This is a genomic window from Streptococcus sp. CCH8-H5, from assembly GCF_001556505.1.
Classification (GTDB): Bacteria; Bacillota; Bacilli; order Lactobacillales; family Streptococcaceae; genus Streptococcus.
In genome coordinates this window covers 57,672-115,342 of the sequence record NZ_LSIZ01000044.1, presented here as the reverse complement: position 1 = coordinate 115,342, position 57,671 = coordinate 57,672, and the positions used below count along the sequence as shown (strand labels likewise).

Genomic DNA, 57,671 nt, shown 5'->3' with positions numbered 1-57,671 from the left:
AATGAGGATGGGGAGCCATTGGATATCCACTACGAACTGGAGTCTATTCAAGTCGATGAGATTAACTACGCCTATATCTTGACCTTGATCCAAAGCCTGATCGAGCAAGAGCAGAGTCAGAAAAAGAGTCTCAGCTCACAGGACATAGAAGCAGTGGATACCTATATCCAAAGTCTGGAGAAGACCAATCCAAACCTTGCACAGATCATCTCAGATCTTTGGCAAGAAGTACAGGCAAATCCAGACCGCTACAGAGGTCAATCCATCGCCAATATTCTGGACCAGATGATAGAATCCATCATCGATAGCCATATCGTAAGCTTTGCTAAAAACTGGTTTATCGGAGCCGACGAACTCCGCTACTATATCCAACACTACCGCAAAGGCGCCAAAAAACAAGCAGGCGAAAGCCAGCTGACCAAGAGCCAACGCTACAAAGACTACAAGGCAGAAGTAGCAGACGCCCTCAACCCACTCAGCTACAAAAAACAAATCAAAGAAGCCTATACCCAACTGATCGAAAAGGTGATTGAGCCGTTGAGAGTGGGGAGGTAGCCCTTCGAAGTCTCGTAAATATGAATCACCCAAAGTTTATATGTATTCTAAAGCTAGAAAGGTTAAAATCTAAAAATAGTAAAAGTCTCTATCTGACAGACAAGGTATTTGTCCAGTCAGATAGGGATTTTTTCTTTTTGAAATGTCAGATTTGTCCTGTGAACGTTACAAAAATTCTAAAAGTGTGTTGTTGAGCTGAAAAAAGAGTCAGTTGAGCCAACGATGCTTAAATTTTCATTTTTATTTGTTACTATTTATCTATAAACTTAAAGGGGAAATTATGGTGAAGAAAAGCAAAACAGTTGATTATGATTGGATTCATAGCTTTTTGGTGATCTGTCTAATTGGAATCGTAGCTATTTTAATACAGGCCTATAAAACAGAGGAAAGTTCTTTGGTTCCAAAGGATAGACAAAGAAGTATCGTAAAGACAAATCAGCCGCAACTTTATTTAGCAGAATTGTTCCATTATTGGTTTGAACAAATAGAAAATAATCATTAAAAATAGAAAGGTCACAACATGACAAAAACTTATAACATCCGTCCGCTAATCTATACTAACTTTACTAATCGAGAATTTGAAAGCTTGATGATTGATACAAGTCGAGTCCTAGAAGTCTTTACTAAGCCACATAAGGATGAGTCTATGTATGCTAAGCATCTAAGACCAAACTAGCAGACTTTCAGGAACAACTTGCTAGTGTAGAAAAGAAAGGGTCTACTTACCTAACAGAAGCAGATCGCAATCGTGATAGCACCCTAGTCGGTCTCTTTACTCTTCATAGAGGGTTTTCTAAGATTAAGGAGACCAAGCTCAAAAAAGCCCATGAGACTCTGAAACCAGTTTTTTCCAAGTACAAGGATATCACCAAGCACAGCAATGATGTGGAAACGGCAGAAATCAAGAGTCTGCTCAAAACCCTAAGCGACGAACCCTACCAGACAGCGGTTACCAGTCTAGGATTGACACCTATGCTGACGGCGGTGATCAGTGTGCAGGAAGAGTATGATAAGGTGGAAAGTCAGGCGCGTGCGCATAAGTCTGCCAAGAAAGTCGGCAAGACCAGACAAGTCCGTACCAAACTGACCAGCATCTATGACCTCCTTATGCGCTATACCGCAGCCAGCGCAGAAGCCTACCCTGAAAAAGAACACCTGACCAAACTCCTCAAAGACCTCAATACAATCCGAGATAGTAAACGACGATTGAGTAGTTCAGGTAAGAAGGCGAAGAAAGTAAAAGCAGAAGAAAATACACAAGTAGCAAGATAAAAACAACCCCTTAGGAACTGATTTCTAAAGGGGCGTTTTGTATATAAAAGCTTTATATCCAGAGTTAGAATTGATATAATGGTATTATTTTAACATATAGTAATTATTTTAACATATAGTAATTATTGGGAGAGATAAATTAATGGAAAGAGAATATAAATTTCGAGCACTTACTTCAAATAAAGATGTTGAAATAAAGCCAGTGACAGAAAGAGCACTTGAATTTGCGATTGGCATAAATTCGGAAGTAACCAACGTAGCTATTACTGGGAATTATGGAGCAGGTAAAAGTAGTGTTGTTGAGAGTTTTGAGAGGAAATGTACAGATAAAAAATTCATTCATATTTCTTTAGGGCAGTATGATGAAACAATAGGTAGTGAAAAAAATGGGCTCAATAATCGTCAAATCAATACCATAGAAGGAAAAATAATCAATCAATTACTTCATCAAATTAATCCTAATCAAATAAGGAAATCCATTTTTAAAACTCTTGATGCAGAATCGCAGATTAAACCTTTTAATATCTCTATCTATTTAGGTTTAGTATTATTATTACTCTTATACTTACTAAATTTTTCTTCGTGGAATGGCTTAGTCAATAACTTTTCTTGGTTATCTTGGACTACGAAACCTATTATTTCCCTTCTTGTACTAGTATTTTTATTTGTTTTAATTATATATGGAATTTATCTTTTACTGAAGCTACAAAAAGATTTGGGTTTCATTAAAAAGTTATCATTCAAGGCAGAAAAAATTGAAACTGATATTGAAATCTTTTCAAATGATAGTTCCAAAGTCTCTTACTTTGATCGTTACTTAGATGATGTACTTTATTTGTTTAGGCAGTCTAAAGCAGATGTTATAGTATTTGAAGATATTGAACGTTTTAATGATTCTAGAATTTTTGAAAAATTGAAGGAATTAAATATAGTTATCAATAGAAAAAGAAAGATATGTGGCGACTCCAAGCTGGTGTTTTTCTATCTTGTAAAGGATGATTTGTTTGAATCACAAGATAGAACGAAGTTTTTTGATTTTATTATTCCTATAGTCCCTGTTGTAACAGCCTCAAATTCCAATGAAATACTGAAAGAATTGCTAACAGAAATGCGGGAATACGATAGTCTAGATAAAACTTTTTTATTTAATATTTCTTTGTATCTAGATGATATGAGATTAATTAATAATATTTGTAATGAGTATCTGACTTATAAAGACACATTAAATACTTTAAAGCTAGATTATGAGAAACTGTTTTCAATGGTAGTCTATAAAAATATTTTCCCTAAAGATTTTTCACTTTTGCAAAGAAATCAAGGATATTTATACGAATTGTTGAACTCAAAAGAAATAGCATTAAAAAATCGTAAGGAGGAATTAAATAGTAAGATAAAAGAATTGGAGAAAAAGATAGAGAAGGCAGATGAAGAACAATTAAACGACGAGCTTGAATTATATGGAACTATTTTGAAAGTACCATATGGGAGAAAAGTAATTAAAGTAAATAGAAAATTTGAATCAGATTTTTCAACGCGTTCAGATTATATAAAAGAGTTACTTGCAGCTGACAGTAAAATATGCTCCTTTAATAGTTATTATAATGCAGATTATAATCAATTTGAAAGTATTGAGGATATTGACTCTATATTCCCAGATATAAATACTCCAGAATTTCAAGAACGTTTAGAGAATATTAGGAATAAGAAGCTAATAGAAAAATTGGAAAAAGAAATTAAGAAAAAGAACGATGAGCTTGAGAAACTAGATAGTTATAGATTATCAGATGTTTACCAATATGCTACAGATATTGATGATTTTAAAAGTGATTTTACTGAAGAAATAAGAAAGAATCCTCAATTCTCAATAATTTCTTTCCTAATTAGAAATGGTTATATTGATGAGAGCTATCAAGATTACTTGACTCATTTCTATGAGAATACGATAACGGTAGTTGAAAAGGAATACTTGAGGAATGTTATTTCTGGGCGACATAACAATTATGACATTTTTATTAAAAATTTTGATGAAATCTTTAATTATTTAGAAGTAAAAAATTTCAAAAGTAGTAATGTATTGAATTATGATTTATATAGATATCTATTATATTCAGAGAGTCATAAAGAGGAGTTGAACGAAGTCCTTCATCAAGAAAACATTTTAGATTTTTTAATGGAATTTTATGATGAACTTCCTAGATTGGACTGGAATAAAGAATCGAATTCTAAGGAAATGGTAACTAAGTTATTTTTCGAAAATTTCTTACAGTATAATTCATTTCTATTTGCTGATTTTATAAAAAATGATACTAATGAATATGGTCATATTTATAAAAGTCGATTGATATTATCGTTAATGAATTTAGTTGATTTAAGTAATTATACTAAAGATGTTAGAGAACAGTTGGCTAGACACATAGAGACTAATCAAGAAGTGTTATTACATACTAATGACTACAATTTTGACCAGTTTAGTACAAACCTTTCGTACTTAAATATTAAAATTAAGAAATTTACTTTTCCGAGTCAAGAATATGAGGAAAATGTGCTGAATTATATTTATAAGAATAGCTTATACGATATTTGCAAATTTAATGTACTATTTTTCATGAAACGGTATTCTGATATGGGCACAGAGTTATCAGATGTAAAACATAAAAATTATGAAATCATGACTAGTCAAAATGGATTAAAACCCTTAATGTATTATTGTCAATCTTCTGATGAAGAATTTCTAAAGTATATTCTAATGTATATTACTCTATCAGAGGGTACTATGCGAGATAAACCTGAGTATATTGAACAATTGTTAAATAATAATGTTGTATTTAATCATCAATTACCTCAGGAAAAGGTAGGAAACGGAGAGTTTGATGATCAAAATAATGATGAAAATAATAAAATGGTTACTTTAGCAGAAAAGATCATTGCTAGTATTCCAGATTTTTATATCATTTATACACGAAATGAATTCAATGATCTATATAATGAAAATCGAGAACTATTAGTACAAAATCTCGTTCATAATAAAAAAGCAGTGATAAACACGGATGTTGTTTTAGACTATTTTGTTCAATATGGCAAAGAGATTGATTTCCTAGTAGATTTTATTAACCATAATGAAAATTTTGAGCTTGATAAAGAGATATATGTAAAACTAGATAAGGAATTACAAGAAGAATTTGAAGATTTTGTTTTACAACAATCAAATATAAATAAAAACGTCAGAATAAGATTATTAAATGAAATCGGCTATCATTATTTTAAAAAAATGGATGAGATTGATATCGATGATGAACCTATGAGGTTTTTTATAGGATATGAGTTGATAGAATTTAATGAAGAAAATCTTGAATTTATACGTCAGAACTATCCAGAACATTTAGCTTATTTTATCAGGATGAATAAATTTAATTATTTAAAGACTGCAAAAGATATTCGTGATGAAGAAACAATGAAAGAATGGGTAGAAGATCCAGACCTTGATGAAATATATAAAGTAGAAATATTAGAATTTCTTTTAGATAATCATTTTAATCAGGATGATTTTGAATATTTATTAACCAAAGATACATATGAGAATGTAGAAAATGAAATTCAAAGTAAAATTCAGAATCTTGTCAAAAAATATATAAAACAATTTATAGAACTTGATGAAAAAGGAGTTAGCTATTTATTGTATGAATCTATACTGAATGCGAATGATGTTTCAATTGAACATAAGCAAAAACTTTTAAAAAAATTGATTTCTGATTCGGACAGTCAAATAGAAGTAGATAAGCTTACTTTTTTAGGTAATTATTTAGATTTACTAGAACTACCAGATATTATGCAAATTTTGAAGGAACAAATCGATGATGATATCTATAATGAATGGGAAGTTGCATTTGAAAAATTAAATCAAAATGAAGGTAATGGTGGAAAAGGTAATCAGGATGTGAAGGTATCAGTTTCTGAATTTAATATGGCACTTCTAGATTACTTAAAGAAAAGGGAGTTAATTTCTGATAAGTCCAGACGTGTATATTCTGTATTACACCTATATGGATTTAGAAATAAACAGATTGAATTCAAAGATAGCTTGGGAGAAAATAATGAATAAAAATAGGATTCCTCCAATAAAATTTAAGATTTTTTTGAATCATTGGTCATATACAGAATTAAAAGCAGTAAAAGACGTTCGAGATGGGACTCACTCATCTCCAAAATATATTGAAAATGGCTATCCTTTAGTAACGTCAAAGAATTTAACAGATTCTGGGTTAAGTTTAAATGATGTATCGTTGATTTCTGAGTCAGATTATAATGAAATTAATAAACGTTCCAAAGTGGAAACCGGTGATATTTTGCTTGGGCTTATTGGTACAATTGGAAAGCCGGTTTTAGTTGACTCAGACGGATTTGCTATAAAAAATGTAGGATTGATAAAAAATGGTGGACAAATACAAAATCAATTTTTATTGCAATATTTAAAAACGAACATATTCAATAAATATATTCAAATTGAAATGGCTGGGAACACTCAAAAATTTTTGGGACTAGAAACTCTACGTAATACCAAAGTTCCAGTTCCTAGTCCAGACGAACAATCCGCCATCGGTTCCCTCTTCCGTACCCTCAACGACCTTCTGGTTAGCTACAAGGACAATCTCGCCAACTACCAATCTCTCAAGGCGACCATGCTCTTCAAGATGTTTCCCAAAGCTGGACAGACGGTACCTGAGATTCGTTTAGATGGATTTGAAGGTGAGTGGATAGAGGTACAATTACATGATATCTGTCAAAAAGTAATAGAAAAAAACAAACATAATAATTTTAATGAAACTTTTACAAATTCAGCAGAATTTGGAATTATTAATCAAAGAGATTTTTTTGATAAAGATATTTCTAATGAAAAAAGTTTAAATACATATTACGTTGTAAGAAATAATGATTTTGTTTATAATCCAAGGATTTCAAACTATGCTCCTGTAGGACCAGTTAAACGAAATAAACTAGGGAGAACTGGTGTTATGTCACCGTTATACTTTGTCTTTAGAGTTGTAAACTCAAATATTGATTTAGATTTCTTAGAAACGTTTTTTGATACCAATACTTGGCACAAATTTATGAGGTTAAATGGTGATTCAGGTGCTCGTGCAGATAGATTTGCTATAAAGGATTCTATTTTTCTCAAAATGCCTATTGTATTTCCATCTATCACTGAACAACAAGCCATCGGTGCCTATTTCTCAAACCTCGATAACCTTATCAACTCTTACCAAGAAAAAATTTCTCAGCTAGAAACACTGAAAAAGAAACTCTTACAAGATATGTTTATCTAACCTTCAAAAAATAACCTTATCAGCATCCATAAGCACAGCCTCTTTCGAATAATATAAGTGAGCCCTCTTGATTCTTTCAAAGGGTGCTCCTTAGTATTTAATAACTTAAAAGGATTTACTTTTAATAACTTTAAAGTTATAATATATTCGAAAAGAGGTTGCTTTGTGCACGATATTTATTTTTATAAGGACAAACAGGGGAATCAACCGGTCTTGGACTACATGAGGGAGCTAGCTCGTCACGATAGCAAGGACAGTCGGATAAAGCTTAACAAGCTCAACGACTATATTGAACTTTTGAGCCAGCATGGAACCCGTGTTGGCCAACCCTACATCAAGCATCTGGATGCGGAGATCTGGGAGTTGAGACCCTTGCGGGATCGGATTTTATTCGTGGCTTGGCTGGATGGGAGCTTTGTCTTACTGCATCATTTTGTCAAAAAGACGCAGAAGACACCTAGACGAGAGATCGAGAAAGCCAAGCGGGAGTTGCAAGATTTGAAAGAAAGAGGGCTAAGAGATGAAGAATAGTGCCATTGGCAGCAATTGGAAAGATGTGAGAGCAGAGCTCTTCACCAAGGAAGAAATCCTGGAAAGTGATCTGCGGGTCGCGATTATGACAGAGCTGATCGAAGCTCGGCATGAAAAGGGCATTAGCCAAAAGAAACTAGAAGAACTTAGTGGGGTCAGCCAACCGGTCATCGCTCGGATGGAGACAGGAAAGACCAGCCCTCAATTGGACACGGTCTTGAAAGTCTTAGCCAGTCTGGGCAAGACCCTCGCTGTCGTCCCACTGGAACAAGAAAAGGTCTAAAAGAAATCAGAAAGAACTATTATGGAAACAACACAAACCTCCCAGTCGCTCTACCAAGCTCTGTGGAACTCAGCGGATGTGCTCCGCTCTAAAATGGATGCTAATGACTATAAGTCTTATCTCTTGGGCATGGTCTTTTACAAGTATTTGTCGGACAAGATGCTCTTTTTCGTGGCAGAGACCATGGAGAAAGAGACAGAGAGCTTGGAAGAGGCATTGGCGGTCTATCGTAAATACTACGAGGACGAGGAGACTCACGAGGAGCTCTTGGAAGTTATCACTGATGAGATGAGTTATGCCATTCATCCTGACTTGACCTTTACGGCTTTAGTGGAGCGAGTGAACGATGGAAGCTTTCAGTTAGAGGACTTGGCTCAGGGCTTCCGTGATATTGAGCAGAGTGACGAGCTTTATGAAAACCTTTTTGAAGACATCGACCTTTACTCTAAGAAACTTGGAGCGACTCCTCAAAAGCAAAACCAGACAGTTGCGGCTGTAATGAAAGAGTTGGCGGTCCTAGATGTGGCAGGTCATGCGGGCGATATGCTTGGGGATGCTTACGAGTATTTGATAGGTCAGTTTGCGACCGACTCTGGTAAGAAGGCAGGAGAGTTCTATACGCCCCAGCCTGTAGCCAAGCTCATGACTCAGATTGCCTTTTTAGGTCGTGAGGACAAGCAAGGCTTTACCCTTTATGATGCGACTATGGGGTCAGGATCGCTCTTGCTTAATGCCAAACGCTATTCACGTCAACCACAGACAGTGGTTTACTTTGGTCAAGAGTTGAACACCTCAACTTATAACCTGGCACGTATGAACATGATTCTGCACGGTGTGCCGATTGAAAACCAGTTTTTACACAACGCTGATACCTTGGATGAAGATTGGCCAACCCAAGAGCCGACTAACTTTGACGGTGTTCTCATGAACCCACCTTATTCAGCCAAGTGGTCTGCCAGCTCAGGTTTCATGGATGACCCCCGATTCTCACCATTTGGGAAACTAGCACCTAAGTCTAAGGCTGATTTTGCCTTCCTCTTGCATGGTTACTATCACTTGAAACAAGATAATGGTGTCATGGCCATTGTCCTACCTCACGGGGTACTCTTCCGTGGTAACGCTGAAGGGACTATTCGTAAGGCTTTGTTAGAAGAGGGTGCCATTGATACGGTTATCGGTCTGCCTGCTAATATTTTCTTTAACACCAGTATTCCGACGACGGTTATCATTCTCAAAAAGAACCGCACCAATCGTGATGTTTACTTTATCGATGCCTCTAAGGAGTTTGATAAGGGGAAAAATCAGAACATCATGACGGATGCCCATATTGAGAAGATTCTCGATGCTTATAAGAGCCGTGAGGATATGGACAAGTTTGCCCATCTGGCTAGTTTTGAAGAGATTGTTGAAAATGACTACAACCTTAATATTCCTCGCTATGTGGATACCTTTGAGGAAGAAGAAGTGGAGCCCTTGACCGAGATTGTGGCTAAGATTAACGAGACTAATGCGACGATCGAAAGTCAGACAGCATCCCTTCTCGACATGCTTCACCGTCTTCATGGAACGACCAAAGAAGCAGATGAAGAACTCAAGGAATTTGTCGAAGCATTTAAGGGGTAATTGCATCTTTCATTTGCTTTTTCCGAATAATAGAAGTAGAGGGGTCAACCCTCTATTTTTTCTTAAGGAGAGGTAAATGGAAAAAAGACATAAGCATGTCTCACCGACCTTGGATATTATGGCTAAGAAGATTTTTAGCCTACCTGAGGTGACGGTTGCTTTTATTAGAGATATTTTGGATTTGGATGTTGTGGATGCTCAGATTTTGGAGGGGACACAGCTTCATAAAAAGGACTTTGAGGGGGATGAGCTTTTCTCAACGTCAGTGGATGTTCGGGCTAAGTTGAATGATGGAACTGAGGTCATTATTGAGATTCAGGTGCGTAAGCAGCATTATTTTCTCAATCGTTTTCATTATTATTTGGCTAACCAGCTGGTGGAAAATGTGCAACAATTACGCCAACAAGGACAGACTCATAAGATGTATGAGCAGATGGAGCCAGTCTATGGCATAGCTATCTTGGAGAAGACCTTGTTGCCAGATGAGGAGTCCCCGATTAATACTTATTGGATGGCCAATAGTCGGACGGGCAAGCCTTTGTGTTCTTTCTATAAGGATGGGAAACGGCAAAACCTTCTTCAGATTGCCTTTTTAGAGTTGGATAAGTATAATAAAGGTAAACATATTACGGATGAAGGGCGGCAGTGGCTAGAGTTTTTTGGGAATCTCCCATTTTCTAAGGAACCTAGCCGAGCGGTCACGCATGCCGATTCATTACTGGATTCATCCAGCTGGACACAGGAGGAAAAGGCGATGATTGATGAACGCATACGTATTCAAGAAAATTATGACATGACTATGGAAACAGCTATCGATGAAGCACGTGAAGAAGGATTGGAACAAGGGTTAGAACGAGGCCGTCATGAGGAGCGTCTAGAACTGATTCGAAAGATGTTATCAAAGGGTTTACCGTTAGAAGTGGTGTCAGATGTGACAGGGTTATCGAGTGAAGAGCTAGAGACATTGTTATCTTAAAATCAGTTGATTTAATCATTTTTTTGAAAAGTCAGAGGCAGTTTTTGTCTCTGTTTTTATTTTTAGTCGTTTAACATTTGTAATACTAAAACATTCGGAAAATAATACTTTGAAAGATAAAATTAAAAAAGACTGTCAAACGTTTGACAGAAATCTGAGAAAACAGATTTAAAACAATATGATTGTTTTAGCCGATAAATCTTGCTAAATAAGGATTGGAGGGAAATTAGATGTTTGTCTTTCTTACACGTGAAAGAAATTACCTTTTTGTGCGACACTTTTAGACTATAATTTAGAAATGAATGACTGAACTTTCTAATATGACATTTTTGTTAAGGCCTTGTTAAAATGGATTACTTAGCCTTTTATTTTGTGTTCTCATGACTTATAATTTGTTTTGGTTTGTTTTGGATTAAAGAAACAACAGCATCATTAAGTACATCAAATATTTAAGAGTCTCTGTTTTTAGTTCGAGAATAGCTTAAAACTAAAATGGAGAGATTGTGAAAAAAAGTATCGGGAGAATTAACTTGTTTAGAGAAAGTAAAACAAAACCAAAGTACAGCATCCGAAAATATTCCATTGGGGCAGCATCGGCTTTGATTGGCTTCATGGCCCTTGCCAATGGGCAAGCAGTTCAGGCTGACGAGGCACAATCGATTAGTGACTTGACTGATGCTTCAAATCAAGCGCAGGCCCCTCAAGCGGTTTCAACAGCTCAGTTGGCGACTTCAGAGCTAGCATCAGAGAGTGTGCAAGCTTCTCAGCCTGCCAATATTATGCCGTCTCAACCTCAGGTAAGGACTGTTCAAGCAGCTGAGCAGACTCCGACCATCGATCAAGTGATTGAGACAGGCACCTCTCAAAATCAAGGAACGTCAGCAAATGTCTTAACCAATGCGACTGAGGGTCAAGGACAAGGCAAGGAGTATAACACAGATGCCTACGGTGCCAAAATGCCTTACACGACTCATGAAGCAGAAAATGCGACTATCGAAAATGGAGCTACAATCCAACAGTCAACTGACATGGAATCTACGGCCGTGGAAGCGACGAACCAAACTTATGTCGAGCTTCCTAAAAAAGATGCAGCAGTTACTTTCAATGTCACCGAGCCAGCCAATGCTTTGAATGTGCGTTATACAATACCTGATGGTGCATCAGGTCAGTTGGATGTGCAGGTTAATGGTTCAAGCGTTGGTAATCTTGATTTGTCATCTCACTCAGCATGGCAGTACCTTAAAGGTGACCACGAATATGATCAAGTCGTTGATGGATCAAGTGCACGCTTCCGTTTTGATGAGACACGTCTTCTCCTCAAGGACATCCAATTGAAATCTGGTGATAAGATTTCTTTGGTTAAGAAGAAAGATGACAATGTCCCTTATGGTATTGATTTTATTGAGCTAGAACAGGCTCCAGCGCCAGTTGCCCAAGGTGAAAATAGCATCAGTATTGTGGATAAGGGTGCATCTGCCAATGATGATAGTGACGACACAGCTGCCCTACTTGCGGCTGTTGAAGAAGCTAAAGCCAATGGAAAATCTGTCTATATTCCAGAAGGACGTTTCAATTTTGACAAACAAGTTAATATCGAAGCTGATAATCTAAAAATTTCAGGTGCCGGTGTTTGGCATACGCAACTACACTTCACAAGTGACAAACGCTATGGTGGTGGTATTGTCTTTGGTCATAACAGTAATGGTATTGAGTTGAGCAATCTTTATATGGATTCCAACTTAACCTCTCGTTACAATGAGGATGCACAGTACAAGGCTATTTCGGGAACACTTGGTAAGGATTCGAAAATTTACGATATCTGGGTTCAGCATTTTGAAGTTGGTATGTGGATTGGAGACTACGACCAGACGGGAAATATGAAGTATACGGACGGTCTTGTTGTTGAAAACGCTCGTATCCGTAATAACTTGGCTGATGGTATTAACTTTGCTCAAGGAACCAAGAATTCAACGGTTAAAAACTCTAACATCCGTGGGAATGGTGATGATGGTTTGGCTATCTGGTCAAGTATTTCAGATGGGACAAATGCCGCAGCCGAGGAAAATAATAAATTCCTCAACAACACCATTGAATCAGGCTGGCGTGCGGCTGGTATCGGTATTTTTGGTGGTAAGGGTCATGAAATCTCAGGAAACCTCATCAAGGACGTCTTTGCTGGAGCAGGTATCCGTGTAAACACAGTCTTTGCAGGCCACGATTTTGACCTCAATGATTCTGGAATTAAGATTCATGACAATACCATTCTACGTTCAGGGACAACTAATGACCTCTATAACCTCCATCGTGGTGCCATTGATTTCCAACAAGTTCGTGGAACAATCAAGAATGTTGATATCTACGATAATAAGCTATTGAATACCTTGGCTGAGCCGGTGATTACCAAAAACTTTGAGATGGGTGACAATGGTAATGGAGAAATCCGTTTATCAAATAATACGATTGACAATAAGGCGACGATTGTTGGAGCTGTTTCAACAGTTTCTCCAACAAAGCCTGAGCCAAAGCCAGTCAATAATCCAGTCTCTGAAACTTCGGCATCAGAAACACCAAAGAGTGAAGCAGATTCAAGTACTCCAGTTTCTGAAGCATCCAATAGTGAAGTAGTTTCCGAAACTTCAGCATCAGAAGCACCAAAGAGTGAAGCAACCTCAAGCGCCCCAGTTTCTGAGACTTCCAACAGTGAAGTGACTTCTGAAACTTCAGCATCAGAAACACCAAAGAGTGAAGCAGGATCAAGCACTCCGGTTTCCGAATCACCAAACAGTGAAGTGGTCTCTGAGACTTCGGCATCAGAAATACCAAAGAGTGAAGCCAGCTCGACTGCTCCAGCCTCTGAGTCACCAAAGAGTGAGGATACTTCAGTAGCTTCATCTACCAGTCAGGTTGACGTAGTAATTACTTCTGACAGCCCAGAGAAATCTCCAACTTCAGAAAGTACACAAAAGGATCCGATAAGCGAGGTTTCTTCAGAAGTTATTGAAAAAGGTTCAACAAGTCAGGTTGACGTCAAAGTTTCCGAAGCACCAACAACAGCAAGTACATCTGAAGTTGTCAGCATTTCGCCAAATAGTCAGGTCGCTTATAACAATGACCTAAAAACCCCTATAACAAGCAGTCAGCTCGCCTTAGAAGCTATTCGCTTTAATTCTCTGTTGAATGAGAAATCTGTGGATGTGATTGCAAGTAAAGTCATGGCGGTTATGGCATCTGAAACATTAGCCTCAGAAGCAGCATCACTTACAAGCTCTGAAGGTGTAGCTAAAGAGATTAGCAATGATTTGTCAGAATTGGCGGAAAGCAAGAAGGATGAGACACCTAAGAATGTCGCCCGTATTGATAAAACAACTGAGGCAAACCAGGTTGCTAAGGGTTCTGAAAGTCAAGCTAGCACCTCAAAAGAAAAAGGTAAGTCTAATACGACAACGGTCTTCCTTCTTGTCGGAGTTGCTGCGGCACTAAGTATATCTACAGTTTACCTTACAAAACAAGGTAAAAAAGCAGGTAAATAATAGGTAAGAAGCATCCAATAAAATGGATGTTTCTTGTTTTTTTAAGCAAGTTCTAAGATGGCTAATATCATTATTCTTTATTTTTAATCATCTACTTTGATTTGGTCCTGTATAATTAAAGTGATAAAAAATTAAGGAGTTAAGACAATGAAAGAAAAAAGAAATAGTAGGATTCGTTTATTTGCTCTTCTTGTTTTAGTATTTACTTTAGGTTTCGGATTTTCAGTAGATACTAGCAAACAATCGTTGACTGTAAGCTCTCAAGTAGCTCAAGCGGATGAGAACAACGGTATATTAGCTTTTAATGGTCAAAAGCAGTTTGTCATGGAGGAAAAGGACCAGTTAGGACGTGCCCACAGTGCTCATATACAGTTACAAGATAAGGACGAGCCAAAGAATAAACGCCCCGGTAAAATAAAATATGATCCTGTAGGATGGCATAACTATAAGTTTTATTATGGTGATGGTAAATCAAAATCTTGGTTAATGAATCGAGGACATTTGATTGGCTATCAGTTTTCTGGTGTCAATGACGAGGGCAAGAATTTAGTACCTATGACTGCCTGGTTGAACTCTGGAAATTATAAAGGAACCGACGAAGGTAATCAGTCAGGCATGCTTTATTACGAGAATCGCTTGGATAACTGGCTGGCACTCCACCCTAACTATTGGTTAGATTATAAGGTAACAGCTATCTACAGTGGAGACGAGTTGTTGCCTCGTCAAGTGGAACTTCAGTATGTTGGTATCGATAGTTCTGGAAATCTCTTGGAAATTAAACTTGGTGGAGATAAGGAGACTCTTGATAGTCAGGGAGTTACACATGTTGTCTTAGATAACCAATCACCAAATGCAGAAATTAATTATGCAGATGGGACAGCAACAAATACGGTAACTGAATTTACTGAAGCACCATCTGAGCCTAGTTCTGAGAGTTCACAGGTGACTGAACAACCAAGTTCTGAACCAGAGCCTGTGCAACCTATACAAGAAGAGAATAGAACAGTTTATGTGGCGCGTCATGGAACAGCAGATGTTTATTGGTATGACATCAATAGTATGCCTAGCAACACCAACAAAGCAAATGTCGTTACTATGACAGAAGCAGATGCCCTAGCCCAAGGCAAACGACACACGTCTAAAGAGTAATAAAAAAAAGCTGGACAAGATGTCCAGTTTTTTTGTAAAACGGCTCACATTTTACCACTTTTATCTGAAAATTTGATATACTGAGACTATCAAAATACTTGTAAGAGAAGTCGTACCGACTCTTTTTAAGTATAAGAAAGGAAACTAAATATGATTTGGATTATTATTGCCATTATTGTTGTTCTTGTGATTTTTGTTATTGCAAGTTATAACGGCTTGGTTAAAAGCCGTATGCAAACCAAGGAGGCATGGAGTCAAATTGATGTTCAATTGAAACGTCGTAATGATCTTCTTCCTAACTTGATTGAAACTGTTAAGGGATATGCAAAATATGAAGGTTCAACACTTGAAAAAGTAGCAGAACTTCGTAATCAAGTAGCAGCTGCGACTTCTCCTGCAGAAGCGATGCGTGCCAGTGATGAATTGACTCGTCAGGTTTCTGGAATCTTTGCTGTAGCTGAAAGTTACCCTGATCTTAAGGCTAGTGCCAACTTCAGCCAGCTTCAAGAAGAGTTGACGAACACTGAAAATAAAATTGCCTATTCACGTCAACTTTATAACAGTGTGACAAGTAACTACAATGTGAAATTGGAAACATTCCCAAGCAATGTTATTGCTAAGATGTTTAGCTTTAAGGCTGCTGAATTCCTTGAAACACCAGAAGAAGAAAAAGCTGTGCCTAAGGTTGATTTCAGTGGACTAGGTAACTAATATGTTATTTGATCAAATTGCTCGAAATAAGAGAAAGACTTGGCTTTTGCTCCTGGTCTTTTTCCTCTTGTTGGGCCTTGTTGGTTACGGTGTCGGCTATCTTTGGTTAGGTTCAGGCTTCGGTGGTCTGATTCTTGCTCTAGTTATCGGTTTTATCTATGCCGTTACCATGATTTTCCAATCAACCAATGTCGTTATGGCTATGAATGGTGCACGAGAGGTTGACGAACAAACCGCTCCGAACCTTTATCATGTTGTTGAGGATATGGCTATGGTGGCACAAATACCGATGCCACGTGTCTTTATTGTCGATGATCCTTCAATGAATGCTTTTGCGACTGGATCAAGCCCTAAGAACGCGGCAGTAGCTGCTACAACAGGTCTTCTTGCGGTTATGAATCGTGAGGAACTTGAAGGAGTTATTGGACATGAAGTGAGTCATATTCGCAACTACGATATCCGAATCTCTACCATAGCAGTTGCCTTAGCATCTGCCATTACCATGCTAGCTGGGATGGCTCGTAATATTATGTTCTGGGGTGGAGGCCGTCGTAGAAATGATGATGACCGTAATGGAAGTAGCGGTTTGGAAATTATTCTTCTCATTATTTCTTTGATTGCCATTATTCTGGCGCCTTTGGCAGCTACCTTGGTTCAGCTGGCTATTTCACGTCAGCGTGAATTTTTAGCTGATGCTTCTAGCGTCGAATTGACACGTAACCCACAAGGTATGATTAACGCTCTGCTCAAACTTGATAATAGTGCGCCAATGCAACATCACGTGGATGATGCTAGCGCAGCCCTCTTTATCAATGACCCTAAAAAAGAATCTGGTTTGCAGAAGCTCTTTTATACCCACCCCCCAATTTCAGAACGGGTGGAACGCTTGAAACAAATGTAAAAAAAGTGAGGCTGATGACACTTCTAAGTGTGTTCATCAGCCTCGCTTTTTTAGTTTGCTTCAATGTAAAGATTGCTAGCAACAGTTTCTGGAATTTGAATTTCTTTTCCATCAATATTCAGGCGGTATAGTAGTGTAAAAGGGTCAAAGCCTTTCAAGGTAAAAGTTACTCCAATTTTAAGACCGACAGTTTCCAAATAATGGAGTAAATCAATTTGATCCTGAACTCGACGAAGTACATAGTCTCCAGGAGTTAGGTCTTGTGTAAAAGTCTGATTGTAGATTTCCTCTATGAGCTGACCTGACTTGGGGATTTGCCCACCGTGTGGACAGGTTTGAGGGTAATTGAGTAGGCGGTCAAGCGCATCGATGAAGTGATCAGAGACAGTATGCTCTAAAATTTCAGCCTCTTGATGAATTTGATCACAAGTGTATTGCAAGTGGTCCACCAAAAAGACTTCGATGAGGCGATGTTTCCGATAGAGTTCAGCGACATTGATTTTACCAGTTTTCGTTAGAAGATAGCCCTTGACTTTGTCTTTGATGATGAGGTCTTCTGAAATCAATTTCTTAATCATTTCCGTCACAGCAGGTGGAGACACCTGCATACGGTTTGCGATTTCCTTATTGCTTATTTTGCCTTCTTCAGTACCAATCTCATAGATACATTTGAGGTAGTCTTCTTTGTTAGGTGTCATTTCTCTTCCTTTGAAAATAGTCTCACCTTAGTATAACAGATTTATCATAAGAATACAGAATGTTTCTTAGATAAGATTTTTACTGATTCAAGCCTTGGGTGATTTTATCCAGATTATATTTCATCATGTTGTAGTAGCTGTCACCGTCTTGCCCTTTTTCAGCAATAGAATCTGTAAAGATCTTTGCATAGATAGGAATATTGGTATCCTTAGATACTGTTTTCATAGGGCGTTCATCGACACTAGATTCGACAAAGAGAGCTGGTACCTTTGTTTGACGTAGTTTTTCCACGAGTGTTTTGATTTGGTCTGGTGTGCCTTCTTCTTCTGTATTGATTTCCCAGATGTAGGCAGATGGTACGCCATAGGCTTTTGAGAAGTATTTGAAGCATCCTTCACTAGTGACAATCAGTTTTTTCTCATCGGGAATCTTGTTAAATGTTTCTTTAGCTTCTTGGTCCAGTTTACTAAGTTTGTCAGTATAGGATTTTAGATTCTTTTCGTAGTAGGTCTTGTTTTTAGGGTCCTTAGCAATCAGTTGCTTGGCAATATTTTGAGCATAAATAATCCCATTTTCCAGATTAAGCCAAGCGTGGGGATCTTCCTTACCTTTTTCTGATTGACCTTCAAGGTAAATTACCTTAACACCATCACTAACTGCAAAATAATCTTTATTTTCTGTTTTATGAGCATTCTTGACTAACTTAGTAAACCAAGCATTTCCACCAGTTTCTAAATTAATACCGTTGTAAAAAATCAAGTCAGCTTGCGATGTCTTCTTTACATCATCAGGAAGGGGTTCGTATTCGTGAGGATCCTTACCAACGGGGACAATACTGTGGAGAGTGATTTTATCTCCGGCAATATTTTTGGTGATATCAGCAATAATGGAATTGGTCGTAACGACTCGTAATTTATCCTTGTTACTGCCTTGTTTATTGGTACAAGCTGTTAGAGTAACTACCGCTAAAAGTAGTAGTACTATTGTTGATAGTATTTTTTTCATATTATTTTCATCCTATTTTTTATTGTTTAGAAGTTTTATTCATGCCACTTTGTTTTGGGGCGATGAAAAAGCTGATGAGAAAGAGTAGAGCAGACGTTAATACAATGCTCGAACCAGCTGCAATATTAAAACTATAGCCGATAAAAAGACCTAGAACAGATGCCAGAGCCCCCAATCCTGATGAGAGAAGAATCATTGTTTTTAGGCTATGAACATAAAGGTAGGCAGTGGCAGCCGGTGTAATTAAAAGTGCCACAATAAGAATAGTGCCAACACTCTGCATGGCAGTTACAGAAACCAAAGTTAGAATAACCATAAGTAAGTAGTGGTAGAAGGTGACCTTAACTCCCATAGACTTGGCCAAAATTGGATCAAAGGATGTTAGGAGTAGAGGGCGAAAGAAGATTGTAATAGTTGCTAGTACGAGAAGTGAAACGATAATCGTTATCCACATATCCATGTCTTGTACAGCTAGAATATTCCCGAAGAGAATATGAAAGAGATCTGTGGAACTATTAGCAACACCGATGAGAATAATACCGAGAGCTAGAAAGCTCGAAAAGGTAATCCCAATTGCCGTGTCACTCTTAATAATGGAATTGCTTTTGATATAGGTAATCATTGTAGAAGCTAAAAGTCCAAAGATGATGGCTCCTATGAAAAAGTTAATACCCAAGATAAAGGAAGTAGCTACGCCGGGTAAAACCGCATGTGAAATCGCATCACCCATAAGCGACATGCCTCTTAGAATAATAAAACAACCAACAGCCCCTCCGACAATTCCAATAACTAAAGCCGTTATAAGAGCATTTTGTAAGTAGTGGAAATTTAGCAAACCATCAATAAATTCAGAAATCATTTACATCTCCTTTATAAAATAAACTGTTACCGTAGGTTTTACGGAGATTATCCTCATTAAAAACAAGATTAGTAGGCCCACTAGCAATCAGTTTACGATTTAGGAGGATAACTTGGTCAAAATAATGAGGAACTTTGCTCAAATCATGGTGGACAATAAGAATAAGCTTACCTTTGTCCCTAAGTTCTCTCAAGGTGTTCATGATAATATCTTCGCTAACAGAGTCAATCCCTACAAAGGGTTCATCTAATAAAATAATATCAGCCTCTTGTACAAGACAACGAGCGATTAGAACACGTTGAAATTGCCCTCCTGATAATTGGCTTATTTGTCGATGGGCCAAATCATTTAGACCAAGTAGTGTTAAAGCATCTGTGACCTTAGACCAATCACTCTTAGATAGACGTTTAAAGAACTTGGTTTTGGGATAGAGTCCTAGAGAGATGCACTCTCTGACAGTAATCGGAAAGTTAAAATCAATATCAGCCTTCTGTGCAACATAGGAAATACGATTCAATTGCTGACGAATAGGTTGTTTATTGAAAAGGATTTTTCCAGAGTGAGGAATAATACCAATTAATGCTTTAATTAGAGTTGATTTACCAGCACCATTTGGTCCAATAATCCCAGTAATACTAGGTCCCTCCAAGTTTAAGGTGATATTATCCAGAGCTAATGTCTGTTGGTAAGACACATTAATATTTTCAATTTGAATCATTAGCTACCTCCTTGAGTTTAATATACTTTAAAATAAAAAATAAGTCAAGTTAACTTTTATAATTAATCAAACTTAATTATTTACTGTTGTCAAGATGACAGAGGATAGTGAATGAGAGTACACTTTTTATATCAAATATTCAGCCTGCTCAAACCGTTTGATATTTGGGAGAGGCAACAAGGGACATTATTTTCTTCAATTTGTACGATCTTACTCTGTATTTCAAGAAATCTTTAGTTTTTATTTTTAAAAACTAGTCATATTTCCTTATTTCTGGCATAATAGATGTATGAAACTAACGATTCAACGAATGGCTCGAATAGCCATTCTGTCAGCTCTGGCAGTAGGATTGCGGTCAGCATTTATAGGATTGCCAAATATTCAGCCTATTACAGCTATGTTTTTTGTGGCTGTTCTTTACTTGGGTTTGGTAGATGGTCTGTTGATTATGGCTTTAACCATGTCCATCTCAGGATTCATCTTTGGTTTTGGTCCTTGGGTCTTTAATCAGATTCTGGCCTTCGGCGTCTTGATGGCTCTTTGGAGTTTGATTGCACCTAGGTTGTCACTTGTTTGGCAGATTGCTTTGGTAACTCTCTTGTCCTTTCTCTATGGGGTTCTCATGGATTATAGCTATGGCCTCCTATTTAGAAGTGGGATTACCTTTGTTATTTCTGGTCTGCTTTACGACACCTATCATGCAGTATCGACGCTTCTATTCTATCCATTCATCCAGTCTATTTTTAGGAGGTTTTTGAAATGAAAAAATTAGCGACATATATTTTTCTTGCTTTATCACTTGTTACTCTAGCAGCCTGTGGAAAAAATGAGGCAGCTAAACTTACTAGCAGCACAAATAATCATCAGTCTAAGGTTCAAGGTCAAGTGACTTTGATTTTGAAAACAGATAAGGAAAGTAAGAAAAAATCAGTAGAAATCCAAAAAGGGGATACAGTGCTTGATGTCTTGGAAGAGGTATATCCTGTTCAAGAAAACGATGGCTTCATCACTGAGATTGATGGTATTTCTCAAGATAAAGATAAGGGAATCTATTGGATGTTTGATGTCAATGGTAAACTTGGTGAAAAAGCAGCCAACCAACTTAAGGTTGAAGATGGCGATGAAATCAAATTCTATCAAGAAAAGTATAATTAAGATTCTGAACTCTGTTTCAGAGTCTTTTTTATAAAGTTCGGAAATAGCCTTGAAAATTTGTTTGAAAAAGTCGGAAAATTGCAAAATAACTGACGATTTAAAGGAAAATAGTTTACTTTTGTTTTAAAAGTGATATGATAAGAGGGTACTACATAAAGTAAGGAGAATAAGGTTTGGCTTTTAACAAATTGGAAAGCAGTAACAACCAGGAAATCATCTCTGAAGAAGTTGGTATCTTGAAAGAATTGTTGGATGATGCAACACGAGGCATGGCTGGAGAGCAAGGTCTCACAACTATTCAACATTTGGTTGAGCTTTATGATGAAGGTGACTATGTGGCCCTTACACAAGCCATTTCAGAAATGACAAATGACGATATGGTCGTTGCATCACGTTATTTCTCTTTGTTACCTCTTTTGATTAATATCTCTGAAGACGTGGATTTGGCTTATGAAGTCAACCACAAGAACAATATTGATGAATCTTATCTAGGTAAGTTGTCTGAAACCTTTGATGTTGTCGCTGAAAGTGAAAATGCACGTGACATTCTTGAAAATGTCAATGTTGTGCCAGTATTGACAGCCCACCCAACTCAGGTTCAACGTAAAACCATGCTTGAATTGACTAATCACATTCACGAACTTCTCCGTAAGCATCGTGATGTTAAGGCTGGTCTTATCAACAAGGATAAATGGTATGCAGATTTGCGTCGTTATGTAGAAATCATGATGCAAACAGATATCATTCGTGAGAAAAAACTTAAGGTTAAAAACGAAATCACTAACGTTATGGAGTATTATAACTCCTCATTGATTAAGGCGATTACGAACTTATCGCATGAATTCAAACGTTTAGCGGTTGAAAAAGGTATCAAACTTGACAATCCAACACCTATTACTATGGGGATGTGGATTGGTGGTGACCGTGACGGGAACCCATTTGTAACAGCAGAAACTCTTAAACTTTCTGCAACAGTACAAAGTGAAGTTATCCTCAATTACTATATCGAAAAAGTTGATAATCTTTACCGTTCATTCTCCCTCTCATCACGCTTGACTGAGGTTTCAGATACAGTAGCAGAGATGGCGAAACATTCTCCAGATACATCTGTTTATCGTGAAAATGAACCTTACCGTCGTGCTTTCAGTTACATTCAGTCTAAGTTGATTCAGACACTTCTTTTCTTTAAAGAAGGAAACTTTAGCAAGGAAAGAGTTGCCAAACGTCTTTCTGAAAATGTTCGTCTAGGCTCAGCTTCAACGGGTGAAGTAGTAGCTGATTACGTGCAACAACGTCTCAGCCAAAGTCTTCAAGCTGTCTCACAACAAACGACTGAATTTTATGAAACAGCTGAGGATTTCCATGATGATCTTTTGGCAATCAAAAATTCACTTCTTGAAAACGACGATGCTGTCTTAATTTCAGGTGATTTTGAAGAGCTTCTCCAAGCTGTAGAAGTCTTTGGTTTCTATCTTGCTACAATCGATATGCGTCAGGATTCAAGCGTTCATGAAACTTGTGTGGCAGAATTGCTTAAGTCTGCTAATATTGTTGATAACTATAGTGAATTGACTGAGGTTGAAAAGGTTGCGGTTCTTCTCAAAGAATTGCAAGAAGATCCTCGTACTTTGTCATCAACTAATGTGCCTAAGTCAGAAATTCTTGAAAAAGAATTGGCAATCTTCCGTACAGCTCGTCTCTTGAAAGACTATATTGGTGAAGATGTCATCAAACAACATATCATTTCTCACACTGAGAGCGTTTCTGATATGTTTGAGTTGGCTATCCTTCTTAAAGAAGTTGGCTTGGTTGATACAGAACGTGCGCGTGTCCAAATCGTTCCACTTTTTGAAACTATCGAAGACTTGGAAAACTCTAATGATATCATGAAACAATACCTTGGTTATGATATCGTTAAACGTTGGATTAAAAATAGTAACAATTACCAAGAAATCATGTTGGGTTACTCAGACTCTAACAAAGATGGTGGTTACTTGTCATCTGGTTGGACCCTCTACAAGGCTCAAAATGAATTGACTAAGATTGGGGAAGAGCGTGGTATTAAGATTACCTTCTTCCATGGTCGTGGTGGTACTGTTGGTCGTGGTGGTGGCCCATCATATGATGCCATTACTTCTCAACCATTTGGTACAATCAAAGACCGTATCCGCTTGACTGAACAAGGTGAGGTTATCGGTAATAAATATGGCAACAAGGATGCTGCTTACTACAATCTTGAAATGCTTGTTTCAGCTGCTCTTGACCGTATGGTGACACGTCAAATTGCCGATCCAGAAGAATTGGTTGATTTCCGTGAGGTTATGGACGGAATTGTTCACGATTCAAATGTTATTTATCGTGACCTTGTCTTTGGAAACGAACATTTCTATGATTACTTCTTTGAAGCAAGCCCTATTAAAGAAGTCTCAAGTTTGAATATCGGTTCTCGTCCAGCGGCTCGTAAGACTATTACTGAGATTTCTGGTCTTCGTGCGATTCCTTGGGTATTCTCATGGTCACAAAACCGTATCATGTTCCCAGGTTGGTATGGTGTGGGTTCTGCCTTTAATCGCTTTATCCAAGCTGAAGAAGGCAACCTTGAGAAACTTCAACATATGTTTGAAACATGGCCATTCTTCCGTTCACTTTTGTCAAACGTGGACATGGTGCTTTCAAAATCAGACATGAATATCGCCTTCCACTATGCACAATTGGCAGAGAGTGAAGAAGTACGTAGTGTCTTCAATATTATTTTGGATGAGTGGCAGTTGACTAAGGATGTTATTCTTGCTATTGAAAAACATGATGGCTTCCTTGATGAAAGTCCATCGCTTAAAGCAAGTTTGGACTTCCGTTTGCCATACTTCAATGTCTTGAACTACATCCAAATTGAATTGATTAAACGTCTTCGTAACAATGATTTGACCGACGACGAAATTAGCCTTATTCACATTACCATCAATGGTATTGCAACAGGTCTTCGTAACTCTGGTTAATCAAGTAAAGTTCATCACTTTAGTGGTGGGCTTTTTGTTATGGGAAAATTTCTGTTATAATAGGACCATGATTGCTATGGAAACGATTGAAAAGCTGTCCAAAGAAAAGCTTCCCATGATAACTGTCTTGGCTGGTGAGGATTTAGGACAGTATAGTCAAGCTAAAGAAAAATTTTTAAAACAAATTGGTTTCGATCCCAGTGACTTGACCTATTCTTATTTTGATATGTCAGAGACTGATTATCAAGATGCTGAGCTCGATTTAGAAAGTATGCCTTTTTTTGCAGATGAGAAGGTGGTCATTTTTGATCATTTCGCAGATATGACTACTGCTAAAAAGTCGTATCTGGATGAGAAAGAGTTGAAGCGTCTTGAAAATTATCTTGAGTCTCCTGTTGAAACAACTCGTCTTGTCTTAATGTCTGCAGGAAAGCTAGATGGAAAGCGTCGTTTAGTCAAACTTCTCAAACGTGATGCCATGGTGCTTGAAGCTAGTCCTTTAAAAGATGCAGAACTTAGAACCTATTTTCAAAAGCAGGCGCATCAAGAGGGGCTTACTTTTGATACAGGAGTTTTTGAGGAACTTTTGATCAAGTCAAATTTTGATTTTTCAGATGTTCAAAAAAACTTAGCTTTTCTAAAGGGATATAAAACTGAAGGGAATATCTCATCACAGGACATTGCGGAGGCCATTCCGAAAAGTTTGCAAGATAACATTTTTGATATGACGCAACTTCTTATACGAGGACAGATTCAGAGCGTTCGTGAATTGGTTCATGATTTACGGCTGCAGGGTGAAGATGAGATTAAGTTGATTGCTGTTATGTTGGGACAGTTTCGTACCTATTTACAGGTTAAACTTTTATCTGCTCAAGGTAAAAGTGAGCAGCAAATTGTTTCAAGTCTCTCAGATTATCTAGGGCGTAAAGTTAATCAGTTTCAGGTTCGTTTCGCACTGAGAGATAGCCGTCCCTTATCAGTAGCATTCTTAAAGATGACGATTAAGATTTTAGTAGAGACAGATTACCAGATAAAAACAGGAACTTTAGATAAAGACTACTTGTTTGATTTAGCACTTTTAAAAATTCTATCAAACCGCTAGAGGTTTAGAGTTTTCTATGATTTTGTAAGCAAAATTTTTGAAAGCTCTACCACTTTGCGGTAAAATGAAGAAAAAATGAAAAGAGGACCTTTACTATGGCAATTATTCTTCCAGACCTTCCTTACGCATATGATGCTTTGGAACCATACATTGATGCTGAAACAATGACTCTTCACCACGATAAACACCATGCAACTTATGTAGCAAATGCTAATGCTGCTCTTGAAAAACACCCAGAAATTGGTGAAGACCTTGAAGCACTTTTGGGTGATGTGGAACAAATCCCAGCTGATATTCGTCAAGCACTTATTAATAATGGTGGTGGACACCTTAACCACGCACTTTTCTGGGAACTTTTGTCTCCTGAAAAACAAGAACCAACTGCTGAAGTAGCAGCTGCTATTAACGAAGCTTTCGGATCATTTGAAGCCTTCCAAGAAGCTTTCACAGCAGCAGCAACAACTCGTTTTGGTTCAGGTTGGGCATGGCTTGTTGTTAACAATGAAGGTAAACTTGAAGTTGTTTCAACTGCTAACCAAGACACTCCTATCTCAGACGGTAAGAAACCAATCTTGGCGCTTGATGTTTGGGAGCATGCTTACTACCTAAACTACCGTAACGTACGTCCAAACTACATCAAAGCTTTCTTTGAAATCATTAACTGGAATAAAGTTGCTGAGCTTTATGCAGCAGCTAAATAAGTTTAAAATTATCCTCACTATTGGGGATAATTTTTCGTAATATGATTGTAAAATCTCCTTGCTTTTTAGTGAATTATAGCTTAAACTATAATTGTTATGAAAAAAAAGAAAAAACATTCAAGTAAAAAGTATAGTGGAAGCCGCCGAAAAACTAAAGATAAAAAGGAAGATTCGGTAAAACAAGACCTTCAAAAAGACACTAAAGATACTAAAAAAGATGTCAAAAAAGGCGCTAAGAAAGACAACAAAAAAGCATCGAAAAAAGATGCTAAAAAGACTTCTAAAAAATCAGTAGACAAGAAGTCAGCTGAGGAAACAGTAGTACCAGTTGAACACAAGGAAAACGAAACAAAAACTGAAACCTTGGCACTTAGAAGTAGACGCTCTAAGAAATCTAAATCAAAATCATCTCGTGATGATAAAAAAGCATATATTATCTTAGCCTTCCTAGGTGTTCTGGTAATACTTTTGTTTGTTGCCATGCTTGCTTTAGCAGGACGTGGGAAACAAGCTGGACACACCGGTAGCCTTGGAAATATCTTCGGCTCTAGTTCTAAAGTCACTAAAAAAGAAGACAAAGAAAAAGAGGAAAAGGTAACTCCAACTAATAAATCGGCCGAAGCTAAACAAGCAGTCATGGAAGCAGATGCAGATACCATGTATGGTAATGGATTGTATTATGATTATGCTAACATGACATTGAACCAAGTGGTTGAAGCTTTTATGGCTGACCAAGGTATCGAGTCTAGCCAAATTGCCTTTTCATATAAAAATACCAAGACAAATGAGCAATTCTCTATGAATGATACTCAGCCAATGACTGCAGGATCAACTTATAAATTGCCACTAAACATGCTTGTCATGGATCAGGTTAATAAAGGAAAACTTTCTTTAACTGAACGTTTTGATATTACTAATACTGAGTATGAATATCAGGCTGAGCACGATAGTTATGTTGCTGCTTTCGGTGGTTCAATGACTATTCCAGAAATGCAAGAGTATTCTCTTGTTTACTCTGAGAATACTCCAGCCTATGCTTTGGCGGAACGCCTTGGTGGTATGGAAAAATTCTATGGTATGCTTGATAAATATGGTAAATCAAAAGGTGAAGTGAAGACTATCCAAATGCATGGTAATAAGACAACAACGGATTATTACATCAAAGTTTTGGACTATCTCTGGAAACACCAAGAGGATTATAAAGACATTCTCAAATATTTAGGAGAGTCTTTCCCAGAATATTATTATAAAACATATAATCAAGGATTGACTATTTATCAGAAACCAGGTTATGTCCGTGAAGCACTTAACGTTGATGCTATTGTAATGGAAGATACACCGTATCTTATTGCAATTTATACACGTTACCTAGGAGGTTCTAACGAAGAAACTTCAGAGGTTAATAATGTGGGATTACAACAATTAGGAATGCTCTCTTATGTTATTAATGAGTGGCACCGTGTTAATATGAACTAATAAAGAAAGCCGAGTTATCGGCTTTTTTCTATACAATTGAATAAAAGGTAAGAAGTACAATCCCTAGAAAAAGAAATGGGACAAATGCGATACATTCCTTAAGATTTCTTCGTATAAGGAAGTACGCTAGCCCTAATAGGCAGGCAATTTCGATAATTAGTAGTATTTTTGAAAATGGGAAAATAAGTGAGGCACTTGCTAAGTAGAGAAAATCACCTTCCCCAATATTTAGATGTTTTATAAAAGAAAGGAAAGCGAGGATTATCCCTATGGCAAATGTGGGGTAATAGTTGCCCATGAATAGGAGTGGGACTGTTCCAACTATCCAGATCAGAAGTGGATAGGATTTCTGTTTCAAATCAAAAATAGATAAACAAAGGCTGAAGTAAAGAAAGTAGGTTACTTCAAGACTTAAAAAGTCATAGAAATATAGAAGACATATTACCCCACAAAATATTTCCATAAAGAGGTAACGAAAAGGGATAGGAGACTGACATGAACGACATCGAGATCTTAAGAAAAGTTGTGAGAGGATAGGAATCATCTCGGAAAAACGCAACTGATGCTTGCAATGGCTACAGTGACTACTAGGAAAAATAATCGAGTTCTCAGGAAAACGATCACAAACTAGTCCGATAAATGAGCCTAAGGAGGCTCCTAGAAAAAAATAAATAATGCTTAACATACCTAATTATTCGAAAAAGAATGAGAAAAAGCATTTCACTTGCATATTATTTAGAAATATTCTAAAATAAGAGTATAAATAATAGTAATTCTAAATAAGGAGAATTAATATGGTAGATTCAATTAAAGAAACAATCAATGAAACAGTTAACCAACAAGCTGAAACTCCAACAAATACAAAAACTAAAGCAGTTTTGAATCAAGCAGTTGCTGATTTGTCTGTAGCAGCTTCAATTGTTCACCAAGTTCATTGGTATATGCGTGGTCCTGGTTTCCTCTATCTTCATCCAAAAATGGATGAATTGATGGATAGTTTGAATGCTCATCTTGATGTTATTAGTGAACGTTTGATTACTATCGGTGGGGAACCATACTCAACTTTGGTAGAATTTTCATCTAATTCAGGCTTGACTGAAACTACTGGTACATTTGATAAACCAATGTCTGATCAAATTCAATTATTGGTTGATACATACAAATATTTGTCAGTATTGTTCCAAGTTGGTTTGGATATCACAGATGAAGAAGGAGATGCTCCTTCAAATGATATCTTCACTGCAGCTAAATCTGAAATTGATAAGACAATCTGGATGTTGACTGCTGAGCTTGGACAAGCGCCAGGCTTGAGATAAGCATTTTTGAGTTAAGATGATTGTCAAGAGTTCCTCTAAAAGTGTATAATAGACGTAAAATACTTTTAGAAGAAGGGAGGCGGAGATATGTCTGAGCATCGACGTAGTCTAGGCGTTTATGAAGATGTCCTAAATCAGTTAAAAGCTAAAGGAATTCGGTTGACGGAATCTCGTAAAGCTGTTATTCGCTATTTGATGATGTCTGATCAACACCCTAGTGCAGATGTGATATATTATGATCTTCTCCCTGACAATCCTGGGATGAGTTTGGCGACAGTCTATAACAACCTGAAGGTATTGGTTGAAGAAGGAATTGTCTCTGAAATTAAGGTTAATAATGATAATACAACCTATTATGATTTTATGGGACATGATCACTTAAATATTGTTTGTGAAAAATGCGGTCACATTACCGACTTAGACCTACCGATTCCGTCTTTCAAGGAAGAGGTAGAATCACAAACTGGTTTTCGCATTACTCGTGAACAGATGATATTACATGGGATTTGCCCAAACTGCCAATAACCTGAGTCTTAATGACTTAGGTTTTTTAAGTCTTGAAGTATACAATAATCTGTAAAGGTTTTCAAAACTATCTTGTCATGGCAGAAGCTTTTTGCTAAAATATTGCTATGAAAACTTTATATGACGTTCAACAGTTGTTGAAACAGTTTGGCATAGTGGTTTACCTAGGGAAAAGGCTCTATGATATCGAAATGATGAAGATTGAATTGGAAGCCCTCTACCAGAATGGTTTAGTGGACAAGGACAACTATCTTACTGCTGAAATGATTTTACGACGTGAACATCGCATTGAAATGGAGAAAGAAAATGGCTAAAAAACTCTTAGGAATTGACCTTGGTGGAACAACTGTTAAGTTTGGTATTTTGACTTCGGAAGGTGAAGTGCAAGAAAAATGGGCTATTGAGACAAATACGCTTGAAAATGGTCGCCACATCGTTCCTAACATTGTAGAATCTTTGAAACACCGTCTGGAAATGTATGGACTTACTGCTGAAGACTTTATTGGAATTGGTATGGGATCTCCAGGTGCAGTTGACCGTGAAAATAAAACAGTAACGGGTGCTTTTAACTTGAACTGGGCAGAAACTCAAGAAGTTGGCTCTGTCATTGAAAAAGAACTTGGTATTCCATTCGCTATTGATAATGATGCTAATGTGGCTGCACTGGGGGAACGTTGGGTTGGTGCTGGTGCTAACAATCCAGATGTTGTCTTTGTAACATTGGGTACAGGTGTTGGTGGCGGTGTTATCGCTGATGGTAATTTAATTCATGGTGTTGCCGGTGCTGGTGGTGAAATTGGTCACATTATTGTTGAACCTGAAACAGGATTTGAATGTACATGCGGAAACAAGGGGTGTTTGGAAACTGTAGCTTCAGCAACAGGTGTTGTACGTTTAGCACGTCATTTGGCAGAAGGATACGAAGGGAACTCTTCTATTAAAGCTGCTGTAGATAATGGTGAGCAAGTGACAAGTAAAGATATCTTCGTAGCTGCTGCTGAAGGTGATAAGTTTGCTAATAGCATTGTTGATAAAGTCTCTCAATACCTCGGACTTGCAACAGCAAACATTTCAAACATTCTTAACCCAGATTCAGTTGTAATCGGTGGTGGTGTTTCAGCAGCTGGTGAATTCTTGCGTAGCCGTGTTGAAGGATACTTTACACGTTATGCATTCCCACAAGTTCGCCGTACAACAAAAGTGAAATTAGCAGAGCTTGGAAATGATGCTGGTATTATTGGAGCTGCTAGTCTTGCACTTACAATTGATAACTAATGACAGAAGGTGTGTCTGACCAATTATAGGTGGACAGCACCTTTTTCTTGTTGAAAAACGTTTACAATCAGCTGAGCTCTGCCATTTTGTTGAAAATGTGGTATACTTTAAAAGTTGAAATAAAAATTAAAGAGGAAAAAATGACTAAACTTAGAGAAGATATCCGTAACGTAGCCATCATTGCCCACGTTGACCACGGTAAAACAACACTTGTTGATGAATTGTTGAAACAATCACACACTCTTGATGAGCGTAAAGAGCTTGATGAGCGTGCAATGGACTCAAACGATCTTGAAAAAGAACGTGGAATTACAATTCTTGCCAAAAATACAGCCGTTGCTTATAACGGTACACGTATCAACATCATGGATACACCAGGTCACGCGGACTTCGGTGGAGAAGTTGAACGTATCATGAAAATGGTTGATGGGGTTGTCCTTGTTGTCGATGCCTACGAAGGTACAATGCCTCAAACACGTTTTGTGCTGAAAAAAGCGCTTGAGCAAAACTTGACACCTATCGTTGTTGTTAACAAGATTGATAAACCATCAGCACGTCCTGAAGAAGTTGTTGATGAAGTTCTTGAACTCTTCATCGAGCTTGGTGCCGATGATGATCAGTTGGAATTCCCAGTTGTGTATGCGTCAGCGATTAACGGTACATCATCATTGTCAGATAACCCTGCAGATCAAGAGCACACTATGGCTCCAATCTTTGACACTATTATTGATCACATCCCAGCTCCTGTAGATAACTCAGATGAGCCTCTTCAATTCCAAGTGTCGCTTCTTGACTACAATGATTTCGTTGGTCGTATCGGTATTGGACGTATCTTCCGTGGAACTGTAAAAGTTGGTGACCAAGTTACCCTTTCAAAACTTGACGGAACAACAAAGAACTTCCGTGTTACTAAACTTTTCGGTTTCTTTGGTTTGGAACGTCGTGAAATTGAAGAAGCAAAAGCTGGTGATTTGATTGCCATCTCAGGTATGGAAGACATCTTCGTTGGTGAAACAATTACACCAACTGATGCTGTTGAACCATTGCCAGTTCTTCGTATTGACGAACCAACACTTCAAATGACTTTCTTGGCGAATAACTCACCATTTGCCGGTCGTGAAGGTAAACACGTGACATCACGTAAGGTTGAAGAGCGTCTTTTGGCAGAGTTGCAAACAGACGTTTCTCTTCGTGTTGATCCAACTGATTCTCCAGATAAATGGACTGTATCAGGTCGTGGTGAATTGCACTTGTCTATCCTTATTGAAACAATGCGTCGTGAAGGATACGAACTTCAAGTGTCTCGTCCAGAAGTTATCATCAAAGAAATTGATGGCGTGAAATGTGAGCCATTTGAACGTGTTCAAATTGATACTCCAGAAGAGTACCAAGGTTCTATCATCCAAGCCCTTTCAGAACGTAAAGGTGATATGCTTGATATGCAAATGGTTGGTAACGGTCAAACTCGCCTTATCTTCCTTGTACCAGCTCGTGGACTTATCGGATTCTCTACTGAATTCTTGTCTATGACACGTGGTTACGGTATCATGAACCATACCTTCGACCAATACTTGCCAGTTGTTGCTGGTGAAATTGGTGGACGTCACCGTGGTGCCCTCGTTTCTATCGATACAGGTAAAGCGACAACTTACTCAATTATGCGTATTGAAGAACGTGGTACAATCTTTGTTAACCCAGGTACTGAAGTTTATGAAGGTATGATTGTTGGTGAAAATGCTCGTGAAAATGACCTTGGTGTCAATATCACTACAGCAAAACAAATGACAAACGTGCGTTCAGCAACTAAGGACCAAACGGCAGTTATCAAGACTCCACGTATCTTGACTCTTGAAGAATCACTTGAATTCTTGGATGATGATGAATACATGGAAGTAACGCCTGAATCTATCCGCTTGCGTAAACAAATTTTGAATAAAGCAGAGCGTGATAAAGCCAATAAACGTAAGAAAAAAGCAGCAGAAGCTGAATAATATATAGAGAGGAGAAGAGATGTTTTATCTGATTGTTGCTGTATTGATTGCATCATTCTATTTCTTTATTGCACCAAAGTCGGTAAAAAACACCATGAATCTTCTCTTTGTCATGGCTACCTTAGCATTGCTCCTACTTTTAGCAGTGCTATCAATCATTAAATTCTTCAGCCTACCTGGTGAGTTCTTTGTTACGGTTGGAATGCTTGTATTGAGCTATTTCACCTTGAAAGATTTTTTCGCCATGTCGGAGCTTAATCATGAAAAAGCTGAGCATGAAGATAAATAAGTAGCATGAGATTAAAAGTCAGTCTGATAGATTGGCTTTTTCTTTTGCCAAGAAGAGGTAACTCCTTGAAATAGCTTGGGATAAAGGGTAAAATGATTATGATACAATTTGAGAGAATGGACGAATTATGAAATCAGTAACACAATTTGAAAATAAAAAAGTTTTGGTCCTTGGTTTGGCTAAATCTGGTGAAGCAGCTGCCCGCCTATTGGCTAAGTTGGGTGCTATTGTCACAGTAAATGATGGGAAACCATTTGAGGAAAATCCATCAGCACAGGCGCTTCTTGAAGAAGGGATCAAGGTTGTCTGTGGCGGACATCCTCTTGAACTTTTGGATGAAAATTTTGAATTAATGGTGAAAAATCCTGGAATTCGTTATGACAATCCAATGGTAGCTCGTGCACTTGAAAAAGGCATTCCTGTTTGGACTGAAGTGGAATTGGCTTACCTAGTATCTGAAGCACCTATTATCGGTATTACAGGCTCAAATGGTAAGACAACAACGACAACTATGATTGCTGATGTCCTAAACCATGGTGGCAAATCGGGTGTCTTGTCTGGAAATATCGGTTTCCCTGCGTCAGAAGTTGCACAGTCAGTTACTGCTCAAGATATCTTAGTTATGGAATTGTCTTCTTTCCAATTGATGGGGATTGATAGCTTCCATCCACATATTGCTGTGATTACTAACTTGATGCCGACACATATTGACTATCATGGTAGTTTTGAAGAATATGTGGCTGCCAAATGGAATATTCAAAATCAGATGACTGCGGATGATTTTGTTGTTTTGAACTTCAATCAAGATTTGGCTAAGGAATTAGCTACACAAACTAAAGCACAAGTAGTACCATTCTCAACAGTGGAAAAAGTAGATGGTGCCTATCTTGAAAATGGTGGCCTCTACTTCAAAGGTGAATTGGTGATGCAAGCTGATGAGATTGGCGTTCCTGGTAGTCATAATGTTGAAAATGCCTTGGCAACTATAGCTGTAGCAAAATTGTCAGGTATTTCAAACCAAGCTATCAAGGAAACCCTCGCAAGCTTTGGTGGGGTTAAGCACCGTCTCCAATTCGTTGACACTATCAATGAAGTAAGATTCTACAATGACAGTAAGTCAACAAACATTTTAGCGACACAAAAAGCACTTTCTGGGTTTGATAATAGTAAAGTCATTTTGATTGCCGGTGGTTTGGACCGTGGTAATGAATTTGATGAACTCATTCCTGACATTACTGGTCTTAAGAAAATGGTGATTTTAGGGGAATCAGCTCCTCGTGTCAAACGTGCTGCTGATAAAGCGGGCGTGACTTATCTTGATGCCAAAGATGTGGCAGATGCGACACGTATTGCCTTTGATCAAGCCAGTGCAGGAGATGTTGTCTTGTTGAGTCCTGCAAACGCAAGCTGGGATATGTACAAGAATTTCGAAGTGCGTGGTGACGAATTTATTACAACTGTTGAGCAATTGAAGGGATAGTCTATGGCAAAAGCGAAAAAGATTGTTTTTACCGGTGGTGGAACCGTTGGACATGTGACTTTAAATCTTATCTTAATTCCAAAATTTCTCAAAGATGGATGGGAAGTGCACTATATCGGTGATAAGCACGGGATTGAACATGAGCAGATTGATAAATCTGGCTTAGATGTGACTTTCCATAGTATTGCTACAGGTAAACTACGTCGTTATTTTTCATGGCAAAATATGTTGGATGTCTTTAAAGTTGGTTGGGGGATTCTACAGTCTATTGCAATTGTTGCCAAGATTCACCCCCAAGCACTCTTTTCAAAGGGTGGATTTGTCTCAGTGCCACCGGTAATTGCTTCTAAATTATTAGGAGTTCCTGTATATGTGCATGAGTCTGACCTTTCTATGGGCTTGGCCAATAAAATTGCCTATAAATTTGCGACTACTATGTTTACGACTTTTGAACAATCAAAAGGATTGGCAAAGACAAAACATGTAGGTGCTATTACAAAGGTAGGAATGGCGACATCTAATCAGTCTGGTGCCCTTGATAAGATTAAAGAACAGTTTGATGACAACTTAAAAACTGTCCTTTTCATTGGTGGTTCAGCTGGTGCAAAGGTATTTAATGATTTTATTAGTAATACTCCACAGCTGACTGAAAAATATAATGTCATTAATATTTCTGGGGACTCTTCATTGAATACCTTAGAACGTCATCTTTATAGAGTTGATTATGTGACAGATTTGTACCAACCTCTTATGGATACGGCAGATTTAGTTGTAACTCGTGGTGGCTCAAATACGATTTTCGAATTGTTGGCTATGAAAAAACTTCATTTAATTATTCCTTTAGGGAAAGAAGCTAGCCGAGGAGACCAACTTGAAAATGCTGCCTATTTTGAACGAAAAGGCTACGCACGTCAATTACAGGAAACAGAATTAAGTTGGGAAACCTTAAATCATGAGCTTGAACAACTTGTTGAACATGCAGAGACTTACAAAGAAGCGATGGCTAAATCTGAGGAAATCACTTCTCCTGATGATTTTTATAACCTATTAGTGACTAGTATTTCAAAAAAATAAAGGAATTTCATGGCAAAAAAGGATCAAGAATCACAAGAAAAACAAGTTCTCACAGAGTGGCAGAAGAGAAATCTCGAATTTTTGAGAAAAAAAGAAACCGAAGATTCTGAAGAATTTGCGAATGGAAAGGTCGTTCATTCACAAGAAGCGACTTCAAATGAGAGCCAGCCACCAGTGAAAAAGAAGGTTAAAAAGAAAAAAAAGACCAAAAGGAAGAAACGAAAAAAAGGTAATACAACTAGTAATATTCCAATTGCACAACAAAATCTTGCAGGACTAGTTGTTTTTATCGCTGCACTCCTAATCGTATTTTCACTTTTCTTTATTTCACCTTGGTCAAAACAAAAGGTTCTCACTGTATCAGGAACAAAAAATGCTTTACCAGAAGATGTGAAAGTTGCAAGTGGTATTCTTGATACAGACTATATCACTCATGTCTTTTTCAACCAAGGAAAGGTTGCATCAACTGTTGAAAAAACTAATGTTTGGGTTAAAAAGGCTACAGTTACATATAGTTTTCCAAATCAATTTAATATTGCAGTAAAAGAATACCCAATCGTGGCTTATCGTCAAACTACAAATGGTTATGTTTCTATTCTTCAAAGTGGTAAGACAGGAGGAACAGTTTCAACTAGTAATCTACCTGATAAATTCATCACCTTAAAGATGGATGACGAGAAGAAAATCGAAGAGTTAGTAAAAGAATTAAATAAACTTGATACAAAAATCAAGAATAATATTCAAATTATTAATCTTACGCCTACTAAAGCAACTTCAGATTTACTAACGATTGAGCTGTATGATGGCAATTCCATTCGTGTTCCACTTTCTCAATTAACAGTTAAGCTTCCTTACTACGAGAAAATTAATAGTCAACTTTCAGATGGAAGTATTGTAGATATGGAAGTTGGACTTTATACAACGACTCCTGAAGTTGAATCATCAAAAACTGATGGGGATAAAAAGAAAGATAAAGATAAGACTGATAAAAAAGAAGAAAATGCAACTTCTGAAGAAGGTCAAGATACTACAACATCAACGGAACAGCATTCTGAAGAAGAAACTAATTCTGAAAATTCAGGTATTCAAACAGAAGAAAATCCACCAGTTGGTCAGGAAACAATTCATCGGACTTCCCCTGCTCAAGGCTAATATTGAATAATAAAAAACGTAAAATGCTGACATTTTACGTTTTTTTATGGTACAATAGTATCCGAATAATTCTGTTTTTATACAGTTTACAAAGATATTGAATGGAAAGATTGAGAGGTCGAGTGAATGGCTAGAGATGGCTTTTTTACAGGATTAGATATAGGAACTAGCTCGATTAAGGTTCTTGTTGCTGAGTTTATTGATGGATCAATGAATGTCATCGGAGTAAGTAATGTTAAGAGTTCTGGTGTGAAAGATGGCATCATTGTTGACATTGACGCTGCAGCGAAATCAATCAAAACAGCTATTGAACAAGCAGAAGAAAAAGCTGGGATTGTTATTGAGCAAGTGAACGTTGGGCTTCCAGCTAATCTTCTTCAAATTGAGCCTACACAAGGTATGATTCCTGTAACAAGTGAATCAAAAGAAATCAAAGATGAAGATGTTGAAAGTGTTGTTCGCTCAGCCTTGACAAAGAGCATTACACCTGAGCGTGAGGTTATCTCACTAGTTCCTGAAGAGTTTATTGTTGATGGCTTCCAAGGAATTCGTGATCCTCGTGGAATGATGGGGATTCGTCTTGAAATGAGAGGTCTCATATACACAGGTCCAACAACAATTCTTCACAACCTTCGTAAGACAGTTGAACGTGCTGGTATTCAAGTAGAGAATATTATCATCTCTCCTCTTGCAATGACACGTGCTGTTCTAAATGAAGGTGAACGTGAGTTTGGTGCTACTGTTATTGATATGGGTGGCGGTCAAACAACTGTTGCAAGCATGCGTGCTCAAGAACTTCAATTTACCAATATTTATTCTGAAGGTGGCGAGTACATCACTAAGGATATTTCAAAAGTTTTGAAGACTTCAATGCAGATTGCTGAAGCACTTAAGTTCAATTTTGGTAATGCAGATATTGAAGAAGCAAGCGAAACAGAAACTGTCCAAGTAGAAGTTGTAGGTGAGAATTCACCAGTTGAGATTACAGAAAAATACCTTGCTGAGATTATCTCAGCTCGTGTGAAGCATATCCTTGATAGAGTTAAACAAGACTTGACTCGAGGACGTCTACTTGATTTGCCTGGTGGCATTGTCCTTGTAGGTGGAACAGCTATCATGCCAGGTGTGGTTGAAGTTGCTCAAGAAATTTTTGAGACAAATGTTAAACTTTACGTGCCAAATCAAGTTGGTATCCGTAATCCAATGTTTGCAAATGTGATTAGTCTTGTTGAGTATGTTGGTCTTCTTACAGAAGTTGATATCATTGCACAACAGGCTGTGTCTGGTGAAGAGTATCTTCGTCGTAAACCAATCGACAATGAGGCTCCTGCCTTGAGTTTTGATAGAACTCCTGCTCCAGCACCTCGAGTGGCTCCTCAGCCAAGTCCTGTTCCAGTTGAGAACACCATTGAGGTACCTCTGCCAGTTGAAGAAGAAAATCATGAACAAAAACAAAAACTTGGTGATCGTGTTCGTGGTATTTTCGGCAGTATGTTTGATTAATTGAATCTAGTAAAAGCGAGGAAATAAAATGAGTTTTTCATTTGATAGCGCATCAGTTCAAGGTGCGGTAATTAAAGTTATCGGTGTCGGTGGAGGTGGCGGAAACGCCATCAACCGAATGATTGAAGAAGGTCTTGCTGGTGTTGAATTTATTGCAGCTAATACTGATATTCAAGCACTCAGCTCTTCTAAAGCAGAAACAGTTATCCAATTGGGTCCTAAATTGACTCGTGGCCTTGGTGCCGGAGGTCAACCTGAAGTTGGTCGTAAGGCAGCTGAAGAAAGTGAAGAAACACTTACAGAAGCACTTACAGGAGCTGATATGGTCTTTATCACTGCTGGTATGGGTGGTGGCTCTGGTACAGGGGCAGCACCAGTTATTGCACGTATTGCGAAAAGCTTGGGTGCATTGACAGTTGCAGTTGTGACACGTCCATTTGGATTTGAAGGTAACAAACGTGGTGCCTTCGCTGTCGAAGGTATTCAAGAATTGCGTGAGCAAGTTGATACCCTTCTTATTATCTCTAACAATAACCTTCTTGAAATCGTTGATAAGAAAACACCACTTCTTGAAGCTCTTAGTGAAGCAGATAATGTTCTTCGTCAAGGGGTCCAAGGTATTACGGACCTTATCACTAACCCAGGTTTGATCAACCTCGACTTTGCCGATGTGAAAACAGTTATGGCAAATAAAGGTAATGCACTTATGGGTATTGGTATTGGTTCAGGTGAAGAACGTATTGTTGAAGCTGCGCGCAAAGCAATCTATTCACCACTTCTTGAAACTACTATTGATGGTGCAGAAGATGTTATCGTTAACGTAACTGGTGGTCTTGATATGACGCTTACAGAAGCAGAAGAAGCATCTGAAATTGTTGGTCAAGCAGCTGGTAGCGGTGTTAACATTTGGCTTGGTACATCAATCGATGATACATTGAAAGATGAAATCCGTGTAACTGTTGTTGCAACTGGAGTTCGTCAAGATCGTGCTGAAAAAGTATCTGGTATGAAAGCTCAGCCACGTAAAGTGACTACAGCTCCTTCACAACCATCAGCTCCTGCTCAACAAGTTGTTCAAGAAGAGCAACGTCCAGTTTCTCAACCTTCATTTGAACGTCAACCAAATTTTGACTATAATGAAACACCTTCAATGCCACAACCAGGAGTTCGTCCTGCAGCGGCAGCTCCTCAACAAGAGCAGTCAGCTTTTGGTAATTGGGATTTGAGACGTGATAATATTTCTCGTCCTGAAACTGGTCAACTAGATAGTCAATTGACTATGTCTACATTCTCAAGTGATGTTGAAGATGATGATGAATTGGAGACACCACCATTCTTTAAAAATCGTTAATAATGACTATAGAAGAGAATAAAAATAATGTTTATCAAGCGGTAAAAAAAGCATGTGAAAAGGCTAATCGCTCTAGTGATGAAGTCAATATAATTGCCGTAACCAAATATGTTTCAAGTGATGTCGCTGAAGAATTGGTTCAAACGGGAATTAAGCACATTGCTGAAAATCGCGTTGATAAATTCTTAGATAAGTATCAAGCTTTAAAAAATTATGATTTGACTTGGCACCTTATTGGTACCTTGCAACGTCGTAAAGTAAAGGATGTTATTAATTTAGTTGATTATTTTCATGCTTTGGATTCTGTTAAATTAGCAGAGGAAATTCAAAAGCGTGCCGACCATACTATTAATTGCTTCCTACAAGTTAACGTTTCAGGGGAGGAATCAAAACATGGTTTTTCAGCTGAAGAACTTGATACTGTTCTAAAACAAATTGAAAATCTTGATAACATTTGTATAGTTGGACTAATGACTATGGCTCCAATTGATGCAGATGCTCAAGAACTTGATAAGATTTTTTCTGAGACAAATGAGCTTAGACAATCAATTCAAGAGAAAAAACTAAAGAATGTTCCTTGTGATCAGTTAAGCATGGGGATGAGTCGAGACTATGACATGGCTATTCAGAATGGATCAACCTTTGTCAGAATAGGCAGTGCATTCTTTAAAGAGAACGGAGAATAACCTTATGGCATTAAAAGACGCAATTGATAAAATTGTTTCATATTTTGATACCGACGAAGTAACAGATTATGAAGATGCTGCTAAAGAAGAGGCTAAAGAACGTCCAGTAAAAGCACGTCCAGTAAAAGCACAGAGACCTGTGCAGACACCACCTCCTCGTCAGCAACGTCAACCTGAGCGTTCTCAGGCAACAGTCCCTCCTCGTCGCCAACATGTTAATTCAGACTTACAGGAAACTCAAGTCCTTCGTAGTTTACCTCTGAGTCGTTCACAAGCAAATCAGGGACCACAACAAATGAATACAACTAAAACAACAATTGCAATTAAATATCCTAAAAAGTATGAAGATGCTCAGGAAATTGTAGAACTATTGATTGAAAATGAATGTGTTTTAATCGATTTTCAATATATGTTGGAAGCGCAAGCTCGTCGTTGTCTTGACTTTATTGATGGTGCTAGCAAGGTACTTACAGGCAACTTGCAAAAAGTTGGCTCTTCAATGTATTTGCTTACGCCAATTAATGTCGTAGTTGACATTGAAGAGATTGGTTTGGCTCACGGCAACCAAGAAGCTAATTTCGACTTCGACATGAAGAGACGTTAAGTGATGTCTGTATTACTTTATGTTATTTGGGCACGTGTTGTTAACGTGATAGAGATTCTTCTTGTAGTCTATGCTTTGTTATCCTGGTTTCCAGGAGCTTATGATACTAGCCTTGGAAGAATCATTAGACAAATTGTTCAACCGATTCTCGCACCATTTCGTCGCCTGAATTTAGCTTTTGCTGGTATTGATTTTTCAATAATCGTAATTGTACTTCTACTAAACTTTTCACTTAGAATTCTTAGATTTATTCTACTCTGATGTCAGATATTAAAAAAATTGAACAGCATTACTCGTTAGATGAACGACCTTTTCTAGAGAAGGTTAGGGGATTTTGTCATTTAGTTGATGAGAGGTACAGTCCTTACTTAACTGATTTCTTGAATCCTCGTGAAATTCAGATTGTTGAAGAGTTGGCTCATTATTACAATTTAAAATTTTTTGTGAGTTCAACTCTTGAATCTGAAGAGTATGGAAGAGTGATACTTGCTCCCGATTATTACGAGCTTGAAGAAGATGACTTTGAAATTAAACGATTAGAAATCTCATATGCGAGACAGTTCAATAAATTGACACACCCAAAAGTTTTGGGAGCACTGATTAATCAGCTTGGTCTTGATCGTCAAGTATTTGGAGATATTATTCTTGATGAAGAAGGACGCGTTCAATTTTACATTGCTTCTCATTTAGCAAGTTATGCGATAATGACTATTACTAAGATTGGTAATGTTTCGGTTACTCTAAAAGAAGTAAGTAAAGACGATTGGATTTCAAATCAAGAAAAGTACTCAAAAACTTTTGTCTTACTTTCCAGTATGCGTCTTGATAATGTGTTGTCGACGGTATTAAACTTATCTCGTTCTAACGCCTTAAAACTTATTGCTTCAGGAAAAGTAAAATTAAATTATAGACAAGTTGAGAAGGCTGATCAGGCAGTTATTATTGGTGATATGATTTCGATTAGAGGTTATGGTCGATTTCGACTAGCTCAACAAGACGGATTTTCAAAGTCCGGGAAAGCTAAAATCGTTATTGAAAGTCTGTTAAGACGGAGAAAAAAGTAGTTATTTAATTTAAACCATTAAATATGGTAATGAAAAATAAAGGAGGCCTGTAATGGCTATTACAGCACTTGATATTAAAGATAAACAGTTTACAACTAAATTTCGTGGATATAATGAGCAAGAAGTTGATGAATTTCTTGATATTATTGTAGACGATTATGAAGATTTAGTTCGTGACAATCGTGAACTTGCTGCTCGTGTAAAAGAGCTTGAAGAAAAATTGGCTTATTTTGATGAAATGAAAGAATCATTGAGTCAATCAGTTATTTTGGCTCAAGAAACAGCAGAAAAAGTTAAAGCTTCAGCGGCTGACGAATCAGCTAACTTGATTAATAAGGCTAACTTCAATGCTACTCATTTGGTTGAAGAAGCTAAATCTAAGGCATCTGAAATTCTTCGTGATGCAACAGATGAAGCCAAACGTGTTGCCATCGAAACAGAAGAACTTAAACGTCAAAGTCGTGTCTTCCACCAACGCCTATTGGCTGCAGTTGAAGGTCAGCTTAGCTTAGCAAGTGCTCCAGAATGGGGTGAATTGTTGCAACCAACAGCTATTTATCTTCAAAATTCAGATGCTGCCTTTAAAGAAGTTGTTGAAAAAGTTTTGGATGAGCATGTGCCTGATTCAAATGATGCAGCTTCATTTGATGCAACTCGTCAATTCACTCCTGATGAAATGGCTGAACTTCAACGTCGCGTTGCTGAAAGCAATAAGCAAGTTGAAGATTTCTCTAGTCCAGAAGTTGATGAAACAAACGAAGTTGTTTCAACTCCAGTTGAGTTTGGTATTCCAGACACTTTCGAGAGTGAAGTGGCAGATTTCCCAACTTCAGCACCAGTAGATGAAGATTTTGATTTGCAACCTGAGACAACAGGTGAAATTAATCTAAACGAAACACAAACGTTTAAATTGAATATTAGCGAATAAGAAAAATACAACTTACCAAGTATATTAACAGCGAGTGGGAGATGGTGTGAGTCCCACATTCCCTATTTGGATAGTTATCATTTTCAAGCATTCTAACTGAAATAAGTAAGTTAGAAGGATGGTCCTCCTTACGGACATATGAGGGAGCAAATTCTTTTGCTCTGAATTAAGGTGGTACCACGAGCTTTCGTCCTTTTTGATGAAGGCTCTTTTTATTTAGTAAATTAAATTAAAGAGGAGATATAATGAAACTCAAAGAAACCTTAAATCTAGGTAAGACAGCCTTTCCAATGCGAGCTGGACTTCCTAACAAAGAACCAATCTGGCAAAAAGAGTGGGAAGATGCTAAGATGTATCAACGTCGTCAAGAGTTGAACCAAGGTAAACCTCACTTCACTCTTCATGATGGTCCTCCCTATGCCAATGGTAATATTCACGTTGGACATGCGATGAATAAAATTTCTAAGGATATCATTGTGCGTTCAAAATCAATGTCTGGTTTCTATGCTCCTTACGTTCCTGGTTGGGATACGCATGGTCTTCCAATTGAACAAGTGTTGGCAAAACAAGGTGTGAAACGTAAAGAACTTGATCGTGCTGAATATCTTAAGATGTGTCGCGATTATGCACTTTCACAAGTTGACAAACAACGTGAAGATTTCAAACGTCTTGGTGTTTCGGCTGATTGGGATAACCCATATGTTACTTTGACACCAGATTATGAAGCAGCTCAGATTCGTGTCTTTGGTGAGATGGCTAAAAAAGGTTACATCTATCAAGGTGCAAAACCAGTTTATTGGTCATGGTCATCAGAATCAGCGCTTGCTGAAGCAGAAATTGAGTATCATGATTTGGTTTCAACTTCACTTTACTATGCCAATAAGGTTAAGGATGGTAAAGGAGTACTAGACACAGATACATATATCGTAGTTTGGACAACAACACCATTTACAGTAACAGCTTCACGTGGTTTGACTGTTGGTGCTGATATCGAATACGTTCTCGTAAAACCTGCCGGAGAAGACCGCAAATTTGTTGTTGCTTCTGAATTACTTAATAGTCTTTCTGAGAAATTCGGTTGGACAGATGTGGAAGTACTTCAATCATACCGTGGTGAAGAATTAAATAAAATTGTGACTGAGCACCCATGGGATACAGAAGTTGATGAGCTTGTTATTCTTGGTGACCACGTTACTACAGATTCAGGTACAGGTATCGTCCATACGGCTCCTGGTTTTGGTGAGGATGACTATAACGTAGGTATTGCTAATGGTCTTGAAGTTGCCGTAACCGTTAATGAGCGTGGTATCATGATGGAAAATGCTGGACCTGATTTTGAAGGTCAGTTCTACGATAAAGTGGCTCCAATTGTTATGGAAAAACTCGGCGATTTACTCCTTGCTAAAGAAGAAATCTCACACTCATACCCATTCGACTGGCGTACGAAGAAACCAATTATCTGGCGTGCAGTACCACAATGGTTTGCATCTGTTTCTAAATTCCGTCAAGAGATTCTGGATGAGATTGAAAAAGTTAAATTCCATTCTGAGTGGGGTAAAGTTCGTCTCTACAACATGATTCGTGACCGTGGTGACTGGGTAATCTCTCGTCAGCGTGCTTGGGGTGTGCCACTCCCAATCTTCTATGCTGAAGATAAAACACCAATCATGACTGAAGAAACTATCGAACATGTGGCTAAACTTTTCGAAGAACACGGTTCAGTTATTTGGTGGGAACGTGATGCCAAAGATCTTCTTCCAGAAGGTTTTACACATCCTGGCTCACCAAACGGCGAGTTTACTAAAGAAACTGACATTATGGACGTATGGTTTGACTCAGGCTCATCATGGAACGGTGTTGTTGTTAACCGTCCTGAGTTAACTTATCCAGCTGACCTCTATCTCGAAGGTTCAGACCAATACCGTGGATGGTTTAATTCATCTCTTATTACATCTGTTGCCAATAATGGTGTTGCACCATATAAACAACTCTTGTCTCAAGGTTTTGCGCTTGATGGTAAGGATGAGAAGATGTCTAAATCGCTTGGTAACACAATTGCTCCTAGTGATGTTGAGAAACAATTTGGTGCTGAAATTCTTCGTCTTTGGGTAACAAGTGTTGATACAACTAATGACGTTCGTATCTCAATGGATATCCTTAGCCAAGTATCAGAATCTTATCGTAAGATTCGTAACACACTTCGTTTCTTGATTGCCAATACCTCTGACTTCAATCCAACAACTGATGCTGTAGCCTTTGAAGACTTTCGTTCTGTAGATCAGTACATGACTATTCGATTTAACCAATTGGTTAAGACTATTCGTGATGCCTATGCAAACTTTGAGTTCTTGACTATCTACAAAGCCTTGGTTAACTTTATTAACGTTGAGTTATCTGCATTCTATCTTGATTTTGCCAAAGATGTGGTTTATATTGAGAGTGCGGAATCACTTGAACGTCGTCAAATGCAAACAGTCTTCTACGATATTCTTGTCAAGATTACAAAACTATTGACACCAATCCTTCCTCACACTGCAGAAGAAATTTGGTCATATCTTGAATTTGAAACAGAAGACTATGTTCAATTGTCAGAGTTACCAGAAGCAGAAGATTTTGTGGGTCAAGATGCACTTCTTGAAAGATGGAATGCCTTCATGGATTTCCGTGGCCAAGCTCAAAAAGCTTTGGAAGAAGCTCGTAATGAAAAAGTTATTGGTAAATCGCTTGAAGCTCATTTGACTATCTATCCTGATGATGAAGTCAAAGAACTTATTGAAGGTTTGAACACTAACCTTGCTCAACTTTTGATTGTTTCAGCATTGACTATTGCTGAAGGAGAAGCACCTGAATCTGCTGTAAGCTTTGAAGGTGTGGCATTCACAGTAGAACGTGCTGAAGGTGATGTCTGTGATCGTTGCCGTCGTATCGATCCAACTACCAAAGAACGTAGCTACAATGCGACTATCTGTGATCACTGTGCTAGCATTGTTGAAGAAAACTTTGCTGAAGGTGTAGCAGAAGGTTTTGAAGTAAAAGCAAAATAAAATAAAAAGAGTTCACCGTGAACTCTTTTTTCTATTTGTTTTTCGAATATAGTATTGAACACAATAAAAAACTAGCTGAGCTAGTTTTTTATTATAGTCCGTAGTTATAATCATCGTCTTGCATGGCTTCGACAGTTCCTAGAAGGTAACCATTACCAACTTGAGAGAAGAAGTCGTGGTTGGATGTTCCTGTAGAAATACCATTCATAACGATTGGGTTAACATCGTTCGCACTATCTGGGAAGAGTGGATCTTGTCCTAGGTTCATAAGAGCTTTGTTGGCGTTGTAACGAAGGAAAGTCATGACTTCCTCAGTCCATCCAACACCGTCATAAAGAGATTTAGTGTAGAGCTCTTCATTTTCATACAATTGGTAGAGAAGATCATACATCCATTCACGGAAACTTTCTTGTTCTTCCTCAGGCAATTCGTTGAATCCAAGTTGGAATTTATAGCCAATATAGGTTCCGTGAACAGATTCATCACGGATAATAAGTTTAATGATTTCAGCAACGTTAGCTAGCTTGTTATTACCAAGATAATAGAGTGGAGTAAAGAACCCTGAATAGAAAAGGAATGTTTCAAGATATGTTGAAGCAACCTTCTTCTGAAGAGGCGTTCCATTTTCATAGATATCGTTAATGATTTTCGCCTTGGTTTGGAGGTATTTGTTACTGTTAGTCCACTCGAAAATTTCTTCAATTTCAGATTTAGTATTCAAAGTTGAGAAGATTGAAGAGTAAGATTTGGCGTGAACAGACTCCATGAACTGAATGTTGTTCAATACAGCTTCTTCATGAGGTGTACGGACGTCTGCACGAATGGCTTCAACACCCGTTTGAGATTGCATGGTATCTAGCAATGTTAAACCACCGAAAACTTTTCCAACTAACTCTTTTTCTTCAGCGGAAAGTTTACGCCAGTCATCAAGGTCATTTGAAAGTGGGATACGTGTATCTAGCCAAAATTGCTCGGTCAATTTTTCCCAGGTAGATTTATCAATCGCATCTTCGATTTCATTCCAGTTAATGGCTTTGTAGTAAGTTTCCATTAGAAACCTCTTTCTTTATTGATATCGTTACTATTTTATCATAATTCAAAATCATGATATAGTTTTTTGAGTTGATCTATTAAAAAAGTCGGCGAACCGACCTTTTAATGCATTTTGTAAATAAGAGTAGTGAAGTTGCTATCGTTAAATCACTATCTTAAATGACACAGCTTTCACATTGGTTAGAACCAACCTCTTCCCCATCATCTGTATAAGTACGGATGTAGTAGATTGATTTAATTCCTTTGTTAAAGGCGTAGTTACGAAGGATAGAAAGGTCACGAGTTGTTTGTTTATTTTCTGTTTTCCATTCGTAAATTTCTTTTGGTAACTCACTACGCAAGAATAGGGTTAATGACAAACCTTGATCAACGTGTTCAGTCGCAGCGGCATAGACGTCGATAACTTTACGCATGTCCATGTCGTAGGCTGAAGTGTAGAAAGGAATTGTGTCTGTTGAAAGACCGTTGGCCGGATAGTAAATTTTTCCGATTTTCTTTTCTTGACGTTCTTCAATACGTTGTGTGATTGGATGGATAGAAGCAGAACAGTCATTAATATAAGAGATTGAGCCATTTGGTGCAACAGCCAAACGGTTTTGATGGTAGAGTCCATCTTTCTTAACGAGTTCACGTAGTTCTTCCCAATCTTTGGCTTGTGGAATGAAGTGACCATCGAAAAGTTCTTTGATACGGTCAGATTTAGGAACGTATTGGCCTGTAACGTATTTATCAAAGTAAGAACCATCAGCATATTTTGATTTTTCAAAACCGACAAAGGTTTCTTGACGTTCGCGGGCAATATTGTTAGATTCAACCAAAGTCCAGTAGTTCATAAGCATGAAGTAGATATTAGTGAATTCAACAGATTCGGGGCTACCATACTCGATATGGTGTTTAGCAAGGTAAGAGTGAAGCCCCATAGCTCCTAAACCAAAGGTATGAGCTTGTTGGTTACCATTTTTGATGGATGGTACAGCATCAATACTTGAACTATCTGTAACAAAGGTAAGTGCACGTGTCATAGCCTTAATCGAACGTCCGAAGTCAGGAGATGTCATCATGTTAAGGATATTAGTTGATCCAAGGTTACATGAAATATCTGTACCGAGTTTGACAAACTCTTGTGCATCGTTAAGTTCACTTGGTGTTTGAACTTGGAGAATTTCAGAACAGAGGTTGGACATGACGATCTTACCATCAATTGGGTTGTGTCGATTGGCTGTATCAACATTGACAATATATGGATAACCTGATTCTTGTTGGAGTTTAGAAATTTCAGTTTCTAGCTCACGTGCATTAATCTTGGTTTTTGTAATATTGGGATTGGCCACCAACTCATCATACATAGCTGTAATATCAATGTAGTTATATGGTTTACCATACTCTTTTTCGACTGAGTAAGGGCTGAAGAGGTACATATCTTCATTATTACGTGCCAACTCGTAGAATTTATCTGGAACTGTAACACCAAGTGATAGTGTCTTAACACGCACCTTCTCATCGGCATTCTCTTTCTTAGTAGAAAGGAAGGCAAGGATATCTGGGTGGAAAACATCCAGGTAAACAACACCGGCCCCCTGGCGTTGGCCAAGTTGGTTTGAGTAAGAGAAGCTATCTTCAAAAAGCTTCATAACAGGTACGACACCAGAGGCTGCCCCAGCGTATCCTTTGATAGGAGCACCAGCTTCACGTAGATTGGATAGGCTAATACCTACCCCACCACCAATACGTGATAACTGGAGGGCCGAGTTGATAGAACGTCCGATTGAATTCATGTCATCCGTTACTTGAATAAGGAAACATGACACGAGTTCACCACGACGGCTACGTCCAGCATTTAGAAATGAAGGAGTAGCAGGTTGGTAACGTTGGTGAATCATTTCGTTAGCAAGGTCACTAGCAAGGTTTTCATCACCATCAGCAAAGTAAAGGGCGTTGAAAAGAACGCGATCTTCAATACTTTCGAGGTAAGACTCGCCATCGTTTGTTTTGAGGGCATATTGTTGGTAGAACTTGTAGGCTGCCATGAAAGATTGGAAGCGGAATTTTTGAGAATGAATTTCTGCAGACAACTTTTCGATGAAAGCAGGTTCGTATTTACCGATGAATTCAGACTCGATATAATCGTTCTCAATCAAATAATTAATTTTATCTGTGATGCTGTTGAATGCCATTGAATTTGGCTTAACGTTTTCAAGGAAGAAGGCACGAAGTGCTTCTTTGTCCTTATGCAAAGGAATTTGACCGTTAACAGGACGGTTAATTTCGTTGTTGAGGCGGAAGTATGAGACATCGCCAAGATTTTTTAAAGACATAATACAGATACCAGGCTTACTTAGTTTAATAGTATATTAAGGTTAAAACATTATACTAAGCAGACAAGTTCCTTTCTATTTAAAAACTTGATAATTAAAGGATTTCTTTAAGTTTAGTCGGTTGAAAACCTGAAAAGACGATATCGCCTGCTTCAATAACTGGAGCAGCAGTGAAACCAAGACTTTTTACGTAATCGATTTTTTCTGGTTGTTCATCAATGTTGATTTCTTCGAAATCAGCACCTTCCTTTTCCAAGAATTTTTTAGTCATTTTACACTGCATGCAGTTGTTTTTAGAAAACAATGTAATCTTTGCCATTGCAAATACTCCTTTGTAAAAAGATTTTAAGTGGCCAAGAGAGCCACTTTTTTAACTCTAATAGAATACCCAAAATATTGGGAAAAATCAAGCTAAATATCTTAAGGAAATACAATATTTTGTGTTTAGTATTGAAACACAACCCTATATCTTGTGTTTCAAAGGCTTTTTTAAGTTCTCTAAATTAAATAGAATTTGTTTATGAAAATGGCTAAAAAAGAAATATCTCACCATATATGTTATGTAATATAACATCAAAATGCCGATTCTATTTGTTTTTTCAAAAATAACAGTGTAGAATAAAGAAAATTTTTAACTAATGGAGGTTCAAGTATGCAAGAATACTGTTCAAATCTAACTGTAAATGGTAAGACATTCTCTTTCTATGATCTCGAAAAAGCAGCAAAATCTCATGATGTTAAGGTCGGAGAACTACCTTATACCATTCGAATACTACTTGAAAGTCTCCTCAGAAAAAAAGATGGTGTCGATGTTAAGGAATCTCACATTTCTGATCTAATAAAATTTCCGAATTTTCCAACAATTTCTGAAGTACCTTTTAAACCAAGTCGTGTTATCTTACAGGATTTTACAGGGGTTCCTGTTGTTGTTGATTTAGCTTCCATGCGTGATGCTATAGTGGCTAATGGAGGTAAAGCCGAATTTATTAATCCCGAGATTCCAGTAGATTTGGTCATCGACCACTCTGTCCAAGTTGATTCATATGGATGTGATACTGCTCTTGAAGATAATATCAATCTAGAGTTTAAACGTAATAACGAGCGCTATGAGTTTCTTAAGTGGGCCGAACAGTCTTTTGAAAATTACCGTGCTGTTCCACCAGCAACAGGGATTATTCATCAGGTTAATATTGAATTTTTGAGTGATGTCATTATTGAAAATGATGGGCTCCTATATCCTGACTCTATGTTTGGTACAGATAGTCACACGACTATGATTAATGGTATTGGCGTTCTTGGTTGGGGTGTTGGTGGAATTGAAGCTGAAGCAGCTATGCTAGGTGAAGCGTCTTATTTCCCAATTCCAGAGGTTATTGGTGTACATCTGACAGGTGAGCTGCCTAAAATTGCCACAGCAACAGATTTGGCTCTCAAGATTACTCAGGTGCTTCGTTCTGAAAATGTGGTTGGTAAATTTGTTGAGTACTTTGGACCTGGCTTGAAGAGTTTATCTCTAGCTGACCGTGCTACTGTCGCTAATATGGCACCGGAATATGGTGCGACTTGTGGTTATTTTCCTATTGATGACGAGACTCTTAACTACATGCGTTTAACTAATCGTGATGAGGAACATATCCAAGTCACTGAAGCCTATACAAAAGCCAATCATCTTTTCTATGATCCAAGTAAAGAAGCCAAGTATACTAAGATTGTTGAAGTCGATTTGTCATCTATTAAACCTTCTATCTCAGGTCCTAAACGTCCACAAGATTTGATTCTTTTATCTGATGCTAAGCAAGAATTTCAAGATGCAGTGGTACGTGAAGCAGGTGTCCGTGGTTTCGGTTTGGATAATGAAGAGTTAGCAAAAACTGCAAAAGTTGATTTTGAGGATCATTCAGAAATAATTCAAACGGGTCATGTTGCCATTGCAGCAATCACATCATGTACCAATACCTCTAATCCTTACGTTCTTATGGCAGCCGGTCTTTTAGCCAAAAAAGCTGTTGAGAAAGGATTAAAAGTATCTCCAACAGTGAAGACATCTTTAGCACCAGGTTCTAAGGTTGTTACTGGTTATCTCAAAGCTTCAGGCTTGCAAACCTATCTAGATAAGCTTGGCTTTAACTTGGTAGGTTATGGTTGCACAACTTGTATTGGTAACTCAGGAGATTTACGTCCTGAAGTGGCTAAGGCTATTGTAGACAATGATCTCTTAGCGAGTGCTGTGTTGTCAGGAAATCGTAATTTTGAAGGGCGTATTAATCCACTTGTTAAAGCGAATTTCTTAGCTAGTCCACCATTAGTTGTTGCTTATGCCTTGGCTGGTAACACGAATATTGATTTGACAACTGAGCCTCTAGGCTTTGACGACAATGGTCAAGCTGTTTATTTAGAGGAGATTATGCCATCTCGTGATGACATTGAGACTTATGTTGATAAATACGTCACCCGTCAACTCTTCCAAGATGAATATGCCAGTGTCTTTTCTGATAGCGAGAAGTGGAATGCCATTCCTACTGAACAAAGTCAAAATTATAAATGGAATCAAAACTCTACCTATATTCAAAACCCACCTTACTTTGATGCTTTAGGAGATGATTTGAGTATTAAACCATTGGATGATTTGAAGGTTTTGGCTAAATTTGGAGATACGGTTACAACAGACCATATTTCTCCAGCGGGTAATATTGCCAGAAATAGCCCAGCAGCTCGTTATTTGACTGAGAATGGTGTTGATTATCAAGAATTTAATTCTTATGGTAGCCGTCGTGGAAATCACGAAGTCATGATGCGAGGAACTTTTGCTAATATTCGTATAAAGAATGAGCTAGCAGATGGAAAAATTGGTGGATATACTAAATATGATGGTGATATTCTACCTATATATGATGCTGCTATGAAATATAAAGAAGCTAATCAAGATACGCTTGTAATTGCTGGTAAGGATTATGGTATGGGCTCTAGTCGTGACTGGGCTGCTAAAGGTGCAAATCTCCTTGGTGTAAAAGTAGTGCTTGCTGAGAGTTTTGAGCGTATTCACCGTTCAAATCTAGTTATGATGGGGATTTTACCAGTACAATTTATGGAAGGGGAAAATGCTGAAAGTCTTGGATTGACAGGGCATGAGACCTTTAGCTTCGATCTTTCAGAAAATCCAGGTGTCCATGATGTTATCACTGTTACAGCTTCAACACCTGAACAAACCAAAACCTTTAAAGCCTTGGTACGCTTCGATGCAGATGCTGATATTCGCTACTATAAAAATGGTGGTATCTTACCAATGGTTGTAAGAAAAAAATTGAAGGGAGCCTAATATGACAACAGTTGAAATTAATGGACTTAAGGATATGATTGCCTGTAATACTAGGATTTCATCTATTATTGATGACCATTTATCCTATGCAGGATATGATATTTCCGAGTTTATGGAAAATAAAGCGTCTTTTGAGGAAGTGATTTATCTCTTATGGAATGGTCATCTTCCTACGCAAATGGAACTCAAGTATTTTGAAGCAGAGTTGCGTAAGAACTATGACATTTCAGATGCTGTAGAACAATGCATTCTTATCCAATCTCGTCCACATTTGCACCCAATGAGTGTTTTACGTTCAACAGTTTCACTTCTTGGGGTATACAATGTGGATGCTGAGGAGAAGTCCATGGAAGCCGTTTATCAGCAAAGTATTGAATTGATGGCTAAATTGCCAACAATTATTACGACTTTTGCACGCTTACGCACTGGTAAAATGCCCCTCAAACCAAGAGAAGATTTAGGTTTTGCTGCTAATTTTCTTTACATGCTGAATGGTGTTGAACCTTCTGAAATTGAAGTTGAGGCTATGAATAAGGCCTTAATTCTACATGCTGATCATGAGTTGAATGCTTCAACTTTTGCAGCGCGTGTTTGTGCTTCGACTCTGACAGATATTTATTCGTGTGTTACAACAGCTATTGGTGCTCTAAAAGGTCCCCTGCATGGTGGGGCTAATGAACGCGTCTTTGATATGCTTAAAGAAATCCGCGAATCAGGTGATGTTTATGCTTACTTACAGGAAAAACTTGACTCTAAAGAGAAAATCATGGGATTTGGGCACCGTGTATACAAGAAACAGGATCCTCGTGAAATTTTCTTAAGAGATATGGCTAAAAAGTTGACAGAGGGTACCGAGAATGAAGAATTCTTTAATATGTCTCAAGAAATTGAAGAGTTCATGAAAGATAAGAAGGGATTAATTCCCAATGTAGACTTCTATTCAGCCACCGTATACCATACTCTAGGAATTGACAGCGATATCTTCACACTTATCTTTGCAATGAGTCGTGTTGCCGGCTGGATTGCTCATATTCAAGAGCAGCAAAAAAATAACAAATTGATTCGTCCTCGCTCACAGTATATTGGACAAGAAAATATGACCTATATTCCTTTAGAAAAACGCTAGGGAGGAAAGCTATATGGCAGAAAAAATCGTAATGACAAATGGACAGCTTCAAGTTTCTGATAGTCCAATTATCCCTTTTATTGAAGGGGATGGTGTTGGACATGATATCTGGAAGAATGCCCAAGCAATCTTTGATAAAGCAGTAGAAGTAGCCTATGAAGGAACGCGTCATATTGAGTGGCAAGAGCTCCTAGCTGGTAAGAAGGCTTATGATAAAACAGGAGAATGGTTGCCGAAAAAAACATTGGAGACTATTCGAGAAAGTTTAGTTGCTATTAAGGGTCCGCTTGAGACGCCAGTAGGTGGAGGGATTCGTTCTTTAAATGTAGCTTTACGTCAAGAACTTGATCTCTACGCTTGTGTTAGACCGGTTCGTTACTTTGAAGGAGTAGCAAGTCCGCTTAAGGAACCAGAAAAAACGAATATTACTATTTTTCGTGAAAATACTGAAGATATTTATGCGGGAATTGAATGGGAAGCGGGAACAACAGATGTTAAGCGCGTGATTGAGTTTCTCCAGACAGAAATGAATGTTAGTAAAATTCGCTTCCCAGAATCAAGTAGTATCGGAATCAAGCCAATTTCAATAGAAGGAAGTAAACGCCTCATTCGCTCGGCTATCGACTATGCTCTCAAGAACAATCTAAAAAAAGTGACCTTAGTTCATAAGGGGAATATTCAAAAATTTACAGAAGGTGGCTTCCGTAAATGGGGTTATGAATTGGCTCAGGAAGAATATAAAGAAGAATTGCTGGCTGGTCGTTTAGAGATTAATGATATAATCGCGGATAACTTTCTACAACAGATTCTTTTAAATCCAGAAAAATTTGATGTTGTTGCCTTAACCAACTTGAATGGTGATTATGCCAGTGACGCCTTAGCTGCACAAGTTGGTGGTATCGGCATCTCCCCTGGAGCCAATATTAACTATCAAACAGGCCATGCTATTTTTGAAGCAACACATGGAACAGCTCCGGATATCGCGGATCAAGATAAGGCTAATCCTTGCTCAGTTCTATTATCTGGCTGCATGCTTCTAGATTATATTGGTTGGACTGAGGCAGCTCAACTGATTACAAGTGCTATTGAAAAGACATTTAAAGCTGATATCTTTACAGCTGACTTGGCATTTGGGAAACAAGCTTATTCAACGAGTGCCTTTAGCAATCAAATTCTTTCAATTATGTGATTGTTTTTGCTCGAAAATGAAAATTAACGATTGAAAACACCATGAAAGAAATTTTCTGAAAATGTTGTAAATAACTAGAGACTAGTATTTGCTTATGTTTAAAAAATTGAAAATGAGCAGTAAAATGAGAGACAGGCTTTTGAAAAACTTGTAGAAAGTACGTTTTAACCTTGATAATCTCAATTAGCTATGTTATAATTCTAAATTGTAAGGGTTATCATTGATAACTCAAATATTCCAAACTAAGAAGGAGAATCCATTATGGCTTCTAAAGATTTCCACATTGTTGCAGAAACAGGTATCCACGCACGTCCAGCTACTTTGCTTGTTCAAACAGCTAGCAAATTTGCTTCAGATATCACTCTTGACTACAAAGGTAAAGCAGTTAACCTTAAATCAATCATGGGTGTTATGAGCCTTGGTGTTGGTCAAGGTGCTGACGTAACTATCTCTGCAGAAGGTGCTGATGCTGATGATGCAATCGTAGCAATCGCAGAAACAATGACAAAAGAAGGATTGGCATAAGAATATGACAGAAATGCTTAAAGGAATCGCAGCATCTGATGGTGTTGCAGTTGCTAAGGCATATCTGCTTGTTCAACCGGACTTGTCATTTGAAACTGTAACAGTTGAAGATACAAGTGCAGAAGAGGCTCGTCTAGATGCTGCTCTAGCGGCGTCACAAGACGAGCTTTCTGTTATCCGTGAAAAAGCAGTTGAAAGCCTTGGTGAAGAAGCGGCAGCCGTTTTTGATGCTCACTTGATGGTTCTTGCTGACCCAGAAATGACTGGTCAAATTAAAGAAACTATCCGTGCTAAACAAGTTAATGCTGAAGCTGCTTTGACAGAAGTAACAGACATGTTTATCGCTATTTTTGAAGGTATGGAAGATAACCCATACATGCAAGAACGTGCAGCGGATATTCGTGACGTTACAAAACGTGTGCTTGCTAACTTGCTTGGTAAGAAATTGCCTAACCCGGCAACAATCAACGAAGAATCAATCGTTGTTGCTCATGACTTGACACCATCTGATACAGCTCAGTTGAACAAAAAGTACGTAAAAGCCTTTGTTACTAACATCGGTGGACGTACAAGTCACTCAGCTATCATGGCGCGTACACTTGAAATCGCAGCCGTTCTTGGAACAAATAACATCACAGAACTTGTCAAAGATGGTGATGTTTTGGCTGTTTCAGGTATTACTGGTGAAGTTGTTATCAACCCAACTGAAGAGCAAATTGCTGAGTTCAAAGCAGCTGGTGAAGCTTACGCTAAACAAAAAGCTGAATGGGCTCTCCTTAAAGATGCTCAAACAGTTACTGCTGATGGAAAACATTTCGAATTGGCTGCCAACATCGGTACACCTAAAGACGTTGAAGGTGTAAATGATAACGGTGCTGAAGCTGTTGGTCTCTATCGTACAGAATTCTTGTATATGGATTCTCAAGACTTCCCAACTGAAGATGACCAATATGAAGCTTACAAAGCAGTTCTTGAAGGTATGAACGGTAAACCTGTTGTCGTTCGTACAATGGATATCGGTGGGGATAAAGAACTCCCTTACTTCGACCTTCCTAAAGAAATGAACCCATTCTTGGGTTACCGTGCTTTGCGTATTTCTATCTCTGAAACTGGTAATCAAATGTTCCGTACACAATTGCGTGCTTTGCTTCGTGCATCTGTTCACGGTAAATTGCGTATCATGTTCCCAATGGTTGCTTTGTTGACTGAGTTCCGTACTGCTAAAGGTATTCTTGAAGAAGAAAAAGCTAAATTGGTTGCTGAAGGTGTTGCCGTTGCAGACGATATCGAAGTAGGTATCATGATTGAAATCCCAGCTGCAGCTATGCTTGCTGACCAATTTGCTAAGGAAGTTGATTTCTTCTCAATTGGCACAAATGACCTTATACAATACACAATGGCTGCTGACCGTATGAACGAACAAGTTTCATACCTTTACCAACCATATAACCCATCAATCCTTCGTTTGATTAACAATGTTATCAAAGCGGCTCACGCTGAAGGTAAATGGGCTGGTATGTGTGGTGAAATGGCTGGTGACCAAACTGCTGTTCCACTTCTTGTTGGAATGGGATTGGATGAGTTCTCAATGTCAGCGACATCTGTTCTTCGTACACGTAGCTTGATGAAGAAACTTGACACAGCTAAAATGGAAGAATACGCTAACCGTGCTCTTACTGAATGTGCAACAATGGAAGAAGTTCTTGAACTTTCAAAAGAATACGTTAACGTAGACTAATCATAAAAAGTGGAGGCTTAGGCTTTCACTTTTTTTATATCTAAACGGAGACAAAATAATTGACTCATTCTTTAGTTAGGAGTAGAATACGGCTAACCTAGGTTAACAATTTTAACTATTTTTTGTCAAAATTTTCTGAATAATTCTCGTTTAAATCTTGGAATATTTCTAAAAAAATGATAAAATAGGTCTTATAATAGATAAAAGGAGTTACTATCTTGGCTAAACAATACAAAAACTATGTCAATGGTGAGTGGAAAACATCTGAAAACGAAATTACTATTTACGCACCTGCAAACGGTGAGGAACTTGGATCAGTTCCAGCGATGAGCCAAGCTGAAGTAGACGAAGTCTACGCAGCAGCTAAAGCAGCACTCCCAGCATGGCGTGCGCTTTCATATGCTGAACGTGCAGCTTACCTTCATAAAGCAGCAGATATCTTGGAACGTGATGCAGAAAAAATCGGTCAAGTTCTTTCTAAAGAAATCTCTAAAGGTTTGAAATCTGCAATCGGTGAAGTTGTTCGTACTGCTGAAATCATCCACTATGCAGCTGAAGAAGGTT

49 protein-coding genes, 1 pseudogene and 1 other annotated feature (2 of these 51 cut by a window edge) are annotated in these 57,671 nt (G+C 37.9%); of the genes and pseudogenes, 42 read left to right on the top strand and 8 right to left on the bottom strand.

Going from position 1 to position 57,671, the window contains the following annotated elements; all coding sequences use genetic code 11:
• The 13 genes and pseudogenes from AX663_RS03975 to htpX all read left to right on the top strand — a co-directional run.
• A protein-coding gene (locus AX663_RS03975; RefSeq protein ID WP_060972761.1) for a type I restriction endonuclease subunit R crosses the window boundary here: on the top strand, nt 1–555 show its 3' end. It extends 2,439 nt beyond the left edge of the window; 555 of the gene's 2,994 nt are visible here — the last part of the coding sequence; the start codon falls outside the window, past its left edge; the stop codon is at nt 553–555.
• Nucleotides 556–835: 280 nt separating this feature from the next.
• Nucleotides 836–1,057 carry a hypothetical protein gene (locus tag AX663_RS03970; RefSeq protein WP_060972760.1) on the top strand — a complete coding sequence of 74 codons (222 nt, stop codon included), beginning with the start codon at nt 836–838 and terminating at the stop codon, nt 1,055–1,057.
• 18 nt (nt 1,058–1,075) lie between these two features.
• Nucleotides 1,076–1,827, top strand: a pseudogene (locus tag AX663_RS03965) (DUF6261 family protein).
• Nucleotides 1,828–1,969: 142 nt separating this feature from the next.
• The gene (locus tag AX663_RS03960) at nt 1,970–5,926 is read left to right on the top strand and encodes a YobI family P-loop NTPase (protein WP_060972759.1); all 3,957 of its coding nucleotides are present in this window, start codon (nt 1,970–1,972) and stop codon (nt 5,924–5,926) included.
• Nucleotides 5,919–7,148: a restriction endonuclease subunit S gene (locus tag AX663_RS03955; protein WP_060972758.1), complete on the top strand. Its 1,230-nt coding sequence runs from the start codon at nt 5,919–5,921 to the stop codon at nt 7,146–7,148. The genes AX663_RS03960 and AX663_RS03955 overlap by 8 nt, the downstream gene beginning before the upstream one ends.
• Before the next feature lie 165 nt (nt 7,149–7,313).
• Complete coding sequence (locus tag AX663_RS03950; protein ID WP_060972757.1) at nt 7,314–7,679, top strand: type II toxin-antitoxin system RelE/ParE family toxin; 366 nt, start codon at nt 7,314–7,316, stop codon at nt 7,677–7,679.
• Nucleotides 7,669–7,962, top strand: coding sequence for a helix-turn-helix domain-containing protein (locus AX663_RS03945; RefSeq protein WP_021144391.1), 294 nt, complete (start codon nt 7,669–7,671; stop codon nt 7,960–7,962). The genes AX663_RS03950 and AX663_RS03945 overlap by 11 nt, the downstream gene beginning before the upstream one ends.
• 21 nt (nt 7,963–7,983) lie before the next feature.
• Nucleotides 7,984–9,585, top strand: coding sequence for a type I restriction-modification system subunit M (locus tag AX663_RS03940; protein WP_060972756.1), 1,602 nt, complete (start codon nt 7,984–7,986; stop codon nt 9,583–9,585).
• A gap of 76 nt (nt 9,586–9,661) precedes the next feature.
• Nucleotides 9,662–10,561, top strand: a complete 900-nt coding sequence (locus AX663_RS03935; protein WP_060972755.1) for an Rpn family recombination-promoting nuclease/putative transposase — start codon at nt 9,662–9,664, stop codon at nt 10,559–10,561.
• Between the two features lie 530 nt (nt 10,562–11,091).
• Entirely contained in the window at nt 11,092–14,091 is a 3,000-nt protein-coding gene (locus AX663_RS03930) for a YSIRK-type signal peptide-containing protein (RefSeq protein ID WP_060972787.1), read from the top strand.
• A gap of 147 nt (nt 14,092–14,238) precedes the next feature.
• Nucleotides 14,239–15,240 carry a DNA/RNA non-specific endonuclease gene (locus AX663_RS03925; protein ID WP_060972754.1) on the top strand — a complete coding sequence of 334 codons (1,002 nt, stop codon included), beginning with the start codon at nt 14,239–14,241 and terminating at the stop codon, nt 15,238–15,240.
• Nucleotides 15,241–15,390: 150 nt separating this feature from the next.
• On the top strand, nt 15,391–15,951 hold the full coding sequence (locus AX663_RS03920) for a LemA family protein (RefSeq protein ID WP_002884070.1): 561 nt from the start codon (nt 15,391–15,393) through the stop codon (nt 15,949–15,951).
• 1 nt (nt 15,952) lies between these two features.
• Entirely contained in the window at nt 15,953–16,852 is a 900-nt protein-coding gene (gene htpX / locus AX663_RS03915) for a zinc metalloprotease HtpX (RefSeq protein WP_060972753.1), read from the top strand.
• A 50-nt stretch (nt 16,853–16,902) separates the two neighbouring features.
• Here the strand turns inward: htpX and AX663_RS03910 are convergent, their stop codons facing one another.
• From AX663_RS03910 to AX663_RS03895, 4 genes are all read right to left on the bottom strand, one after another.
• The gene (locus AX663_RS03910; RefSeq protein ID WP_002890639.1) at nt 16,903–17,550 is read right to left on the bottom strand and encodes a metal-dependent transcriptional regulator; all 648 of its coding nucleotides are present in this window, start codon (nt 17,548–17,550) and stop codon (nt 16,903–16,905) included.
• A gap of 79 nt (nt 17,551–17,629) precedes the next feature.
• The gene (locus AX663_RS03905) at nt 17,630–18,556 is read right to left on the bottom strand and encodes a metal ABC transporter substrate-binding protein (protein ID WP_002890641.1); all 927 of its coding nucleotides are present in this window, start codon (nt 18,554–18,556) and stop codon (nt 17,630–17,632) included.
• A 19-nt stretch (nt 18,557–18,575) separates the two neighbouring features.
• Nucleotides 18,576–19,415: a metal ABC transporter permease gene (locus AX663_RS03900; RefSeq protein ID WP_021147014.1), complete on the bottom strand. Its 840-nt coding sequence runs from the start codon at nt 19,413–19,415 to the stop codon at nt 18,576–18,578.
• Nucleotides 19,405–20,133, bottom strand: a complete 729-nt coding sequence (locus tag AX663_RS03895) for a metal ABC transporter ATP-binding protein (protein WP_002890643.1) — start codon at nt 20,131–20,133, stop codon at nt 19,405–19,407. The genes AX663_RS03900 and AX663_RS03895 overlap by 11 nt, the downstream gene beginning before the upstream one ends.
• Before the next feature lie 289 nt (nt 20,134–20,422).
• On the opposite strand from AX663_RS03895, the gene AX663_RS03890 reads away from it, so the two are divergent.
• The 6 genes from AX663_RS03890 (at nt 20,423) to AX663_RS03865 (ending at nt 27,563) form a co-directional block, all read left to right on the top strand.
• A complete protein-coding gene (locus tag AX663_RS03890) occupies nt 20,423–20,896 on the top strand; it encodes a substrate-specific component CbrT of cobalamin ECF transporter (protein ID WP_021147012.1) in 474 nt (157 codons plus the stop codon).
• Complete coding sequence (locus AX663_RS03885; RefSeq protein ID WP_002890648.1) at nt 20,893–21,288, top strand: DUF4430 domain-containing protein; 396 nt, start codon at nt 20,893–20,895, stop codon at nt 21,286–21,288. Before AX663_RS03890 ends, AX663_RS03885 begins: the two co-directional genes overlap by 4 nt.
• A 173-nt stretch (nt 21,289–21,461) precedes the next feature.
• Complete coding sequence (gene ppc / locus AX663_RS03880; protein ID WP_060972752.1) at nt 21,462–24,284, top strand: phosphoenolpyruvate carboxylase; 2,823 nt, start codon at nt 21,462–21,464, stop codon at nt 24,282–24,284.
• A 67-nt stretch (nt 24,285–24,351) separates the two neighbouring features.
• A complete protein-coding gene (gene holA / locus AX663_RS03875; RefSeq protein ID WP_037597662.1) occupies nt 24,352–25,386 on the top strand; it encodes a DNA polymerase III subunit delta in 1,035 nt (344 codons plus the stop codon).
• Between the two features lie 95 nt (nt 25,387–25,481).
• The gene (gene sodA, locus AX663_RS03870; protein ID WP_060972751.1) at nt 25,482–26,087 is read left to right on the top strand and encodes a superoxide dismutase SodA; all 606 of its coding nucleotides are present in this window, start codon (nt 25,482–25,484) and stop codon (nt 26,085–26,087) included.
• Nucleotides 26,088–26,183: 96 nt separating this feature from the next.
• Nucleotides 26,184–27,563, top strand: a complete 1,380-nt coding sequence (locus AX663_RS03865) for a serine hydrolase (RefSeq protein WP_082759642.1) — start codon at nt 26,184–26,186, stop codon at nt 27,561–27,563.
• A gap of 28 nt (nt 27,564–27,591) precedes the next feature.
• Here the strand turns inward: AX663_RS03865 and AX663_RS10295 are convergent, their stop codons facing one another.
• The gene (locus AX663_RS10295; RefSeq protein ID WP_082759641.1) at nt 27,592–28,248 is read right to left on the bottom strand and encodes a prepilin peptidase; all 657 of its coding nucleotides are present in this window, start codon (nt 28,246–28,248) and stop codon (nt 27,592–27,594) included.
• Between the two features lie 109 nt (nt 28,249–28,357).
• Between AX663_RS10295 and AX663_RS03860 the strand changes: the two genes are divergently transcribed.
• The 17 genes from AX663_RS03860 to ileS all read left to right on the top strand — a co-directional run bounded on the left by AX663_RS03860 (nt 28,358) and on the right by ileS (nt 45,845).
• Nucleotides 28,358–28,879, top strand: a complete 522-nt coding sequence (locus tag AX663_RS03860) for a Dps family protein (RefSeq protein WP_037600458.1) — start codon at nt 28,358–28,360, stop codon at nt 28,877–28,879.
• Between the two features lie 87 nt (nt 28,880–28,966).
• Nucleotides 28,967–29,404, top strand: a complete 438-nt coding sequence (locus AX663_RS03855; protein WP_002884117.1) for a Fur family transcriptional regulator — start codon at nt 28,967–28,969, stop codon at nt 29,402–29,404.
• 107 nt (nt 29,405–29,511) lie between these two features.
• Nucleotides 29,512–29,718 (top strand): YqgQ family protein, encoded by a 207-nt coding sequence (locus AX663_RS03850; RefSeq protein WP_002890657.1) that lies wholly within the window; start codon nt 29,512–29,514, stop codon nt 29,716–29,718.
• Nucleotides 29,711–30,679 (top strand): ROK family glucokinase, encoded by a 969-nt coding sequence (locus tag AX663_RS03845; protein ID WP_037600464.1) that lies wholly within the window; start codon nt 29,711–29,713, stop codon nt 30,677–30,679. The genes AX663_RS03850 and AX663_RS03845 overlap by 8 nt, the downstream gene beginning before the upstream one ends.
• Before the next feature lie 140 nt (nt 30,680–30,819).
• Entirely contained in the window at nt 30,820–32,670 is a 1,851-nt protein-coding gene (typA, locus tag AX663_RS03840) for a translational GTPase TypA (RefSeq protein ID WP_002884130.1), read from the top strand.
• A 19-nt stretch (nt 32,671–32,689) separates the two neighbouring features.
• Nucleotides 32,690–32,959 carry a DUF3165 family protein gene (locus AX663_RS03835; protein ID WP_002890660.1) on the top strand — a complete coding sequence of 90 codons (270 nt, stop codon included), beginning with the start codon at nt 32,690–32,692 and terminating at the stop codon, nt 32,957–32,959.
• 127 nt (nt 32,960–33,086) lie between these two features.
• Nucleotides 33,087–34,439, top strand: coding sequence for a UDP-N-acetylmuramoyl-L-alanine--D-glutamate ligase (gene murD, locus AX663_RS03830; RefSeq protein WP_013990789.1), 1,353 nt, complete (start codon nt 33,087–33,089; stop codon nt 34,437–34,439).
• A gap of 3 nt (nt 34,440–34,442) precedes the next feature.
• Complete coding sequence (locus AX663_RS03825; RefSeq protein ID WP_060972750.1) at nt 34,443–35,513, top strand: UDP-N-acetylglucosamine--N-acetylmuramyl-(pentapeptide) pyrophosphoryl-undecaprenol N-acetylglucosamine transferase; 1,071 nt, start codon at nt 34,443–34,445, stop codon at nt 35,511–35,513.
• A gap of 9 nt (nt 35,514–35,522) precedes the next feature.
• Nucleotides 35,523–36,665 (top strand): cell division protein FtsQ/DivIB, encoded by a 1,143-nt coding sequence (locus AX663_RS03820; protein WP_060972749.1) that lies wholly within the window; start codon nt 35,523–35,525, stop codon nt 36,663–36,665.
• A 126-nt stretch (nt 36,666–36,791) separates the two neighbouring features.
• Nucleotides 36,792–38,168, top strand: coding sequence for a cell division protein FtsA (gene ftsA, locus AX663_RS03815; RefSeq protein WP_002884067.1), 1,377 nt, complete (start codon nt 36,792–36,794; stop codon nt 38,166–38,168).
• A gap of 28 nt (nt 38,169–38,196) precedes the next feature.
• Nucleotides 38,197–39,519: a cell division protein FtsZ gene (gene ftsZ / locus AX663_RS03810; RefSeq protein WP_038675732.1), complete on the top strand. Its 1,323-nt coding sequence runs from the start codon at nt 38,197–38,199 to the stop codon at nt 39,517–39,519.
• Between the two features lie 2 nt (nt 39,520–39,521).
• Nucleotides 39,522–40,205 (top strand): YggS family pyridoxal phosphate-dependent enzyme, encoded by a 684-nt coding sequence (locus AX663_RS03805; RefSeq protein ID WP_037600930.1) that lies wholly within the window; start codon nt 39,522–39,524, stop codon nt 40,203–40,205.
• A 4-nt stretch (nt 40,206–40,209) separates the two neighbouring features.
• On the top strand, nt 40,210–40,809 hold the full coding sequence (locus tag AX663_RS03800) for a cell division protein SepF (protein ID WP_037600934.1): 600 nt from the start codon (nt 40,210–40,212) through the stop codon (nt 40,807–40,809).
• Between the two features lie 3 nt (nt 40,810–40,812).
• The gene (locus AX663_RS03795) at nt 40,813–41,070 is read left to right on the top strand and encodes a YggT family protein (protein ID WP_002890670.1); all 258 of its coding nucleotides are present in this window, start codon (nt 40,813–40,815) and stop codon (nt 41,068–41,070) included.
• Entirely contained in the window at nt 41,070–41,873 is an 804-nt protein-coding gene (locus AX663_RS03790; protein WP_002890672.1) for a YlmH family RNA-binding protein, read from the top strand. Before AX663_RS03795 ends, AX663_RS03790 begins: the two co-directional genes overlap by 1 nt.
• Nucleotides 41,874–41,925: 52 nt before the next feature.
• A complete protein-coding gene (locus AX663_RS03785) occupies nt 41,926–42,801 on the top strand; it encodes a DivIVA domain-containing protein (protein ID WP_002890673.1) in 876 nt (291 codons plus the stop codon).
• Nucleotides 42,788–42,999: a binding site (T-box leader), on the top strand. Its footprint overlaps the gene before it by 14 nt.
• Nucleotides 43,000–43,046: 47 nt before the next feature.
• Nucleotides 43,047–45,845, top strand: a complete 2,799-nt coding sequence (gene ileS, locus AX663_RS03780) for an isoleucine--tRNA ligase (protein ID WP_060972748.1) — start codon at nt 43,047–43,049, stop codon at nt 45,843–45,845.
• 91 nt (nt 45,846–45,936) lie between these two features.
• Here ileS and nrdF read toward each other — a convergent pair whose 3' ends face one another.
• The 3 genes from nrdF to nrdH form a co-directional block, all read right to left on the bottom strand.
• Entirely contained in the window at nt 45,937–46,896 is a 960-nt protein-coding gene (nrdF, locus tag AX663_RS03775; RefSeq protein WP_060972747.1) for a class 1b ribonucleoside-diphosphate reductase subunit beta, read from the bottom strand.
• Nucleotides 46,897–47,053: 157 nt separating this feature from the next.
• Complete coding sequence (gene nrdE / locus AX663_RS03770) at nt 47,054–49,213, bottom strand: class 1b ribonucleoside-diphosphate reductase subunit alpha (protein ID WP_002890676.1); 2,160 nt, start codon at nt 49,211–49,213, stop codon at nt 47,054–47,056.
• A gap of 94 nt (nt 49,214–49,307) precedes the next feature.
• Complete coding sequence (nrdH, locus tag AX663_RS03765) at nt 49,308–49,532, bottom strand: glutaredoxin-like protein NrdH (RefSeq protein ID WP_004182714.1); 225 nt, start codon at nt 49,530–49,532, stop codon at nt 49,308–49,310.
• A 333-nt stretch (nt 49,533–49,865) separates the two neighbouring features.
• Here nrdH and acnA point away from each other — a divergent pair, with 333 nt between their 5' ends.
• From acnA to AX663_RS03735, 6 genes are all read left to right on the top strand, one after another.
• On the top strand, nt 49,866–52,529 hold the full coding sequence (acnA, locus tag AX663_RS03760) for an aconitate hydratase AcnA (RefSeq protein WP_060972746.1): 2,664 nt from the start codon (nt 49,866–49,868) through the stop codon (nt 52,527–52,529).
• A 1-nt stretch (nt 52,530) separates the two neighbouring features.
• Nucleotides 52,531–53,655 carry a citrate synthase gene (locus AX663_RS03755; protein ID WP_002890679.1) on the top strand — a complete coding sequence of 375 codons (1,125 nt, stop codon included), beginning with the start codon at nt 52,531–52,533 and terminating at the stop codon, nt 53,653–53,655.
• Between the two features lie 13 nt (nt 53,656–53,668).
• Nucleotides 53,669–54,844 carry an NADP-dependent isocitrate dehydrogenase gene (gene icd, locus AX663_RS03750; RefSeq protein WP_060972745.1) on the top strand — a complete coding sequence of 392 codons (1,176 nt, stop codon included), beginning with the start codon at nt 53,669–53,671 and terminating at the stop codon, nt 54,842–54,844.
• Between the two features lie 261 nt (nt 54,845–55,105).
• The gene (locus AX663_RS03745) at nt 55,106–55,369 is read left to right on the top strand and encodes a phosphocarrier protein HPr (RefSeq protein ID WP_045772118.1); all 264 of its coding nucleotides are present in this window, start codon (nt 55,106–55,108) and stop codon (nt 55,367–55,369) included.
• 4 nt (nt 55,370–55,373) lie between these two features.
• Complete coding sequence (gene ptsP, locus AX663_RS03740; RefSeq protein ID WP_002890681.1) at nt 55,374–57,107, top strand: phosphoenolpyruvate--protein phosphotransferase; 1,734 nt, start codon at nt 55,374–55,376, stop codon at nt 57,105–57,107.
• 218 nt (nt 57,108–57,325) lie between these two features.
• On the top strand, nt 57,326–57,671 hold the 5' portion of the coding sequence (locus AX663_RS03735) for an NADP-dependent glyceraldehyde-3-phosphate dehydrogenase (protein ID WP_002884060.1). The gene runs 1,088 nt beyond the window's last position; only the first 346 of its 1,434 coding nucleotides appear in the window; it begins with the start codon at nt 57,326–57,328; the stop codon falls past the right edge of the window.

Excerpts from the sequence above, each read along its gene's own strand:
- AX663_RS03970 (WP_060972760.1), top strand. The coding sequence starts at position 836 with ATGGTGAAGAAAAGCAAAACAGTTGATTATGATTGGATTCATAGCTTT.
- AX663_RS03960 (WP_060972759.1), top strand. The coding sequence starts at position 1,970 with ATGGAAAGAGAATATAAATTTCGAGCACTTACTTCAAATAAAGATGTT.
- AX663_RS03955 (WP_060972758.1), top strand. The coding sequence starts at position 5,919 with ATGAATAAAAATAGGATTCCTCCAATAAAATTTAAGATTTTTTTGAAT.
- AX663_RS03945 (WP_021144391.1), top strand. The coding sequence starts at position 7,669 with ATGAAGAATAGTGCCATTGGCAGCAATTGGAAAGATGTGAGAGCAGAG.
- AX663_RS03940 (WP_060972756.1), top strand. The coding sequence starts at position 7,984 with ATGGAAACAACACAAACCTCCCAGTCGCTCTACCAAGCTCTGTGGAAC.
- AX663_RS03935 (WP_060972755.1), top strand. The coding sequence starts at position 9,662 with ATGGAAAAAAGACATAAGCATGTCTCACCGACCTTGGATATTATGGCT.
- AX663_RS03925 (WP_060972754.1), top strand. The coding sequence starts at position 14,239 with ATGAAAGAAAAAAGAAATAGTAGGATTCGTTTATTTGCTCTTCTTGTT.
- AX663_RS03920 (WP_002884070.1), top strand. The coding sequence starts at position 15,391 with ATGATTTGGATTATTATTGCCATTATTGTTGTTCTTGTGATTTTTGTT.
- htpX (WP_060972753.1), top strand. The coding sequence starts at position 15,953 with ATGTTATTTGATCAAATTGCTCGAAATAAGAGAAAGACTTGGCTTTTG.
- AX663_RS03910 (WP_002890639.1), bottom strand. The coding sequence starts at position 17,550 with ATGACACCTAACAAAGAAGACTACCTCAAATGTATCTATGAGATTGGT.
- AX663_RS03905 (WP_002890641.1), bottom strand. The coding sequence starts at position 18,556 with ATGAAAAAAATACTATCAACAATAGTACTACTACTTTTAGCGGTAGTT.
- AX663_RS03900 (WP_021147014.1), bottom strand. The coding sequence starts at position 19,415 with ATGATTTCTGAATTTATTGATGGTTTGCTAAATTTCCACTACTTACAA.
- AX663_RS03895 (WP_002890643.1), bottom strand. The coding sequence starts at position 20,133 with ATGATTCAAATTGAAAATATTAATGTGTCTTACCAACAGACATTAGCT.
- AX663_RS03890 (WP_021147012.1), top strand. The coding sequence starts at position 20,423 with ATGAAACTAACGATTCAACGAATGGCTCGAATAGCCATTCTGTCAGCT.
- AX663_RS03885 (WP_002890648.1), top strand. The coding sequence starts at position 20,893 with ATGAAAAAATTAGCGACATATATTTTTCTTGCTTTATCACTTGTTACT.
- holA (WP_037597662.1), top strand. The coding sequence starts at position 24,352 with ATGATTGCTATGGAAACGATTGAAAAGCTGTCCAAAGAAAAGCTTCCC.
- sodA (WP_060972751.1), top strand. The coding sequence starts at position 25,482 with ATGGCAATTATTCTTCCAGACCTTCCTTACGCATATGATGCTTTGGAA.
- AX663_RS03865 (WP_082759642.1), top strand. The coding sequence starts at position 26,184 with ATGAAAAAAAAGAAAAAACATTCAAGTAAAAAGTATAGTGGAAGCCGC.
- AX663_RS10295 (WP_082759641.1), bottom strand. The coding sequence starts at position 28,248 with ATGTTAAGCATTATTTATTTTTTTCTAGGAGCCTCCTTAGGCTCATTT.
- AX663_RS03860 (WP_037600458.1), top strand. The coding sequence starts at position 28,358 with ATGGTAGATTCAATTAAAGAAACAATCAATGAAACAGTTAACCAACAA.
- AX663_RS03855 (WP_002884117.1), top strand. The coding sequence starts at position 28,967 with ATGTCTGAGCATCGACGTAGTCTAGGCGTTTATGAAGATGTCCTAAAT.
- AX663_RS03850 (WP_002890657.1), top strand. The coding sequence starts at position 29,512 with ATGAAAACTTTATATGACGTTCAACAGTTGTTGAAACAGTTTGGCATA.
- AX663_RS03845 (WP_037600464.1), top strand. The coding sequence starts at position 29,711 with ATGGCTAAAAAACTCTTAGGAATTGACCTTGGTGGAACAACTGTTAAG.
- typA (WP_002884130.1), top strand. The coding sequence starts at position 30,820 with ATGACTAAACTTAGAGAAGATATCCGTAACGTAGCCATCATTGCCCAC.
- AX663_RS03835 (WP_002890660.1), top strand. The coding sequence starts at position 32,690 with ATGTTTTATCTGATTGTTGCTGTATTGATTGCATCATTCTATTTCTTT.
- murD (WP_013990789.1), top strand. The coding sequence starts at position 33,087 with ATGAAATCAGTAACACAATTTGAAAATAAAAAAGTTTTGGTCCTTGGT.
- AX663_RS03825 (WP_060972750.1), top strand. The coding sequence starts at position 34,443 with ATGGCAAAAGCGAAAAAGATTGTTTTTACCGGTGGTGGAACCGTTGGA.
- AX663_RS03820 (WP_060972749.1), top strand. The coding sequence starts at position 35,523 with ATGGCAAAAAAGGATCAAGAATCACAAGAAAAACAAGTTCTCACAGAG.
- ftsA (WP_002884067.1), top strand. The coding sequence starts at position 36,792 with ATGGCTAGAGATGGCTTTTTTACAGGATTAGATATAGGAACTAGCTCG.
- ftsZ (WP_038675732.1), top strand. The coding sequence starts at position 38,197 with ATGAGTTTTTCATTTGATAGCGCATCAGTTCAAGGTGCGGTAATTAAA.
- AX663_RS03805 (WP_037600930.1), top strand. The coding sequence starts at position 39,522 with ATGACTATAGAAGAGAATAAAAATAATGTTTATCAAGCGGTAAAAAAA.
- AX663_RS03800 (WP_037600934.1), top strand. The coding sequence starts at position 40,210 with ATGGCATTAAAAGACGCAATTGATAAAATTGTTTCATATTTTGATACC.
- AX663_RS03795 (WP_002890670.1), top strand. The coding sequence starts at position 40,813 with ATGTCTGTATTACTTTATGTTATTTGGGCACGTGTTGTTAACGTGATA.
- AX663_RS03790 (WP_002890672.1), top strand. The coding sequence starts at position 41,070 with ATGTCAGATATTAAAAAAATTGAACAGCATTACTCGTTAGATGAACGA.
- AX663_RS03785 (WP_002890673.1), top strand. The coding sequence starts at position 41,926 with ATGGCTATTACAGCACTTGATATTAAAGATAAACAGTTTACAACTAAA.
- ileS (WP_060972748.1), top strand. The coding sequence starts at position 43,047 with ATGAAACTCAAAGAAACCTTAAATCTAGGTAAGACAGCCTTTCCAATG.
- nrdF (WP_060972747.1), bottom strand. The coding sequence starts at position 46,896 with ATGGAAACTTACTACAAAGCCATTAACTGGAATGAAATCGAAGATGCG.
- nrdE (WP_002890676.1), bottom strand. The coding sequence starts at position 49,213 with ATGTCTTTAAAAAATCTTGGCGATGTCTCATACTTCCGCCTCAACAAC.
- nrdH (WP_004182714.1), bottom strand. The coding sequence starts at position 49,532 with ATGGCAAAGATTACATTGTTTTCTAAAAACAACTGCATGCAGTGTAAA.
- acnA (WP_060972746.1), top strand. The coding sequence starts at position 49,866 with ATGCAAGAATACTGTTCAAATCTAACTGTAAATGGTAAGACATTCTCT.
- AX663_RS03755 (WP_002890679.1), top strand. The coding sequence starts at position 52,531 with ATGACAACAGTTGAAATTAATGGACTTAAGGATATGATTGCCTGTAAT.
- icd (WP_060972745.1), top strand. The coding sequence starts at position 53,669 with ATGGCAGAAAAAATCGTAATGACAAATGGACAGCTTCAAGTTTCTGAT.
- AX663_RS03745 (WP_045772118.1), top strand. The coding sequence starts at position 55,106 with ATGGCTTCTAAAGATTTCCACATTGTTGCAGAAACAGGTATCCACGCA.
- ptsP (WP_002890681.1), top strand. The coding sequence starts at position 55,374 with ATGACAGAAATGCTTAAAGGAATCGCAGCATCTGATGGTGTTGCAGTT.